Genomic DNA, 52,833 nt, shown 5'->3' with positions numbered 1-52,833 from the left:
ACCATGAGATTGAACAAGGCTTCCCACATGCGCCTTTGGGTTGTCGTATTGAGCTTACTAAGCGCACCCAAGAAATGGTCTTGGATAACATCCGCAAAGCGTCGTTAACGCTAAGGCGCTTAGTGGCAATGGTTCGGCAATATCCTCAACACACCCACCTGCCGCTGACGCTAGCGAACTTCCTAACCTTGTATCCGCATATTGATTTGAACGAACTATACAAGCGGGGCTGTTGGTCAGAATTGGTGTTCAAAGCAGAACTACAGGTTAATGATTCTCCTGTTGATGAAAGTGCACTTAAAACAATCAAGAAAGCGATATTTCAGCGGATTTTAACCACTGATGATCATGCGTATCTACAGTTTTTACAGCAGCTTTGCCAAACAGACTTTGCGCCTGATACGGGTAGCGAACGGCATCGACTCATGTGCCATTATGATGTTTGGCAACAAACAGGGCCAGCACTTGGCTTTTCATCCATTGCGCAAAGCTTTGCCGCGCTAAGGCGGCTGGGCATCAAAACAGAATTAATGGACGTGTTGGATTGGAAACTGTCACAAACCAAGCACGAGCAGTTGAGGATGGACGATTTGCCTGATGTGCCATTGCGGCTTCATGCGCGATATTCACGTGAGCAAATTCTAGTTGGCTTTGGCGCTACCATCTTTGAGCGGCAGCCACCTGCACGAGAGGGGCTCTATGCGCTTAAAGATCAAAATATTGAGTTGCTATTTGTCACCTTGGATAAAAATGAAAAGCAATTTTCCCCGACAACCATGTACCACGATTATGCGATTAATGCGTCACGCTTTCACTGGCAATCGCAAAACAGCTCGCGTCCTGATAAAGGCCGAGGCAAAGATTACATTCAACATCAAAAAATAGGGAAGCGCCTGTTTTTGTTTGTACGTGAGCAAACCAAGGATGAATACGGGCGTACCATGGGATTTGTGAACTTTGGCGAAGTGAATTATATCTCGCACACTGGATCTCAGCCGATGGATATTACGTGGGAGCTAGCCACTCCGATGCCAAACTTTATGTGGCAGCAAGCGGCGAAGCTGGCGGTAGGCTAGAGACCGATGCGTGTCTTTTGTCGCCACGAGCCTCAAATGTAGGGCAAAAAATGGCTGAGCGAATATAGGGTAAGCAGATAGAGGCAGCTCAATATATCGCGCTCGAGCTATCTCTATCTGTCTGAATGTCAGTGCTGAGAATTGCTAGTGATTACTCAATATTCTGGATCTGCTCGCGCATTTGCTCGATAAGCACTTTGAGCTCGACGCCGGAGGCGGTGATTTCGGTGCTGATTGATTTGGAGGCGAGGGTGTTGGCTTCGCGGTTGAACTCTTGCATCATAAAGTCCAAGCGTCGGCCGCAGGCGCCGCCTTTTTTGAGGATTTTTCGCGCCTCTGAAACGTGTGAGTCCAAGCGGTCAAGCTCTTCTGCAACGTCTACTTTTTGCGCCAGCATCACCATTTCTTGCTCGATGCGAGTTGGATCGAGCTCCACTTTGGCTTCTTCCAAACGTGTGGTTAAGCGTTCACGCTGCCATTCAATCACGGTAGGCATCTTTTCGCGCACTTTGATGACTTCAGCGCTAATCGCATCTAATCGCTGTTCAATCAGCGCCTTCATGTTGTCACCTTCGCTCGCACGCGCGGCGATAAAGGCGTCGAGTGCTTCATCGAGACCAGTCAATAGGGCGCGATGCAGTTCGTCGGTATCTTGCTCAGGGGCTTCCATCACCCCCGGCCAGTTCAGGACCTGGAACGGATTGATGTTGCCTTCCCCAGCGGTTTCTTTCACCCATTTGGCGGCGTGAATTACTTGTTTGGCCAAGGCTTCGTTAATGGTGAGCTTGTCTTGATTGGCTTGCGAGGTATCAAAGCGTAAGTTGCATTCCACTTTGCCGCGCGCAAGGCGCTTGCGGAAGCGCTCACGCACGACGGGCTCAAGGCTGCGCAATTGCTCGGGCATGCGAATGTAGGTTTCGAGATAACGCTGGTTGACGGAACGAATTTCCCAAACGGCGTTGCCCCAATCGCCCTTGATTTCGTGTCGCGCGTAGGCGGTCATGCTGTGGATCATTGGTACCTGCTTGTGTGTGCAAAGAGTGAATGGCTTGATTATACGCATCCACCTGCAATGCGTCAGCTGTGTTGGCAAGATGTGCCGACAGGGATCGCAAGCGTGGCAAGAAACACGTATAATCGCGGGCAAATTTCATCTGCCCAAAAGGTTACTTGCATGCGTCCAAGTGGAAGAGCGCTCGACCAAATTCGTCCCGTTAGCTTTACCCGCGGTTTTACTGCCCACGCAGAAGGCTCTGTGCTGGTTTGCTTTGGCGACACAAAAGTCATTTGTAACGCCACTGTCGAAGAGGGTGTGCCACGCTTTTTAAAAGGCAAGGGCCAAGGCTGGGTGACGGCAGAATATGGTATGTTGCCACGTGCCACGCATACGCGTAACCGTCGAGAAGCGTCGACCGGTAAACAAGGTGGCCGCACGATGGAAATTCAGCGTCTGATCGCGCGCAGCCTGCGTGCAGCGGTTGATTTAACCGCGCTGGGTGAGTACACCATTACAGTCGATTGTGATGTGATTCAGGCCGACGGCGGCACGCGTACTGCATCTATCTCGGGAGCGAGCGTTGCTCTGGCTGACGCACTCAATGCCATGGTGCGTGATGGCAAACTTGCCGCGAACCCTATGAAAGGTCACGTCGCAGCGGTGTCGGTAGGTATTTATCAGCAAACGCCAATTTGCGATCTGGAATACGTCGAAGACTCCGCGGCAGACACCGACATGAATGTGGTGATGCTCGAAGATGGCCGTATGATTGAGGTACAAGGTACCGCTGAGGCAGAGCCATTTACTCCCGATGAGCTCAATGCCATGTTGGTACTGGCCAAGAAGGGCATTGATGACATTGTCGTTGCCCAAAAATCGGCGTTAGCCGACGCATAACAAATTGAGTAGCTCCCACATTGGGGGCTATTTTTTTGCCCTGAGAACAGGATGGAGCCCGTGACATAAGCGTCACAACCGTTTTAATAGTGAGAGGATGGAATGAAAGCCTACCAGCGCCAGTTTATTGAGTTTGCCCTTGAAAAGCAGGTTTTAAAGTTTGGTGAATTCACCCTGAAATCCGGCCGTAAGAGCCCGTATTTCTTTAATGCAGGTTTGTTTAATACCGGACGTGATTTAGCAAAATTGGGTCGTTTTTATGCCGCTGCATTAATGGATGCTGGGATTGATTACGATGTGCTATTTGGCCCTGCGTACAAGGGGATCCCGATTGCAACCACCACCGCGGTCGCGCTTGCCGATCATCATGATGTGGATACGCCTTACTGTTTTAACCGCAAAGAGGCAAAAGATCATGGCGAGGGCGGCCAGTTAGTGGGGAGTGCGCTCGCAGGTCGCGTGATGTTGGTGGATGATGTGATCACGGCAGGTACTGCTATTCGTGAATCTATGGCGCTGATCCAGGCGCAAGGTGCGCAACTTGCCGGTGTTTTGGTGGCGATTGACCGCCAAGAACGGGGCCAAGGAGAGCTGTCTGCGATTCAAGAAGTGGAGCGTGACTTTGCCTGCCGCGTTGTCTCTATCATTAGTTTGAGTGACTTAGTGACCTATCTGGAGCAAAGCGAGGCTGATCCGGCGCAGCTGGCGGCGGTCAAAGCCTATCAAGCAGAGTATGGTATTTAATCTTTACTGGGCGCGCCACGGCGCGCCTGATTGCTTACATGGCTTATTGCAGCTGACTGGTGAGCAATTGCCAGTACTGTTCAAAGTTGGCGGTAGGCAGTTGTTTGAAAGAGGAGCGTACATAACGGCACAAACTGCCTTCAACTTGGCCAATTAGTTGGCTCGCGAGCACCGCTTCATCGAGCGGAAAGCCTTTCCCTTCTCGTAAACGTCTTTCCCGCAGTACTTGCTTGAGTTGCGCTTCAACGCGCTCAAACAATTGGTTGATGCGACCTTGTAAGCGGTCTTGCTCGAACATCAACGCATGGCCTGTCATGATACGCGTCAGCCCTGGGTTGCGCTCACCAAATCCAAGCAGCAACTGCAGAATGAGCTTAAGACGCACTAAGGTGTCTTTCTCTTCATCAATAATCAGGTTGATGCGGGACAGTAATGAGTCCTCAATAAACTCAATTAAGCCCTCAAACATGCGTGCTTTGCTGGGAAAGTGGCGATAGAGTGCCGCCTCGGAGACGCCAACTTGGGCGGCCAATTTGGCGGTCGTGATGCGCTGGCTGCCTTGCGTGGATTCCAGCATTTGCGCGAGCGCTTGGAGGATCTCTTCGCGGCGATTATTTTTTTTCGGGGCTGCCATTCATGCGATTCCTTTGTCTTTTATTCTCACGTTGGCGGGCGGTAAAGGAAGCATCAGGACGAGGTGCCACCAAGCGTGTTAGTCATGCCCTTTATCTTAGCGGTGAGGTGCCTGTATTAAAAGCAAAAAGCGTGGCCTTGGCGCACGCTTTTACACTTGATGTAACGGCGTTTTTTTACGTTACGCTTTGGTATCCGCCTTGTGATAACGGTTGGCGATATGCGTCATTACAGCGCGCGCCAAGTGTGCTTTCTCTGTTAACGGTAGTGCGAGATCACCGTTCGGCCAGAAAAGGTGTAAGGCGTTGTGATCGCTATTAAACCCTTGGTCTGAAAGCGAGACATCGTTAGCACAAATCATGTCGAGCCCTTTACGTGCAAGCTTATCGCGTGCATAGGTCTCGATATCCTGTGTTTCTGCCGCAAAACCAACGGTAAAAGGTCGTGTATCCGACAGCGCAGCTACCGAGGCGATAATGTCAGGGTTTTTCACCATGGTGACTGTCATTGCATCTTTATCGGCCTGTTTTTTCAGCTTTTGCTCGGCAACGGTTTGGGGACGATAATCCGCCACGGCCGCACAGCCAATAAAAATGTCTTGTGAGGCAATGCTGGCATGGACGGCTTCATACATTTGTTGTGCACTGGTCACATCCACACGGTGTACGCCGGTGGGCGTTGGTAGTGCGACTGGGCCACTCACTAGGGTCACGGTAGCCCCCAGTGCACGGGCGGCTTCTGCGAGCGCATAGCCCATTTTTCCCGAGCTATGGTTGGAAAGATAGCGCACCGGGTCGAGTGCTTCTCGGGTTGGTCCGGCGGTGATCATGATGTGCTTGCCAGCCAAAGGGGTGGGACCGGCCCAGTGTTCACATTCTGCCACTAACGCCATCGGCTCTAGCATGCGCCCCGGGCCGACATCGCCACAGGCTTGTGCGCCACTGTCGGGCCCCCAAATCAGACAACCGCGCGCACTCAATGCAGCGATATTGGCTTGCGTGACAGCTGCACGATACATCTGCTGATTCATTGCGGGTGCAATCGCAATCGGCGCATCGGTGGCGAGACACACCGTGGTGAGCAGATCATTGCCCATGCCAGCATGGACGCGTGCAATTAAGTCAGCGGTCGCGGGGGCGAGCAAGACTAAATCTGCCCACTTGGCTAATTCAATGTGGCCCATCGACGCTTCAGCGGCGGGGTCAAGTAAGCTATCTGATACCGGGTGACCGGAAACGGCTTGCATGGTCAGCGGGGTGATGAATTCTTTTGCTGCGCGAGTCATCACCACCTTGACCGTCGCCCCACGTTCAATAAGACGTCGAGTGAGGTCGGCACATTTATACGCGGCAATGCCGCCGCCCATACCGAGCAGTATACGTTTTCCTGCCAGCGTCTGGGCTGGCTGTTGTGAAGAACTGGCCATAATGCGTGATATCGTTGTCAGTGAATGGCGCAACCATACCATAATCCTTAGCGTAAAAAGCTTGTTCAAGCGCATGAATCCTCGCACGGTGTGAGCCAGGTTGGCTGTGATATGGGCTGATGTCTGCTGAAAAGCACACGCAACGGGGAATAAAAATAGGCGACTGTAACGCAACCTTGCCATGATGCGCTTGTATCAAGGCGGCGTCCTCTCCCTACTATCGGCTTTGTCGTAGCCGACGACTGGCTCAGCAAAGGGAGAACGATCATGAGCTTAAAAACCATGCCGCAAGATTGCCGCCCACGAGAGCGTTTGCTGAGTAGAGGGGCACAAAGCCTGTCTGATGCGGAGTTACTGGCGATTTTTTTGCGAACTGGGGTGACGGGGATGAGTGCGGTCGAGCTGGCCGACTACCTGTTAAATGACTTTGGTTCGCTGCGTGCGCTGATGGGTGCTAACCAAGCTGCGTTTTGTCAGCACAAAGGGCTAGGAAGCGCGAAATATGCCCAGCTTCAGGCGGTATTGGAGCTTAGTCGCCGTTATTTAAAAGAAACGTTAAGTAAAACCGATGCACTGACCAGCCCTGATCATACCCGCCGTTATTTGTCGACGCTGCTTCGAGACCGGCCCCGCGAAGCGTTTTATGTGTTATTTCTCGACAATCAACACCGTGTCATTGCCGATGAGCAACTTTTTGAGGGCACTCACAATGCGGCGAGTGTGTATCCGCGTGAAATTGTGCGCCGCGCACTCGAATTACATGCGTCGGCGCTGATATTGGCCCACAATCACCCTTCGGGTGTGGCAGAGCCGAGTCAGGCCGACCGCCAAATCACCGAAAGAATCGTTCAAGCGTTGGGATTAGTCGACATTCGTGTGCTTGATCATCTGGTGGTTGGGGACGGAGAAGTGGTATCCTTCGCCGAACGAGGTTGGTTGTTATCCCTTTGAGGATCGCCTTTGGCGAAAAAAACGATCAAAAAGAGCGCAAAAGGATCTGCTCGGGACTTGAGCAATGTGAATTCAGTTAGTATAATGCGCCACCTTTGATAGCCTTGACCTTGAGCCTGACCTTGAATTTGCAGGACTGGCGGACAAGGTTGATATCGAGCTGAAACGATTTTGGAGAGACTTTCATGTCACGAGTATGCCAAGTAACTGGCAAGCGTCCTGTAGTTGGTAACAACCGCTCTCACGCTAATAACGCCACCAAGCGTCGTTTTCTGCCGAACCTGCAAACTCATCGTTTCTGGGTAGAAAGCGAAAAACGCTTCGTTAAACTGCGTCTATCTACTAAAGGTATGCGCATCATCGACAAAAAAGGTATCGATTCTGTACTAGCAGAAATGCGTGCCCGCGGTGAGAAAGTATAAGAGGACTTAGAGAATGGCTAAAGGCATTCGCGAGAAGATTCGTCTAGTATCCTCTGCTGGTACTGGTCACTTCTACACCACAGATAAGAACAAACGTAACATGCCAAGCAAGTTCGAGATCAAAAAATTTGATCCCGTAGTTCGCAAGCACGTTATGTATAAAGAAGCCAAAATCAAGTAATTGGTTGAAAGTTTCGAGAAAGACCCAGCCTAGGCTGGGTTTTTTTATATCTATTTTTCCTGGMTGGGCCATCCGGTTGCTTAGCTATCAACGCCAGCCTCATTTGTGTATATACTGCTGATTAACAAAGTCGGGTATCCAGTGGCGGTGTCTCATGAAGCTAAAACGAAAAACGTGGAACAACATCCTCATTTTTTCCGTGGTGATCTTTTTCGGTTTGATGCTATTGCCTGACTACCTGCGCCACCAACGCCACGCCCGAGATATGCCTGACGGTGTGATTGCCTTGGTGACGTCACGCAGTGAGGTGCTCGCGCTGCGCTTCTCGCACTTAACCTTGACGCGAACGCTCGATGGTTGGCAAACCGACAAGCCGTTATTGATTAGCCCCACGGAGCTGGCTCAGCGTTGGCTGGGACTGWAAGGGACACAAGTGAATGACGCTACCTTGCAATCGCTGCGGCCGCAACTAACCGCACCGCGGACGCTTGAGCTGCTGCGTAGTCCTGATCAAGAACCTATCCGTATTACTTATTATCAGCAGCCGCAATTTTGGTTAATGCAAAATGAGCAAGGCCAATGGCTGGCGGTGTCTGTTGATAGCCGTTACCTTTTTCCGTTGACTAAGTCGTAAGTAAAAGTCCTTATCATGCCTGAATTACCTGAAGTCGAAGTCAGTCGCATGGGGATCACTCCCTATGTTGAAGGTCAGACCGTCACCCAAATTATTGTTCGCCAACCACAGCTGCGCTGGCTGGTGCCTGATGAATTGCAATTGCTCCAAGGTCAAGTGATTCGCCGGATAACACGTCGTGCCAAATATTTGTTGCTCGAGTGCGATCTAGGGGCGGCGCTTGTGCATCTTGGGATGTCGGGCAGTTTACGGGTATTACCCGCCAGCTTAGCCCCAGAAAAGCATGACCATGTGGATGTCATTCTCAGCAACAATATGATGATCCGCTATCACGACCCAAGACGATTTGGTGCTTGGCTGTGGCAAGCGCAGGATACAATGCATCAAGTGCTGAGTAAGCTTGGCCCTGAGCCATTAAGTGACGCTTTTAACGCTGATTATTTACTGACGCGTGCGAAGGGTAAAAAACTGGCGATGAAATCCTTCATTATGGATAACGCGGTGGTCGTTRGCGTGGGGAATATCTATGCCAATGAATCTCTTTTTTGTGCAGGGATCCACCCCAAACGCCCAGCAGGGAGCCTGACGCACTCAGAAGCAGCGTGTCTTGTCGATGAGATAAAAACCGTGCTCGCGGCGGCGATTGCCCAAGGGGGGACGACCTTAAAAGACTTTACCAATGCAGATGGCAAAGCCGGTTATTTTGCTCAGGAGCTTCGGGTGTACGGCAAAGCCGGCGAACCTTGCCCGCAATGCGAGACGGTATTAGAGCGTGTGGTGATTGGGCAGCGGGCAACGGTATTCTGCCCGCATTGCCAGCCACTATGATGGCGTATTGACGTGAAGCTTATTGCAAAGTGCGGTTAAGACATCAGGGTGTACAAACTCACTGGTGTCGCCGCCGTGCAGTGCCACTTCTTTGACCAAGGTCGATGAGATAAACGAGTGCTCTTCGGATGGGGTGAGAAACACGCTTTCAAGCTCAGGCATCAAACGGCGATTCATGTTAGCCAGTTGGAACTCGTACTCGAAATCAGAGACAGCACGTAGACCGCGTACCAAAATGTTGGCTTGGTATTGCTTGGCAAAATTCACCAGTAGTCCAGAAAAACCGACCACAGAGACATTGGGCAAATGACTGGTTACCGCTTGGGTTAAGGCGACGCGTTCGTCCAGGTCAAACAGGGGTTTTTTACTGGGGCTTGCGGCAATACCGACGATGACCTCATCGAACATGCTTGCAGCGCGTTCGACTAAATCAAGATGGCCATTAGTGATGGGGTCAAACGTGCCCGGGTAAATCACACGGGTCAGTTGTTTCTTGGTCACAGGGTTGTCCTTTTGATGTGTTATCTGGGCAGAGGTTATCAAATCATGCATCGAGACGCATTGTTCTTCATCGTGGCGCGTCTGTGAATCTGAAAATAGGCACGTTACACTGATAGGCGCTGCAGAGACCGCAAGATAGGAAAAACAGTGAGTATAGAAGTAGAACAGCGCGACAACGAATGTATTTGGTTTGACCCTGAGTTGGTGGAAGGGGATCCACGCCACTATTTCGATATTCACTATTGGCATCAGCAAGCCGCGGTGACGGGTTCAGCAAAAGGACGCGGTACGACGTTTTTTGTGCGTGGTCCTAAGATGGAAATGGCATTGCGCCATTATTATCGGGGCGGTTTGTTCGGTAAGCTGGTAAAAGATCAGTACTGGTTCACCGGTTGGGAGACAACCCGTTGCGGGGCGGAGCTGACGTTACTCGCCTATTTGCGGGCGAAAAAGTTGCCAGTGCCTCGACCGGTTGCGGCGCGCGCGGTCAAATCTGGGCGCACGTATCGGGCAGATATTCTGGTTGAAAAAGTGCCAGGCGCGCGCGATCTTGTGGCTATTCTCTGTGAACATGCACTATTGGCTCATGATTATCGATCCATCGGACGACTCGTTCGACGGCTTCACGATGCCGGTGTTTGTCACACTGACCTCAATATTCACAACATTCTTCGCGATAAGAAAGGCAAGTTGTGGTTAATTGATTTCGACAAATGCCAGCAGCGTGATGGTGAACAATGGAAAGAAGACAACTTAGCGCGTTTGCATCGCTCGTTTAAAAAAGAGAAGGAAAAACGTCAAATCCATTGGCAGCCCGAAGATTGGGCCGCCGTGCTAAAAGGCTATAACAAGATTCGCAAATAGGGGTTAGCGATTTAACCAAGGCGCCAGTGCTTGCAAGGTGCGCTCGACTGCCCCTCGGTTTTGCTCAACAACCTGTAATCCGGCTTGTCCTGCTTGCGCGCCCAGTGGTGGCGACGAGAAAAAGGCACCGATCTTCGCGGCAATATCGCGGCTGTCGTTGCATACTTGCAAGGCGCCCGCTTCAATCAAGGTGTCACCAATCACTTGGAAATTGTAGTAGCTGGGTCCCGTTAATTGTGGCTTCGCGAGCGCGGCAGGCTCGAGCAAGTTATGCCCACCGACTTTAGGGCCGAGAAAGCTACCCGCCATGACAACCACGTTCGCAGCAGCCAGATATGTCATCATTTCTCCCATGGTATCCCCTAAATAGACTTGCGAGGATAGGGCGATTGGCGCGTCACTCGTACGGCGCTGGACGCTGAGTCCGTGGGTGTGGATCTGCGCTTCTACGCCATCAAACCGCTCCGGATGACGGGGAACCAAAATTAACAAGGCATCGGGATAATCACGGAGCAAGGCAGCATGGGCGTCGAGCATGATGGCATCTTCGCCCTCATGCGTACTGGCGGCGACCCAGCATGGACGCGCTCCAATGTCATCAATCAGTGATTGGCCCAGATGTGGGTCCGTAGCTTTAATATCAAATTTGACCGAGCCGACCGTCGCCAGCTTATTGTCAGCAACCCCCAATTCGGCAAAACGGGCCTTATCGCTGTCGTGCTGACATAAAATTACATCGATATTTTGGCTCATGGTACGAAATAGCGGTGCGATTCGTTTATAGCCGCGGCACGCTTTCTCGGACAAGCGCGCATTGATGACCACGATAGGCACACCGGCTTGATGGACGTTAACGAGGGTGTTTGGCCACAGCTCGGTTTCCATAATCACGCACAGGCGGGGTTTTACTGCGCGCAAAAAACCACGGACAGCGAAGTTAAAATCGACTGGCATATAGCGATGGATAATGCCTTCTATCTTCTCTGCCTGCTCTGCGCCGGTTGGGGTCGTGGTGGTGACGAGCAAAGGAATGGATGGATAGGCCTGCTGCAACGCGGCAATTACGGGTTTCGCGGCGAGCACTTCGCCCACAGAAACCGCATGCAGCCAAATCGGCTGCCCCTCAACAGCTGGCGTACGGCCAAAGTGCTCCCGCCATCGCGCACCGACGGCCGGTTTCCCGGGACGCTTTCGATATAGGCCCACTAATAATAATGGGGCCACAAGAGTCAGGATAAAGGTGTATAGCCAGCGCACGAATCAGTCCCAAACCTTATACATAATTGTTATACTACGAAACAAATTAACACCTTCCAAATGATTTAAAAATATTATGGACGATAGAAAAGCAACAGTCATTATTTCTTTTTACAATAATAAAAAGGCATTGTGTATGATTTTCCAATCACTCAAAGAAGAGAAAACCTATAACTTTGATGTGATTGTTGCCGATGATGGATCATCTGATGATATCACTTCATGGTTAAAAGACTATATTAAATTACTCCCTTTTCGCGTGTTACATGTGTGGCATGAAGATAAAGGGTTTAGAAAAAATCGAATTTTGAATAAATCGATCGCTGCGTCTAAAACGGATTATTTAATTTTTATCGATGGCGATTGTGTACCTCAAGCTGGTTTTGTGCAAGATCATCTTTATGCTGCAGAAAAAGGGGTGGTCGTTTGTGGGCGCCGTGTCGAGCTGTCTGAAAAATACACTCAAAAATTATATTCTTCTCCAGAGAAGTCAACATTTAGTCATGTTTATTTTATTCCAATGATGTTCCGTTATTTGTGGTTTAATCTGTTAGGTTATGATACAGACGTTACCGGTAAACACATTGAAAATGGTATTCATATAAAGTTTCTCAGAAATCTAATGTTAAAAAGGCGTTTAGAAAAGTCTATTATCGGTTGTAATTTTTCTTTGTTTAAAGACGATTTCAAAAAAATCAACGGATTTGATATGAACTATGAAGCGCCTGCAGTGGGTGAAGATACAGATATTGAATTTCGTTTGAATGGCGTTGGTATAAAAACAAAAGCACTAAAATTTGGTGCAGCATTACTGCACCTTTATCACCAAGAGCTTAAAAGGCCATCTATCAATCAGGAGATCTTTCAAGAAACCGTGAAAAATAAAGCATTCTGGGCAAACAATGGTTTAGACAAGCTATAGTTTTTCATGGATGACGTGCTGGTAAATATCTTGATACTTTTGTGCGCATATTGAGATATCAAATTTTTTGGCTGTATTTAATGCTTCTCGGGCCATACATTCTAACAACTCAGGTGTTTGAGATAGGGTTTCAATATAGTGAGCAAGTGATGCAGCATCACCAGACGGGATCAGATAGCCATTAGTCTCGTGATTAATAATATCAGGGATCCCGCCTGCCTTCGTACCAACTGCCGGCAAGCCTGTGGCCATCGCTTCGAGGATCACAGAGCCTAGCCCTTCACTATACGAAGGATGAACCAGCAAATCGGCGGCTGCGAACCAGTTCCCCATTGCGCTTTGTTTACCCATAAAGCTAATGTTGCCAAGGCCTTGTGCCTGTTTTTCGAGCTCAGCGCGCGCTTTACCGTCGCCTAGTAAGCAGATGTGAACCTGAGGAGCATGCTTCTCGAGCGCCTTGGCGGCGCCAATCGTGACATCAAAGCCTTTGTGAGCGTACATATTCGCGGCTTGAATGACCAAAAACTTATTAGCAAACTGCGCCTTAATCGCGTCGACGTCCGCGTCTGAAACCGGATACTGAACCGGAGAGCTAGGAATGGTTGCGACATTCGCTTGAGGATGGCGCCGAGTTATCTGGCGGACAATCTCCGAACTGAGCCCGACCAACGTACTTGCACGAGTATAGGCAAGTTGAGATAGCCATTTACGCTTTAGGGGATTATCAATGCGTCGTGTGACGATATAGGGTACGCCATGTATCAAGCGCTGGAGCAGCGCCCAATAGATGGCTCGGCCTTCATGAACATGTACCACATCGCAGTCAGCGGTGATTGAGCGCTGATGCGAGCGAGTATAATGCTTACAAAGCACTAATTGGCACTGTTCAAGTGCGCGAATTTCATCAGCAAACGGGCTTTTGGGGTTAGCGACCACAGTGAGTTGATAACCCATTGCGAGCTGTTGTTTGATCAGTGTGAGTGTTTGTCGCTCACCGCCGCTAAACCCAGATGCAAGATTGACATGGCAAATGTGCATATCAAGATTGCCTCTTAACATAGTCTCTCAACCACAAATCGGCATAGCGTGTGAAGACGACATTAGCACTGAGTAGTGCGAGGACAAGCCCATGTCGACCATCTAAAAAGCCTTTTTTTAATATATACATTTTTATGAATCGAAATAGTGCATGGCTAATAGCTTTTAATACACTCGACGACTTTTTACCTTCCCTCTGATCACTCCAAAGCTTTATGTACTGGTTAGTCTTCGCGGTGTACTCATGAAGATAATGAAATGTATTATGCTTTAATACACCATCTAAATAGACTTTTTGATGTGTACTGGGTACTAAAACATGTTCATGGACTAGCGAGTCAGAATACTGAGCCTCAGATGTTTTATAGAGACGACAGATCCAATCAGGGTGCCAACCAGAGTGTTTTATTTCCTTGCCAAATGCACGGGATAGTCGGTTCACATAATAAACTGTGTTCGTTTGTTGGCTATTAATGGCACTTAAGATGCTTTCTTTTAATTCAGGTGTGACTTGTTCATCAGCATCTAGCCACAAGACAAAATCACTTTCCACATATGCTTGTGCGCGCTGTCGCTGCTTACCAAAACCTTGCCAATCTGATTCAATATAAACTTTGTCTGTATATTGTTTGGCAATATCGAGCGTCTGATCGGTGCTGCCAGAATCAAGAATGATGATCTCATCGACCCATCCCTCTACGGACTGTAGACACGGCTCGAGATTGTGTGCCTCGTTTTTTACAATCAGTGCGACGGCAAGAGTATTAGTTGTTTTGGTCATGATGGCTTCCCTGTCCTTGCCACTAGATCAATTACCTGGCGTGGGTCCAAATCGTTTAAACATTTTAAATGCCCTAACGGACATTCGCGTTTAAAGCATGGGCGACAGTCGATATCGGTGTGAATAATATCGACTTTATGGGTTAATGGGGGCGTGTATTCCGGGGATGTGGAGCCGTATACTGCAATCACATGACAATTTACCGCGGCAGCGATATGCATTAAGCCCGAGTCGTTGCTGACCACAGTTTGGCAGGCGCCGAGTAAGTCAACGGCTTCAATCAGGCTGGTTTTTCCCGCTAACACATACATGTCATCTTGCTGGCCAGACAGTGCGGCAATGTTTTCACAGGTTTCAACGTCTTTTGCCGAGCCGAATAGCCACACTTGGTAGCCTTGTGCAATCATCGCTTGTGCGACCGCGGCATAGTGGCGCTCGGGCCACTTTTTCGCTGGGCCAAATTCGGCCCCTGGGCATAAACCAAGCACGGGCTTATCTTGATTCAGCCCCAGTTTTTTGACCACGGCCGCTTGTGCGTCAGGGTCAATGGTTAACTCAGGTTTTGGCAGGCCTTCAAGACCGCCGAGTGAGGCCGAGCTTTGCATCTCAGCTCGAGGGTGAGCCAATGCGACATAGCGCTCAACCATGTACTGAAAGGCTTTCTTGTTGGGGCGTAAGTCATTCAGCAAGCCATACCGCATTTCACCTTTCCAGCCTGTGCGCACTGGAATATTGGCAAACCAAGGGATCAGTGCCGATTTGGCCGAATTAGGCAACACATAGGCGTGATCATAGTGGTGCTTTGCGAGTGCTTTACCCAATTGGCGACGTTTACCGAGCGCAAATTCGCCATGGCCGAGCGGCATCTCAATGCTGCGATTGACCTCTGGCATGCGTGCCAAAATTGGGGCACACCACGCTGGTGCCATCACATCAATCTTGGCGTTAGGGTGCTGTTGCTTAATAGTTTTATACAGTGATTGTGACATCACCATATCGCCTACCCAAGATGGACCAATGACCAGTATGTTCATCATGCTGCCGCCTTCTTTTTTGCTTCTTGATAAATGTTGCGGCCATCTTCTCGGGTCCGGAGAAGCTGAAGAATCCACATATATTGGTCTAGCTGTCCTTCTAGCATTGTCTCGATTTGCGCATTCATAGCGCGTGCATCTGTCTGACTTTCACCGGTTGGAAAGTCGTTGAATGCGGGATAAACGGTGATGTTAAATCGCCCTGTTTGGGCATTAAAGCCGGACAATACCGGGACAATATGGGAACGGGTCACTTTGCTTAGCTTGCCCAAGCTTGGCAAGGTGGCTTTGGTGGTGGCAAAAAACGGCACGAATTCGCTGCTTTCATCACGCATATCTTCATCGGGCAAGTAGTAACCTAGAAATCCGCGTTTAACGGCGCGAATAAAGGGTTTAATACCGGCCTCACGTTCGTAGCAGTTCCCGCCGTATTGCACGCGTTGGCGATGCATCAGCCAATCCAGCAGGCGATTCTTTTGTCGTTTAGAAAAGGCCGCCACCGGCAGTCCTTGAGAAGCAAACAGAATGGCTGCGGCATCAATGGCCCATGTGTGGGGCACAAACAGGATCACCGCTTCGTCATTATCCGTGTGGCGAGTGATGTTCTCCATGCCCGCGACGTCACAGTGGTGTTGAAACCAATGGCGGCTTCGCAAGGTGATCAGCGGAAAGCTAAGCAAAAAGGCCCCAGCCGTGGTTAAGGTTTCTACCAAAATCGCCTGACGTGCCTCGGCGGATTTGTCAGGAAAGCAGGCTTCGAGGTTAAGCCATGCATTCAAAATGGTACCTTTTTTCTTTGCTACCAGTTTGTTGGCGACCCAGCGAGAAAAGCGATACTTCGCCTTAGCCGGAGTGAGTAAACAAACGGGAAGGGCAACCAAAAGCATCAGCCATGTGCCCCAGTATTTTGGCGCCAGATAGGCCCGCGAAAATTCTGGGTTGTAAGCATGCGCGTCGTAATCGTGTCGCTGTTTTGTCATTGCTCTTTCTCACGCCCCAGCCTCACTGGGGCGAACTATTGTTATTAGCGATTAATTTCGGCCAAGTACGCGGCAACACCTTCAGCAACGGTTTTAAATGTTGCGGTGTAGCCTGCTTCTCGAACCTTGGTGAGATCGGCTTGCGTGTAGGTTTGGTAACGGCCTTTCAGGTGGGCAGGAAATGGAATTTCTTCAATTTCACCTTTGCCGTGAAATGCGATCACTGCATTGGCAACAGCGCTGAATGGCTCAGCACGGCCGGTACCACAGTTAAAAATCCCAGAGATTTGCTGCTGCCAGAACCAGATATTCATTGCGCAAACATCGCCGACATAGACAAAATCACGCTTGAAGGTATCACTGCCTTCAAAAAGTTTGGGATTTTCACCGTTTAAAATTTGTTGGTTAAGGTGGTAGGCCACTGAGGCCATACTGCCTTTGTGCTGCTCGCGTGGGCCATACACATTAAAGTAGCGAAAGCCGGTGATAGGTGGCAGTGTTTCACCATGAGCTGCCGCATCGTCCCATACGCGACGGACATAGTTATCGAATTGCTGCTTCGAATAGCCATAGACATTGAGTGCCCCTTCATAGTCGGGCGCTTCAATAAAATCGCTGTCGCGGCCGCCGTAAGTAGCTGCTGACGAGGCGTATAAGAATGGAATATCACGCTCAATACAATAATGGAGTAGCTCTTTGGAGTACTCATAGTTATTGAGCATCATGTACTTACCATCCCACTCTGTGGTGGAAGAGCAGGCGCCTTGGTGAAAAACCGCCTCAATAGGACCAAAGTCATCACCCGCCATAATTTGGGTGAGGAAATCGTCTTTATCCATGTAGTCGGCGATATCGAGATCAACGAGGTTAGCGAACTTGGTGCCGTCTTTTAGGTTATCGACCACCACAATATCGCGATAGCCTTGCTGGTTGAGTGCTTTTACTAAGTTGCTGCCGATCATGCCGGCGCCACCTGTCACAATTATCATATCATTACCTAAATTTTTGCCTGACGACAGAYGCCGTCGCCTTCGCTGTTGTCTGTGATAGTATGGTTTAGCATCAACCGGGCAGAGGACAGAACCATACATGAAAACCCGCGATCGAATTATCCATGCTGCACTGGCTTTGTTCAATCAACACGGCGAGCCAAATATTACCACAAACCATATTGCGGCTGACCTCGGTATCAGCCCGGGCAACCTTTACTATCACTTTCGTAATAAAGAGGCGATTATACACAGTATATTCGACCAATACGCGCAAGATCTCGCCTTGGCGTTTGATCCTCATCAGCCCCGCGACGATACCCAAGCCCTGTTGCAGCATTATTTAGACGCGACGTTTAGCCTGATGTGGCGGTATCGGTTCTTTTACGCCAACCTGCCCGACATCCTGCGCCGAGATGAAGCTTTGCAACAAAAGTACTTGGCCGCCCAGCAACAGCTGCAAGTTAATTTAATGACCATACTTCAACACTATAGCCAAGCAGGCTGGCTCGCGCTGGATGAAAGTGCCCTTAGTGCCGTTGGCGAAACCCTGAAGTTGGTGGCGTCGAGCTGGATTTTTTACCAAAGCGCCCAGGCTCCCCAAACGCAAATTCACGCGGGGGTGATTTATAAAGGCGTGCTGCAAATGCTAGAGCTCCTCAGGCCCTTAACTACCGCACAAGGGCAAGCCGCCATTGGTGTATTAATAGACCACTATCGCAAGCAATTAGTTCGCCAAGATAAGCATGCTTTAGACACGCTGAACTGAGTAGTTCGACGGTTTGCCTGCCTAGCTGCGTGATATTCAAACAAGATGACAGCGATTACACGATATGAATCACTGTCTGACATCCCTTATTGGCACCCGGGTATTTAACGTGCCATGATAGCCGCCATCATTCGCTGCCACCGTTGGGCAGCGACCTTCGTAAAGTAATCATCACAGCATGGAGATTGCGATGACGGCTGCCTTCTATCAGCAAATTCGTCACCAGCTTGAGCAAGTAAAAGCTGATGGCTTGTACAAAAGTGAACGTCTTATTACCTCGCCACAAGCGGCCAGTGTTGCCGTCAATCATGAGCAGCAGGTACTGAACTTTTGCGCCAATAACTACTTGGGGTTGGCGAACCATCCTGAGTTGGTCAAGGCTGCCAAGGCAGGGATGGATGAGCACGGTTTTGGTATGGCGTCGGTACGGTTTATTTGTGGGACGCAAGATGCACACAAAACCCTGGAAGCCAAGTTATCTGACTTTCTCGGGATGGAAGATACCATCCTGTATTCCTCATGCTTTGATGCCAACGCGGGCTTGTTCGAAACCATTCTCGGCCCTGACGATGCCATTATTTCTGATGCGCTAAACCATGCGTCAATTATCGATGGCGTACGCTTGTGTAAAGCGAAGCGATTCCGTTATGCCAACAACGATATGGACGAACTGGAAGCCCAGCTTAAAGCCGCGAAAGCCGCCGGTGTGGCGAATATCTTGATTGTGACTGATGGTGTCTTCTCGATGGACGGCGTGGTGGCGAACTTACCAGCTGTGTGCGATCTGGCGGAGCAATATGGCGCGCTAGTCATGGTGGATGATTCCCACGCAGTTGGCTTTATGGGCGAGCATGGCCGAGGGACGCACGAATACCATCAAGTGATGGATCGTGTCGACATCATCACCGGCACCTTGGGTAAAGCGATGGGCGGCGCGTCAGGGGGCTACACGTCAGGCAAAAAAGAGGTGATTGATTGGCTGCGTCAGCGTTCGCGCCCTTATCTCTTCTCCAACTCTCTGGCACCTGCGATTGTGTCTGCCTCTATCCGTGTACTGGATATGCTAGCCGAGAGTGACCACTTGCGTGAGCAGCTTTGGGACAACAGCAAGCACTTCCGTGCACGCATGACGGAAGCTGGCTTTACGCTAGCAGGGGCCGATCACGCCATTATTCCTGTGATGCTTGGCGATGCCAAAGTCGCCAGTGAGTTTGCCGAGCGCATGATGGAAGAGGGCGTCTATGTGGTGGGCTTCTCCTACCCAGTGGTACCGAAAGGTCAAGCACGTATCCGCACCCAGATGTCAGCCGCGCATACGCGTGAGCAATTGGACCGAGCCATTGATGCCTTCATTAAAGTAGGCAAAGAGATGCAACTGATTGGGTAATGTCATGACACAAACAACCATGAAAGCGTTGGCGAAACTCAAAGCGGAGCCCGGCATTTGGATGACGGAGACCGAGCTTCCCGAGCTGGGGCACAACGATCTACTGATAAAGATTCGAAAAACGGCCATCTGTGGCACCGACGTGCACATTTACAAATGGGATGAGTGGTCGCAAAAGACCATTCCGGTGCCTATGGTGGTTGGCCATGAATATGTCGGTGAAGTAGTCGGCATTGGTCAGGAGGTACGCGGCTTCTCATTGGGTGACCGCGTATCGGGTGAAGGGCATATCACTTGTGGACACTGCCGCAACTGTCGCGGCGGTCGTACTCACCTGTGCCGCAACACCGTTGGTGTAGGCGTTAACCGTGAAGGTGCCTTCGCGGAGTATCTGGTGATCCCAGCGTTTAACGCGTTCAAAATCCCCGATGAGATCTCCGATGATTTAGCCTCGATTTTCGACCCATTCGGCAATGCCGTGCATACGGCGCTGTCCTTTGATTTGGTGGGCGAAGACGTGTTGATCACCGGCGCAGGGCCGATTGGCATCATGGCCGCTGCGGTGGCGCGTCATGTTGGGGCGCGTCATGTGGTGATCACCGATGTGAATGAATATCGCCTCGAGCTTGCTCGTAAGATGGGTGTTACACGTGCGGTCAATGTGGCTGAGTCATCTCTGGAGTCGGTAATGGCAGAGCTTGGCATGACGGAAGGCTTTGATGTTGGCCTCGAAATGTCTGGGGTGCCGGCGGCGTTTAATAGCATGCTGGCAGCCATGAACCACGGTGGCAAGATTGCGCTTCTTGGCATCCCACCGAGTGATATGGGCATTGATTGGAATCAGGTGATCTTTAAAGGGCTCGTGATCAAAGGTATCTACGGCCGCGAGATGTTCGAAACCTGGTACAAGATGGCATCGTTAATTCAATCTGGCTTGGATTTAACCCCGATCATCACCCATCACTACAGCGTGGATGACTTCCAACAAGGCTTTGATGTGATGTGTTCAGGGCAATCTGGCAAGGTGATCCTCGATTGGCAGCGTTAATGCCTCTGGTGTAGCAGCGCTGATGTACGCAAAACACCCGCACGCCCACCTATTTGGTGGGCGTTTTTAATCCAGCCAAGGGAGTGGATTGGTGGTGTTGCCTTTGCGGCGAATTTCGAAATACAAGGAAGGGGTGGATTGGCCACCGCTGTCGCCGACCAAGGCGATAGGCTCACCGGCGGTCACGGTATCGCCTACATCTTTTAGCAAGGCTTGGTTATAACCATACAAGGTCATGTCACCTTTACCGTGGTCTACGGCAATCAATAGGCCATAGCCACGCAACCAGCTCGATAGCACCACTTTACCCGCATGCGCCGCTTTCACTTCGGTGCCGCGCTTGGCGCCAATCACCACACCGTTCCAACTGACTTGGCCGGACTGACGTTCGCCAAAACGGTGTAATAACCTGCCTTTGACGGGCCAAGTAAGCTTGCCTTTGGCATTCGCAATCCCTGCCATCTTCACGGTGGCGCGTCGTGCCGCCGCGGCGATTTCTTCTTGTAAACGTTGTTTGTTCGCGTTGAGTTCCGCAAGGTAGGCACTGTCACTGGCAATTTGTGCGCGAATTTTTTTCGCCGTTTGACTTTGTGCGTTTTGCTCGCTTTCCAAATCCCGCTTTTTCTCTTGCAGTTCGGTGACTAAAGCAGACTGCTTATCGCGTTGTTGTTTCAATTGGTGCACGGTTAACTGATATTCGGTGCGTGTCGCGGCGAGGGACTCAATCGCAGCTTGACGAGACTGTGCCAAGGTTTCGGCATAGCGTGTGAGTCGGTCTAATTGTGCAATATCATCGCCACTGAGTAGTCGCTGGAGCTGATCGTTTTGGCCTTGACGGTATTGTGCGTCCAGTAAGTCGGCCAGTAAGGCTTGCTGGCCAATCATCTCCTGTTGGAGGCGGGACTGTTTTTTAGTGAGTGTCTCAATCTCGGCTTCTGTATCACCAAGAGCGCTCTGTGCAGAGCGAATCCGTTTCGATAGCGTTTCAATACGCGTGGCTTGCGCTTTTAAATCGCGTTGCAGGTGATTCAGTTTTTTGTTGTGTGCGGCCAATTGCGATTGTTGGCGAGCGATTTCATCACTGACCCCTTCCAACTGGGAATTGGCGCTCGTTGAAAAAGTGAGCAGGCACAGAAAAACGCCAGTGCACAAGGCACTGGCGCGGAGGGCTGTAAAAAAGCGTGTTCGTTTCTCCCGCATGAGAGGATTATTTCAGATCGAACACCGGCTTGCCAGTCATCTCTTCTGGAATCTCCATACCGGCCAAGGCCAGCATGGTTGGGGCCAGATCAGACAGCTTACCGCCTTCTTTCAACGTGATGTCTTTGCTGCCCACATACATCAGTGGCACTGGCAAATTGGTGTGCGCGGTGTAAGTGCCACCAGTGTTTGGATCCACCATCATCTCGGCGTTACCGTGATCGGCGGTGATCAGCATCTGGCCGTCCACTTCTTTAATCGCTTCAAGCACGCGACCAATGCAATGGTCTACCGCTTCACATGCCTTCACCGCAGCATCGTACACGCCAGTGTGGCCGACCATGTCGCCGTTCGGGTAGTTACAGATGATCATGTCGAACTTGCCAGACTTGATGGCCGCAACGAGCTTGTCAGTCAACTCTTCTGAGCTCATTTCAGGCTGCAGATCGTAGGTTGCTACTTTTGGTGAGGCAACCAACGCACGCTCTTCGCCTTCAAACACGGTCTCGATACCGCCGTTAAAGAAGAAAGTCACGTGAGCGTACTTCTCGGTTTCTGAGATACGCAGCTGGGTTTTGCCGTTTTTCGAGAGCCACTCACCCAAGGTGTTAGACAAGCTCTCTGGTGGGAAGGCGACCGTGGTATCGATGTCGGCCGCATATTCTGTCAGCATCACAAAGTCAGACAGCTCGGCGTATTTTTTACGCGTAAAGCCATCGAAATCCGGCATAAAGGCGCGGGTCATTTGACGCGCACGGTCGGCACGGAAGTTCATGAAGATCACTGCATCGCCGTCGTTGATGGTCGCTTTATTATCACCGTCGCGATAAATTTCGGTCGGCGCGACAAACTCATCGTTTTCTTCACGGGCGTACGCAGCCTCTAGGCCCTCAACCGCGCTGGTGGCAGCGAACTCGCCGTGGGCTTGGGTAAGCAGGTCATACGCGCGCTCAACACGGTCCCAGTTGTTGTCACGGTCCATCGCGTAGTAACGGCCCACCAAAGACGCAATACGGCCTTTACCGAGTTTGGCAAATAGGGCATCAAAACGCTCAAGTGATGCTTTGGCGCTGCGTGGTGGCGTATCACGCCCGTCGAGGAAGCAGTGCAGGTAGATTTGGTCGGCACCGCGTTCAGCGGCAAGCTCAACCATAGCCGCAATATGGTCTTCATGACTGTGTACACCGCCTGGCGACATCAGACCCATAATGTGAACCGCTTTACCTTTGTCTACCGCTTTATCAACCGCAGCAGTCAGCGCTGGCGTTTGGTTAAATTCACCATCTGCAATGGCTTTGGTGATCCGAGTCAAGTCTTGGTAAACCACGCGGCCAGCACCAATGTTCACGTGTCCCACTTCTGAGTTACCCATTTGCCCGTCCGGCAGGCCCACATCGAAACCTGATGCAGAGATCAAGGTGCTGTTAGCGGCCATCAGGCTATCGAGTACCGGGGTGTTGGCGTTGGTGATCGCATTATCGCTTTGTGGATCGCGATAACCCCAACCATCGAGAATCACCAGTGCGAGTGGTTTTTTTGCAGACATATTACGTCCTCTCAATTCAAGCTAAAGACTGACATTGGCTGCCATAAGACAACCACTGAGGCTTGATGCCGACCCGAGCTGAGCAGCAGCATGACTCAATGGTCATTGAATGAGCGTAATTTTACTACATTTTACGCCGCGATATGTAGGCTAAGATCAATTATCCCTGCTGACAAGTTGACCATTAGGCTTGCCAATACCCCTTGAGTCCCCTCATTATGGCGAAGATCCAGCCGGCTTGCGAATGGCTTTGCTCGATTTCTGCTATTGGTGAAACCTTCTTTCTTTTCAAGTTATTGAGCGGATGGGGAAAACCGTGCTAGTCATCTGGCAAGTGAGCGAGCGCGCGGATTTGCGCGGACAGGCTGTAAAACCATGGCGAGCAAGTTATACTCGACACCATTTTTCACCCCTTGATGGATTCTCGCGACGCGAGTCAGCAAGCAGTATAGAGCAAAGATTATGCAGGAATATATCGATTTCGTCTCCAACAACATGCTCCTCACTTTGGTTTGGGTAGGTTTGGCCGCAGCACTGCTGATGTCCTTAATTAAGCAGAAAACCGCGGCATACAAAGTGGTTGCGCCGAACCAAGCGGCGATCATCACCAACCGTGAAAACGGTGTGTTTGTCGATATCCGCAGTCGTGATGAGTACCGTGCTGGCCACATCACCGGTGCGATCAACCTCTTGCCGAGTGAAATCAAATCGAACTCACTGGGTGAGCTTGAAAAGCACAAAAATGACCCCATCATTGTGGTATGTAAAACAGGTCAAACGGCGGCAGAAAGCGCAAACCAGCTAGTCAAAGCTGGGTTTGACACTGTGTATGTACTGAAAGATGGTCTCACCTCTTGGAATGATGCCAATATGCCACTGGTTCGCGCCAAAAGCAGCAAGGGCAAAACTAAGAAGAAAAAGTGATCATCAACTCAAATATCGAGCGGTCGCATGACGCGGCGGCTCGCTTTTTTTAATGTGCTGGGCACATTGAGCCAATTTAAAGTAAGGATTAACCATCATGGCTGAAGCAGAAACCAATCAACAAGCCGAGCAAAACTTTGCAATCCAACGCGTGTTTTTGAAAGATGTGTCTTTCGAAGCGCCAAACTCGCCGGAAGTGTTCCAACAAGATTGGGCGCCAGACGTTAACTTGGATCTCGATACGCAAAGCCGTGAGCTAGGCGAAGGCATTTATGAAGTGGTTCTGCGCCTCACGGTGACAGTGAAAAACCAAGACAGCAATGCCTTCCTTTGTGAAGTGCAGCAAGGCGGTATTTTCTCAGTGACTGGCATGGAAGCGCCACAATTGGCACACTGCTTGGGTGCATTCTGCCCGAACATTCTTTTCCCGTATGCCCGTGAAACCATTTCAAGCTTGGTCGTCAAAGGCACCTTCCCGCAACTGAACCTAGCGCCTGTTAACTTTGATGCGCTGTTCATGAACTACTTGCAACAGCAAGCTGACGAGCAAAAAACCGAAGACGCGCAAGCGTAAGGATTGGCCATGACCACGTTGGCACCGACACAAGACGCTGCAATCACCGTACTAGGCGCAGGCTCTTACGGCACAGCACTGGCGATTTCACTTGCCAGAAACGGTGCCAATGTCGTGTTGTGGGGCCATGATCCCCTGCATATCGCGCAGCTTGAAACGGATCGTGCCAATCAGGCGTTTTTGCCTGACATCTCGTTTCCGGACTCATTGATCTTGTGTGCTGACTTAGCGGTGGCAGTGAATGCCAGCCGCGATTTGTTAGTTGTGGTACCCAGCCACGTCTTTGGTGATGTGCTGGGTAAGGTGAAGCCTTACCTACGTGCTGATTCTCGCGTGTGTTGGGCTACCAAAGGGCTTGAGCCAGAAACCGGACGCCTTTTACAAGAGGTGGCTCGGGAGCAACTGGGCGACAACATCCCGCTTGCGGTCTTGTCGGGTCCCACCTTCGCCAAAGAGCTGGCGGCAGGCTTGCCTACCGCGATTTCTGTGGCCTCTCCGGATGCGACATTTGTGAGTGAGTTACAAGACACCATTCACTGTCAGCACAGCTTTCGCGTTTATGGTAACCACGACTTCATCGGCATGCAGCTTGGCGGTGCGGTGAAGAATGTGATTGCGATTGGCGCAGGGATCTCCGATGGGATTGGCTTTGGCGCCAACGCGCGCACCGCACTGATCACCCGAGGGCTTGCTGAWATGACACGCTTGGGCGAGGCGCTCGGTGCGTCACGCGATACCTTTATGGGCATGGCTGGACTCGGTGATTTGGTGCTTACTTGTACCGATAACCAATCTCGAAATCGTCGCTTTGGCTTAGCGCTCGGGCAGGGCGAGGGCGTTCAAGACGCGCAAGATAAGATTGGTCAAGTGGTTGAAGGTTACCGCAATACCAAAGAAGTGTGGGCGCTGGCGCAACGCGCGGGTGTGGAAATGCCGATTGTCGAGCAAATCTATCAAGTCCTTTACCAAGGTAAAGCGGCTCAACAAGCAGCAAAAGACTTGCTCGCACGAGAGAAAAAGTCGGAATAATCGCCCAGCGAGTGCAGACATAAACGCGCGGGGTGAGAACCGCGCGTTTTTTTTATACACTGGCAGTGGCACTGGACGTATATGCGTCCTGGTTGTAGGTCATTTTTGTAAGGACGAAGGCAGTGAATAAGGCCAGAAAAGAATGCCAGCAACACCGCGTATGGCAAGCGGTGAAAAAGGAAGCGCGCGAGCATGCTGAACGCGAGCCGATGTTGGCGAGTTTTTACCATGCCACCATTATCAAGCACGACAACCTTGCCAGTGCGTTAAGTTATATTTTGGCGAACAAGCTATCGACCCCGTCGATGCCGTCGATGGCGGTGCGAGAGGTCATCGAAGAAGTCTATGCCAATGATGCTTGCGTGACGGAGTCAGCCGCCTGCGATATTTGTGCCACGGTAGAGCGTGATCCCGCGGTGGAGCTATATTCAACGCCACTTTTATACCTAAAAGGTTTTCATGCGTTGCAAGGCTTTCGCGTCGCGAATTGGTTATGGCGTCAGGGCCGTAAGGAGCTCGCCACCTATCTTCAAAATCAAATCTCGGTGACATGCCAAGTTGATGTGCACCCTGCTGCCTGTATCGGGCGTGGCATTATGTTTGACCATGCCACTGGCATTGTGATCGGCGAAACCGCGGTGATTGAAGACGATGTCTCTATCCTACAAGACGTGACCTTGGGCGGTACTGGTAAAGAAGGGGGCGATCGCCATCCAAAAGTCCGCACAGGGGTGATGATTGGCGCAGGGGCGAAGATTTTGGGCAATATCGATATTGGCGAAGGCGCGAAAATCGGTTCCTGCTCTGTGGTACTCAACCCTGTTCCGCCCCATACCACCGTGGCCGGTGTACCGGCGAAAATTGTGGGCCGACCCAGCTCGCATATGCCGTCTTTGGATATGGACCAAGAATTCAACGGCTCGCATAAAACCTTTATCTCTGGTGATGGGATCTAATCTAGCCGATAAAAAAACGGAGCCACTGGCTCCGTTTTTGTTCGCATATTGAACGAGATTAAAACAGCTTTTCTGCTACTTCGTACAAATCTTGGCGGAATGGACGCTTCATGTTTTCAATAGCGTCGAYGATGTCGTGATGCACCATTTTATCGTTCTGAATACCCACACAACGGCCACCTTCACCTTGCTGGAGAAGATCGACGGCATACGCACCCATGCGGGATGCCAAAATACGGTCAAAAGCACCCGGTTGGCCGCCACGCTGGATATGGCCCAAGATGGTTGCACGGGTCTCGCGGCCGGTTTCGGTCTCGATAAACTTCGCCAGTTCGTTTACGTCGGTCATCAATTCTGTGATAGCGACAATGGCGTGTTTCTTACCCTTGTAGATCCCTTCTTTGATTTTCGACAGCAGTTTGTCTTTATCCAAGCCAGTCTCTGGGGTAATGATGTATTCGCAGCCACCCGCAACGGATGCCATCAAGGTGAGGTCACCACAATGGCGGCCCATCACTTCGACAATCGAGATACGTTGGTGAGAGGATGAGGTATCGCGCAGACGGTCAATCGCATCGATAACGGTGTTCAAGGCGGTCATGTAACCGATGGTGTAGTCAGTACCGGCTACATCGTTGTCAATAGTGCCGGGTAGGCCGATACAAGGATAGCCCATTTCAGTAAGCTTCTTGGCGCCCATGAATGAGCCGTCGCCGCCAATTACCACCAGTGCATCGATACCGTGCATCTTGAGGTTTTGGATCGCTTGTTCACGTACTTTCTCGTCCGCGAACTCAGGGAAGCGGGCTGAGCCTAAAAACGTACCGCCGCGGTTAATCACGTCGGAAACACTGGTGCGGTTAAGACGCTCAATGCGGTTTTGGTGTAAACCGAGAAAGCCATCATAGATGCCGTAAACTTCGAGTCCTTCGGTGAGTGCGCTACGTACCACTCCACGAATCGCTGCATTCATGCCCGGCGCATCGCCGCCACTGGTCAAAACACCAATTTTTCTAACCATGGTTACCCTCTGACTTTTGGTCAATTAGTTCGCGCCGATTGCGGTAATGGCAACCTATTTGCCCCAGTGAACCCGCAACGACTGTTGCTTAGACTRTAATTTTCCTACTTCTGTAATAGTATTACAATTACTGTCGCTAAAAAGTTGATACATGTCAGCCCTGTGGGCTTTTGTTCACTGCCGATGACGAGAATTGTGTGCGCTCTTTGTTCACCACGGACACGGGATCTTGGTGGATCATGATGTCCGCGCCGGGAAATGCAATGAGCAACCGGTCTTCCACTTCATCGGCAATGGTATGTGCATCTACTAAGGGTAGCTCGTCATCCAGCTCAATGTGCAGTTGGATAAACGTTGTCATCCCAGCTTGGCGTGTACGCAGCTGGTGGATCCCCCGCACACCCGCGACAGAGCTGGAAAGCACGGCGATGCGTTCCTGATCATCAAGCGGAATTTGCCGGTCGAGTAACGACTGGACTGCCTCGTAGGCCATTTTGATTGCTTGCCACAAAATAAAGCCACTGATCCCAATCGCGAACCAGGCGTCGGCTTGTGTCCATCCATACCAACTAAGGACCAATGCAATAATGATCGCCACATTCATCAGCAAATCTGACTGATAGTGCAGCGCATCGGCGCGAATCGCGGGGCTCGCGGTTTTACGAATTACCCACTTTTGAAACAGCACCAACCCCAAAGTCACGAGCGTTGCCCCCACACTCACAGCGACCCCGAGTTCAGGGGCTGCAATAGGTACAGGCTTGAACAAACGTTCAAGCCCACTGAGCAGCAAAAACGAGGCCGAACCGACAATAAAGGTTGATTGGGCTACGGCGGCTAATGACTCAGCCTTACCATGGCCAAAGCTGTGTTCATTGTCAGCCGGTTGCACGGCATAACGCACCACGACTAAGTTGGTTAATGAGGCGAGCAAGTCGAGTAGCGAGTCGACGAAGGAGGCGAGCACACTGACCGAGCCGGTCAGCCACCAAGCAATCAGCTTGGCGACCAGCAATAGGGTGGCGACGCAGGTTGCGGCCCAAGCAGCGGCCTCAACCCAGAAGGCATACTTTTTTGTCATACCAAGGGCAGAAGGTTAATAAATTCTGCCCTCAGTATATATCTCATTCACAGCAAACGTATGACACGACGCAGGTTTAACGTGAACAATCGCCTTTTTTGCCGTGATGACGATGATGCCCTTTGCCTTGTTTGTCATGCTTTTTATGCATGGCGTCAAAGAACGCGGTTTGCTGCTCCGGGGTGAGCACCTGCATCATCGCGTGTTGATGACGCGCATGGGCCACGCGGCGTTCAATATTCGGCTGTGGATGAGCCGACAATAAATCGCGCACCGCCTGCTCATTAAAGGTCTCTTGGGTCAATAAGGTTTTCATCTTTGCTTGAAAGTCGCCGCGTGCCTGCTGACGTTGAGTGCGATACTCATCACGCAGTGCTTGGAGTTGATTCTGTTGAGCCTCGGTTAAGTTCAGATCACGCCACATACCGCGGTCCATACCATCGCCAAAGTGGGGAGCGGCGAGGGTGGGCAGGGCAATGGCGGCTATTGCTAGGCCGATAGTGAAACGTTTCATTATTTTTCTCCGGTGGTGAGTGGTTACCTGTTTAGCTTACGGGCTGGGGTGTAAAGTCACGTTATTCGGTGTAAAGATGGGTAAAGTCACTCACCCGCGGGCGTAGCTATGATAGAACTACAGCTAATTGATAATGGGCAGAGAGTCTGATTGCCATGCAAGAGGTTTTGATCATCGATGATGATACCGCACTGACGGATTTACTCAGTGAGCTGCTCTCACTGGAGGGATTTTCGGTGCGTTGTGCGGATAATGGCCAAGCTGGCCTTGAGATGGCGAGAGCCTCGCCCCCTGACATTATTCTGCTTGATGTGATGATGCCGGTTTTGAACGGCATGGAAACCTTGCGTCAGCTGCGCGCCACATCCAACGTCGCGATCTTGATGCTCACGGCGCGAGGAGAAGAAGTAGACCGAGTGATGGGGCTCGAGCTGGGGGCGGATGACTATTTGGCTAAACCCTTTAGCGATCGCGAACTTTTGGCGCGAATGCGGGCCATTTTGCGCCGAACGCAGGTGATAAGCTTAGAGTCGGCACCGCCTGAAGATGAGCCGGTACTGGCCCATCATGATGTGCGAGTGTACCCGCGTCGATTAGAGACGGTGTGCCAAGATAAACCCGTGGCGTTGACCGGTATGGAAACCGAAATGTTGGCCTGTTTGCTTCATCACCCCGGTGAAGTGGTAAGTAAAGCCTTGTTAAGTGAGCAGGTGCTAGGAAAGCGACTAATGCCCTTTGACCGTGCAGTCGATGTGCATATTTCCAATTTGCGTAAGAAGCTGCCAGAGCGCCTTGATGGCAAACCTAGGATTAAAACCCTAAGGGGTAAGGGCTATCTATGGGTCGACTAGGTCTCTGGCGTCGCCAGCTCGCCGAGCGCTGGTCTCGGGTGCCCTTTCTCGGAAGTTTATACGGTCGGGTTTTTGTCATTTTCTGGCTGACGCTGCTGGCGGTGTTGGCGGCGGTTATTTGGGCACAGCGAGAGGATCCGCGTAGCTTGCATGCCATTCCCTCGCCGGAAAAAGCTCGTATCCAGGCCCAACTGGAACAATTGGTAGCAATCTCACAACAGCGTGAGATTCCAATTGCGATGATGGTTGCACGTCAGAATCAACATCGCGGTCATCGTCGCACGCCCTATAAGTTGTATTGGGTGCCTGATAGCGCGACATTAGGATCTTTGCCACGCGAATTACGCCATTTTATATCGCAAACCACCGACACCGACGCGCCGATGCAGCGCCTTTATCACCGCAATATGTTAGCCGGCCCTTTCCCCGTCACTACCGCGCGTGAAGCCGGAACCTTTTATCATGCTCGGCGTTGGCAACCCAAGCTGCCGTTTGTGCTTAAAATTTTGGAAAAACCGCAGCACTTATTAGTGGTGACCATGTTGGTCAGTACCCCTTTGTTGCTCTGGTTGGCATATACCTTGACGCGTCCCGCGCGTCGGTTTCAAACCGCGAGTCAGCGGGTCGCCAAGGGGCAGTTGGTGATTGACCCTACCCTTGAGCAAGGCCCCAAAGAGTTTCGCGATGCAGGTCGAGGCTTTAACCAAATGGTGACTGCGCTTAATCAGATGGTGACTGGGCAGCAACAACTGGTGTCAGATATTTCCCATGAGTTGCGCTCACCTCTGACGCGATTACAAATGGCACGCGCCTTGGCTGCGCGTGAATTGGGCGATAGCGAGGTATTAGCGCGGATTGAACGGGAAGCGAGCCAATTGGAAGCCTTGATCAGTGAGTTGCTCACCTTGTCACGACTGCAATCGCAAGGACACCTTGAACGCGAATCCATCAGTGCTCAAGTACTCTGGCAATCGGTTGTTGACGATGCCCAATTTGAAGCGGGGCAGCAAGGTAAACAGATCGAGGCGACTCCCTTTCCTGATGTCGCATTAACCGTCAATGTGCGCTTAGCCCGCAGTGCGCTCGACAATGTGCTGCGTAATGCGATTCGCTACGCCAATAAACACGTCTGCCTATCGGTCACGAGCGAGCAAGCGGGGTTAAATATTGAGATTCAGGACGATGGCCCCGGCGTTCCTGAGACCATGCTGACTGATATTTTCCGCCCCTTTTATCGCGTGTCTGCCGCGCGAGACCGTCAATCGGGCGGTACTGGGCTTGGGCTGGCGATTACCGCACAAGCCGTACAGCAGCATGGTGGCCAAGTCAGTGCCGCGAACCATCCACAAGGTGGACTCGTGGTGTGCTTGCAATGGCCGAGTGGTTAATATTGCGCAATCTACCAGCGGTTGCGACAATACCTGCCTTGCTTACTTTGGTAATGAACTCTCATGTTTGATATAGCGCTTTACGAGCCTGAAATTGCCCCTAATACGGGGAATATCATTCGTCTTTGTGCCAACTGTGGTGCGAACTTGCATTTGATTGAGCCGCTTGGCTTTGATCTAGAAGAAAAGAAAGTCCGTCGTGCGGGACTGGATTATCATGATCTTGCCCGAGTGACACGTCATAAAGACTATGCGGCGTTTGCAAACGCGATGGCGGGTCGTCGGATCTTTGCGTGTACCACCAAAGCCACCCAGTTTCATACGGAGGCGACGTTTGCGGACGGTGATGTGTTGTTGTTTGGGCCAGAAACGCGCGGCTTGCCTGATGCGTTGATCCAAGCATTACCCGACGCGCAGCGGTTACGTATTCCCATGCAGCCAGAGGCACGTAGCCTAAACCTGTCTAATGCCGTGGCCATTATTGGCTATGAAGCGTGGCGGCAATTAGGTTTTACCGGCGCACAATAAAAAACGTCCCCAGATTGGGGACGTTTTGTTAGACGTTTAGCGTCAGTCGCTTACGCTTTTTTCGCTTCAGCCGCTGCTTTAGCGATAGCGGCAAAGCCCGCTGCGTCAAGCGCGGCACCGCCAACTAGCGCGCCGTCGATATCCGGCATCGCGAATAACTCTGCAGCATTTCCTGCTTTTACTGAACCGCCGTACTGAATCACAACCTTGCTTGCGACGTCTTCGCTGTAAGACGCAATGTGCTTACGAATGGCCGCGTGGATTTCTTGAGCCTGTTCTGCCGTTGCAGCTTTACCCGTACCGATCGCCCAAATAGGTTCATAGGCAATGATCGCACCGTTCAGCGCTTCAACACCTTGTGATTGGATCACTGCGTCAAGCTGACGTGCACAGACAGCAAGGGTTTCGCCCGCTTCGTTTTGCGCTTCGGACTCACCGATACAAAGTACTGGCGTGAGGCCATTTTCTTTCAAGAAAGCGAATTTCTGCGCGACAAATTCGTCAGATTCTTGGTGATATTCACGACGCTCTGAGTGGCCGATAATAATATGGGTGGCACCAAAGTCTTTCAGCATCTCTGCAGAGATATCACCGGTGAATGCGCCGCTGTTGTGTGTGTCGACGTTTTGCGCACCAAGCTTAATGGCGCTATCCGCCAGCAGTTGTTCGGCTTGAGCCAAATACATGACCGGTGGCGCAACAGCAACGTCCACACCTTCCACGCCTTTAAGTTCAGCGTTCAGGCCGTTAAGCAGTTCAGTGACCATGGCTTTGCTGCCATTGAGTTTCCAGTTACCCATTACCAATGGACGGCGCATAGGAATTCCTCCGCGGTTTAGTTGATTTGAAGTCAAAAGATGTAAAGAAGGTAGTCTATTGTAGCGCGGCCTTCTCTGTTTAAAATCATAGAATGGCGAGAATGCCTTCGTTTTTACGCGTTTTATTGGCAAAAGTGAACCGCTAAGTAGTAAATTTTCATCATTTTGTGGCACGTCTGGCCAGTGAACTGTGATGGTCTCGCTAGAGTGGTGGTGAAAAATCCGGCACCATAGCCTTTCTCAATAACAAGGAGTGTGTGATGCCGCATTTAATCATGGAATACACAGAATCGGTTTCTGAACGAGTGAACATCGATCAGGTGGTGGAGGCCTTACATCAAGCTGCCATCGCCAGTGAGGTGTTTGAGCCGGCGGCGCTAAAGTCGCGAGCCGTGCCTTGCGGCGTATGGCGGGTTGGAGAACARGCCGACCGTGGTGATTTTATTCATGTCGAATTTCGCTTGCTCGATGGGCGAACTGTGGCGCAAAAGCAAGCCATTAGCCAAGCGCTGGTTGACGTGTTATCCCGCCATGCTAGTCACGTGAGCAGTTTGACGGTTGAAATTCGTGATATGGAAACCAAAAGCTACAGCAAGCGGGTCGCGTCAGCGGTGGTTTGACCGATGATAAAGCGGTAACGGGTGGATGCTCCACCCGAGCCGGTTTGGACGTTATTCGCCAGCGCGTGCGCTTTGTCGTGCGGCTTGGCCGACGCGAAAGTCCATGATCTCAGCGTTGTGGCTACGTAGCGATTCGGGTGATTCAAAGGCGGTGGCAAAGCGTGAGTATTGCTTTGACAGCGCTTGAAATAACATGACGTTCACGTGCAGTGGGTTTTTGCCATGTTCTATCACGCGGTTGATGTGGCTTAGCATGGCGTGGAGCTGTGGTTGCGTGGCATGTGAGGCATTGGCAATCACTTCTTCACTCATCTTGAGGCGCAAAGCTTCTAAAGCTTTTGGATCGGACTGGGCCAAAGCGGCCAGTTCATCAAAAGAAGGTAGCGTCTTCATAAGTTACTCCTTTGTACGCCGTCGGTCAGATGACCGCATTACCAAGGCGTATGAATAACTATGAGTCGGGGGCGTGGGGGGATCAAATTCAGGGTGTCTGAGCCACTTGGCGCTCTGAACGGGAAAGCAGACTGTGGCACAAACAATCCCCTGAAAAATGACCGCTTTTTAGTGCTTATTTTTAACTATAAAAATACAACGGGTTACCGTATGCACCCCAGCAAAGGGGCGCAACGACTTACCAATAGTGCTCAGTGGTAATATTACCGGGCTTACGGCGTAGGTTTTTGCTTAATCCTTTGCCTTCCAAAATGCTCTTCACTTCTTTGACCATCGCCGGGTTCCCGCACAGCATCACTTGACTATGTTCGGGCTGAAGCGGCAGCCCAACCACACGCTCGAGCAAGCCATCTTCCAACGCATGGGTGATCCGTCCAGAAAGGGCGCCCGCGGTGGGCTCGCGACTCACGAACGGTTGCACGACTAACTGATCGGGGTATTTTTCTTGCAGTGCGTTGATGCGCGCTTGATAGGTCAGATCCGCCGCGAATCTTACCGCATGCACCAAGATAACCTTTCTAAACCGTGACCAAACGTCCCCTTGCTCCATAATCGACAGATAAGGACCAATGGCGGTACCGGTGGCGAGCATCCACAAATGTTGGCCTTGCGGCACTTCATCCAAGGTAAAGTAGCCCGCGGGATCTTTGGTGATCATCACGGTTTCACCCGGCTCTAGCGCATGCAGTCGCGGCGACATGAGTCCATCGGCGACACGTGTGGCATAGACTTCGTGATACTTACTTTGAGGAGGGTTAACAAACGAGTAGGCGCGTTGAATGAGTTTACCGTCGATCTCCATCCCCAGTTTTGTAAACTGGCCGGCGGTAAAGGGTTCAATAGGGGCGGATAACACCAGGCTGAAGAGATCCTTCGTCCAATGTTGGTTCTCCACAACTTCAGCCTTGATCCAAGTGGCCATATTACCTCCTCACGTCTTTTCTCCGATTCGATATGTACAGCGACGTTGCCCGGACACGATGTGCTCTTCGCGCTCGATACGGTAAGCGTTACCTAAAAGGCGTTGAAATAATTGTATTTCTGAACGGCAAAGCGCCGGACACGTTTTGGCTGCGTGGCAGATAGGGCAGTGATGTTCAATCAATATGTAGTCGGCGCCATCCTGTTGGAGCTCGGCCATATACCCCTCGCTCTCTCTAAGATACGCCAAGGTTTGCAATTTAGCCTCTAAATTATCGCAATCTTTTAGTGCATCTTGATATTGCGCAAGGGTTCGCGCTTCTCGTTGCGCGATCACTTTTTCGACGCCTTGCTCGCCAAACACGTCTTGGACGGAGTCAATCAAGGTGATCGACAGATCGTTATGACTATCTGCAAAACGGCTATGACCACTAGCGGTGAGCGACCAGTGGCGGGTGGGGCGGCCCACTTTGGCGCGCACATCTTCGAAATCAACCAGCCCGTCTCGCTCAAGGCTCTGTAAGTGTTGGCGCACGCCCATCGTGGTCATCCCCAGCGATTGCGCGAGGGTTTTTGCGCTGACACTGCCTTCTCGTTTAAGGGTATCGAGAATGCGATCGGTAGACTTGATGGTAGTGATAGTGATTACCCCAATACGCTGCCCAGCAGCACACAACTAAATAAAGCAAAGTGTTTATAAAAGGGTAATCGAAATCAATCCACTTGACCAGTGAGGGCAGCACATTGGCTGCCCGCTGAGTTATAAGATGTGATGCTTGATGGCGTCGTCTTTGCGGCTTAAATAGTGGGTCGAGTGGATGCGGCGTATGGTACGACATTGACCGCGTACCACCAGGGTTTCTGTGGTGGCCAGATCGCCTTGGCGACTAATGCCATCTAGCAAGTCCCCTTTGGTGATCCCAGTGGCGGCAAAGACAACGTTATCGCTGCTCGCCATGTCGGATAACGTCAGTACTTGGTGGGCTTGGATGCCCATTTCTTGGCAACGGGCTAATTCTTGCTCACCAAAAGCGCGGTTTTCTGGGGTATCGTCTTTGACTTCGTGGCGAGGGAGCAAACGTCCTTGCATGTCGCCGCCTAAGGCGCGAATAACGGCGGCTGACACCACACCTTCCGGCGCACCGCCAATGCCGACCATCACATCTACTTCGCTTTCCGGCATGCAGGTAAGAATTGAGGCGGCCACGTCGCCATCGGGAAAGGCGAAAACTCGGATCCCGCGTTGCTGCATAGTGGCGATGATGGCGTCATGGCGAGGCTTTGCCAAGGTGGCGACGACCAGCGTATCTAGGGTTTTACCTAGGGCGATGGCGATATTTTCTAAGTTCTCGAGCAGGGGCTTGTGCAGATCAATGGCACCTTTGGCGCCCGGTCCCACTACCAGTTTTTCCATGTACATATCCGGCGCTTTTAAAAAGCTACCTTTCTCGCCGGCGGCCAGTACCGCCAAGGCATTCGCTTGCCCCATGGCCGTCATGCGTGTGCCTTCAATCGGATCGACGGCAATATCGACCGCGTCGCCGCCCAAGCCGACTTGTTCGCCGATATAGAGCATCGGCGCGTCGTCAATTTCGCCCTCGCCAATCACAATTTCACCATCAATCTCGGTGAGGTTCAGTAAGGTACGCATCACGGCAACGGCTGCACCATCCGCTGCATTTTTATCGCCACGGCCTAGCCATTTATAACCGGCAAGGGCGGCGCCTTCGGTGACACGAGAGAAAGCCAGTGCGAGATCGCGTTTCATGAGTACTCCAAGATAAAAGCCACAAAAACTGGTCAGCCCAGTGAGCGCGCGCCAGTTTACCAGAAATAGAAAACGTTTGCGTACGCCTGTGAGCAGAGGATATGTGGAAATACACGTCAGGCGGATCAGGAATAACACCAAATATGCTGGATTTTTGTGCACTTGTGCGTTGGCAAGGCGCGAGAACAGTGGCAGTCTAGCGTGCGCTCGGTACAATAACAGCGGGGTGCACAATCACGTTGCACGGGTTGCTGCTGATGTCAGTAGTAACGGGATCAATCGTCAGAAATAAGGTGGCCTTGATGTCATTGGAAGTATTAGAACAACTCGAAGCAAAAGTACAAATGGCGGTGGATACCATTTCGCTGCTGCAAATGGAAATCGAAGAGCTGAAAGAAAAGAATGACGCGCTAGAGCGTGATGCAGCCTCGGTGAAAGAAAGCCGTGAAAGCCTCGAGCAAGAAAACGCCAAACTGCGTGAAGAGCAAGAAGCGTGGCAAAACCGTATTCGTAGCTTGCTGGGCAAGATTGAGAACGTCGAATAAACAAAAACAGAGCCGATTGGCTCTGTTTTTCTATCCGCGTGAGGCGACGTATTAGTCGTCGTCTTCCTCGTCATCAACGTCGACGCTGTCCATGGTGAGCGCGTCGGGTGAGAGGATCACGCCAGTCGTATCTGCATAGACATGATCGTCCGGGAGGAAAGTCACACCGCCAAAGTTGACGGGAACGTCGGTTTCCCCTGTGCCTTGTTCATCCGCGCCGACCGGAATCGATGCCAGTGCTTGAATACCGATATCAAGCTCATCAATAGTATCGACATCACGGACGCAGCCATACACAATCATACCTGCCCAATCGTTATCAGCAGCAAGCTGTGCAATTTCGCCATCAATCAACGCACGGCGCAGTGAGCCACCGCCATCAATCAACATGATCCGTTGCTGACCGTCTTGTTCAGCAAGCTCGCGGATAAGGCCATTATCCTCAAAGCATTTAACGGTTGTAATCTGGCCACCAAACGCACTGCGGCCCCCGTAAGAGCTAAACATTGGCTCCACGACATCCACTTGGTCAAGATACATGTCGCATAGTTCCGAGGTATTGTATTCCATAGTCTAACTTCTTGTTGAGGCAGAAAAAGGCTGACAACATGCGGTTGCCAACAAGGCTAGTCCAAGTATAACGGGCCGATAAGGCTTTGCAATGCAAAAGGGGACAATCTGTGCCCTGATTACACCAACAGCATACCGGTCATAAAAAGGCCATTGGTGACCAGTGCACAACGTACCATGTTTCCCATCATGGGGCGCAATGCGGTGGCGCTTGCGGCTTGATACACTTCACGGCCATGGCGAATCAATAAGGGAACGCCGGCGAGAAACAACCATCCCAGCCAAGCTTGGAAGGTGAGCGCGGCAAACAGCGAATAGCAAACCACGGCACTGGCAAGCAAAATTACATGATACTGGCGACCGCGATGTGGGCCTAACCGTACCACAAGCGTATGTTTGCCACAGGCGCGATCGTTATCAATGTCGCGTAGGTTATTGATGTTGAGCACTCCCACTGCGAGTAAGCCGCATGCGGTGGCGGGGAGGATAACTAGCGAGTCAATGTGTCCAACTTGTAAATAGTAGGTCCCAGCGACACCCAGCCAACCGAAAAACATCAACACGGAGAGATCCCCCAGCCCACGATAGCCATAGGGTTTATTGCCTACGGTGTAGGTAATGGCCGCCACAATGGCCATGACACCGAGTAGCAGAAAACTGACGATATCAGTGGGTTGTTGGCAGGCAATGGCAATTAAACTGCCGCCACTGATGAGCGTGAGTAGTACGTTGAGGATGAGTGCACGCCGCATGGTGGCAACACTCACGTGTCCTGACTGAATGGCGCGCATTGGGCCAAGGCGCGCAGCGTTATCTGTCCCTTTCACCGCATCGCCATAATCATTGGCGAGGTTAGACAAAATCTGCAGTAATAACGCAGTGACCAAAGCCATGGCGCTAATCGACCAAGAAAGACGCCCTTGTGAAGCGGCGACCGCGCTGCCACATAAAATAGAGGTAATGGCAAGGGGCAAGGTCTTGGGCCGAGCGGCATCAAGCCAAATAGCCAAAGTGGATTGAGTCATACAGACACTCTCGACGAAAAGACAATATCGCCATTATCGCTTAAGCGTGTAAGTGGGCAACGGGAAGGGTGAGGAAATTCGACTTCCGTTTGCGTCAGCGCAAACTTTTATGCAAAAAAGGGCAGCGTTTGCTGCCCTTGATATCGGTGTGGATTAGAGAATAAAGCGGCTGAGATCTTCGTCATCCACCAGCTCTTCAAGGTGGCTACGCACGTACTCGGCATCCACTGTCACGCTTTGACCGGCGCGCTCGCTGGCTTCGTACGAGACGTCTTCCATCAAACGCTCCATCAGTGTATGCAGACGACGAGCACCGATGTTTTCGGTTTTCTCGTTCACGCGCCAAGCGGCAGAGGCGAGCTCATCGATACCACTTTCTTCAAACGCCAGATCAATCTCTTCGGTTTTCAGCAAGGCGGTATATTGCTGGGTGAGCGAGGCGTTTGGCTCGGTGAGGATACGCTTGAAGTCATGAGTTGATAGGGCTTCAAGCTCAACACGGATGGGCAGACGGCCTTGCAGCTCTGGGATCAGATCAGACGGACGTGACACTTGGAATGCGCCTGAAGCGATAAACAGGATATGATCGGTTTTGATCATGCCGTGTTTGGTCGAGACCGTACTGCCTTCCACTAACGGCAATAGATCACGTTGCACCCCTTCGCGCGATACGTCACCGCCGCTGGTGTTACCGGATTTACAAATCTTATCGATTTCATCAATAAAGACGATGCCATTGTTTTCCACCGCATGAATGGCTTGTTCTTTGATGTCATCATGATTGACCAGCTTGGCCGCTTCCTCTTCGGTCAACACCTTCATCGCGTCTTTGATTTTCATCTTGCGCTTTTTGGTGGTGTTGCCTGCCAAGTTTTGGAACATGCCTTGTAGCTGGTTGGTCATTTCTTCCATGCCAGGAGGCGACATAATCTCAACGCCCATTTGGGGGGCGGCAACGTCGACTTCCACTTCTTTATCGTCGAGTTTGCCTTCACGCAGTTTTTTGCGGAAGTTTTGACGGGTAGAAGAATCTTCCTGACTGGCTTCATTTTGCCCCCAAGCGTCACGGGCGGGTGGCAGTAAGATGTCGAGGATGCGCTCTTCCGCTTGCTCTTCAGCGCGGAATTTCACTTTCTCCATCGCTTGCTGTTGGGTCATGTTCATCGCCACATCCGCGAGATCGCGAATAATGGTTTCCACTTCTTTACCCACATAACCGACTTCGGTGAACTTGGTCGCTTCGACTTTAATGAAAGGCGCATTGGCAAGGCGTGCCAGACGGCGAGCAATCTCGGTTTTACCCACACCCGTCGGGCCAATCATAAGGATGTTTTTCGGCGTGACTTCCGCACGCAGATCTTCTGGCAGCTGCATACGGCGCCAGCGGTTACGCAGTGCGATCGCCACCGCACGTTTGGCTTTATCTTGGCCGATAATATGGCGGTCAAGCTCATGCACAATTTCGCGTGGAGTCATTTCAGACATGACAAATCCTGTTATTTACTCTCGAGTTCTTCGATGGTGTGATGCTGGTTGGTGAACACACAAATGTCACCAGCGATCGCGAGGGCTTTTTCGGCAATTTCTCGGGCGCCAAGCTCTGTATTTTCGAGCATGGCGACGGCGGCGGCTTGGGCAAAGTTGCCACCTGAGCCAATCGCAATGAGATCACGCTCAGGCTCAACCACATCGCCGTTACCAGTGATGATCAGTGACGCGGTTTCATCCGCCACCGCCAACAAGGCTTCGAGCCGGCGTAGGGCGCGATCGGTGCGCCATTCTTTGGCGAGTTCAACCGCCGCTTTGGTGAGATGGCCTTGATGCAATTCGAGTTTGCGTTCAAAGCGCTCAAATAGGGTGAAGGCATCCGCCGTACCGCCAGCAAAACCAGCTAATACTTGGCCGTTATATAAACGGCGAACTTTGCGTGCATTGCCTTTCATGACAGTGTTACCAAGGGAGACTTGGCCATCGCCAGCAATGACCACTTTACCTTCGCGGCGAACGGAGACGATTGTAGTCACGGGAACCTCTTTGTTTGTTTCTGGTGCACCAGATGGGTGATTACCTTAAGAGTTTGGGCCGCGGATGAGGGTTTTCAAGGGGAGTGGTAATATTTCCTCGCGCTGTCTTACCACCGATGCCTTACCGGTCCGACTAAAAAACGGACCGGTAGAGCAGGACAAACGGATTATTCCCAATACCAGATGGCGCAGGGTTCGATACCCGCACGGCGCAGCATGTTGCGATCCCGCTCAGCTTGACGTTTACGCGGGTAGGGGCCGAGCACCACACGGTACCACGCGCCTTTTTCGCCTTGGCTGACCTTGATTTGGCTTTCAAGACCTTGAAACGCAATCATCGCTTTACGCTCACTGGCTTGTTCGCGACTGCGGTACGCGCCACATTGCATCAGATACGGACGGGTTGATTGGGGAATCTCTTTCGCTTCAACCTCTACCTTTTTGCTTTCCAGCTCTTCGATGTAGCTCCATTTTTCTTTGGGCTTTTCAGGCAAGGTGCTTTTCGGTTGCGGCTTCGCCGGCGCAGTGGGTTGCTGAGGCTGCGCAGGCGCCGGTGTATCGGTTTGGCTCAATAGGTATAAACCATAGCCAAACGCGCCCACGAGCGCGATCGCAAGCAGTGCCCATTTGAGTGGGAAACCTTTACGAGCCGGTGGTTGGCGACGGGAGTTTTTTTTGCGTGGCGCTTTGCCACGTTTGACGTAATCACGAGTTGCCACAGCAAATAATCGAATCAAGAAGCCAGTAAAGCGCTCATGTTACTGGCTTCAACCCGTGCTGACTAGTCTTACTATCGAGACGGTGGCGCGACACTCTCACGGATCACTAATTTGGCATCCAGTAAGCGAGAGCCGGCGTTCACATCTCGTCCGCGTAAGATACTGAGTAACATCAGCATTGCTTGACGACCAATGTCATAGCGAGGCTGTGATACCGTGGTAAGCGGTGGATCGCAGTACTCAGCGAATTGAATGTCATCAAAGCCGACAATAGAAATATCTTGCGGCACACGCATGCCCAAGCGTTTTGCCTGCTGCATGGCACCCACTGCCATCACATCACAATGACAGAATACGGCGGTGGGGGGTTCGGGTAGGGATAACAGGCTTGTCATGGCGCGAGCACCAGATGCAAAACTGAAATCCCCAGTCACACTGTAGGCGGGGTTAACAGTGATCCCAGCTCGGCGCAGTGCTTGCTGGTAGCCTTGGGTGCGGAACTGTGTCAGTGCCGTATGAGTTGCACCGGTAATGTTGGCAATACGGGTATGCCCCACTTGGGTGAGGTAGTTGACTGCCTCGAATGCCGCGGTGAGGTTATCGATATGCACGGTGGGCAACTCGAGCTCTGGCGCATATTCACAGGCCATCACCAAAGGGGGAAGATTCTTTTGCTCTGGCTTGCTGACATCAAATGGGACATCCGTGCCCAAGAGCAGCATGCCGTCGGCTTGCTTGGTAAAAACTAAATTCACAAAGGAGTTTTCACGGTTTTGCTGCTGGGCACTGTCGCCAAGCAACACCAAGTAGCCGTGTTCCATCGCCGCTTCTTCGATACCACGAATGATCTCACTAAAGTAGGGATCGCAGATATCCGGAATGATCGCGACAATGGTCTTAGACTCATTGCGGCGAAGATTGCGCGCGAGTGAATTGGGGGAGTAACCAGCTTCAACCACAGCCTGTTCGACCTTCTTGCGCGTGGATGCTGACACCTTTTCAGGGTTCATCAGTGCGCGCGAGACCGTGGCAGTAGATACACCGGCAATGTGGGCAACGTCCTTCATTGTCGCCATAATGACAGTCCTCTTGTTGTCTGAGTTAGTCAGATCAGTAAGTTATTCACTCCTCTGACCTGTCTAGGATGCGTCAATTTGCGAAGGTATTCTACCTAGGCTTGGCCCATATAAATACGAACAAGCTAACACTTATTGCAAAGAAACCGTGATCTACGTCGCTTTAATGCAAGGGAATATTAAGAAAGGTCTTGCGGCTCAACATCTAATGACCATCTAACTTTGCGCGACAAGGGCAATTGTTGGATGACGGGCAAGGCAACGGTGAGCCATTGTTGCATCACTTTTCGTGACGGTGCCTGGATCAGCAGTTGCCAGCGATAACGCCCTGCGCGTCGCGCCATCGGCGCAGGCATCGGCCCCATAATGTGTACCTCATCTTGTTGAATGGGTGAGGCGGCCAAGGTTTGTCGGACTTGCTGTAAAAATTGCTGCACGCTGTTGTCCTCATGCCCTTCGGCACGAAACAGGCTTAAGAAGGTGTAAGGGGGCAGCCACGCTTGGCGACGTTCCGCCAAGGCAGAGTCAGCAAATGCCTGATAACCCTTGTGGATCAGCGCTTGAATCAGACTGTGCTCAGGGTGGTGGGTTTGCAAAATCACCGTACCGGGTTTGCTGGCGCGGCCAGCTCGTCCCGCGACTTGTACCATCAGTTGGGCGAGACGCTCTGGGGCACGGAAGTCATTACTGAACAAGGCRCCATCCACATCGACAAGCGCCACTAAGGTGACATTGGGAAAGTGGTGACCCTTTGCAAGCATTTGGGTGCCGAGTAAGATTTGGTACTCACCTTTTTCGATGCCAGCGAGATAGCTCTCTAAGCTGCCTTTGCGTCGGGTATTGTCGCGGTCGATACGGACTGTATTGTAGTCGGGAAACAATTTGGCCAGTTGAGCTTCGAGTTGCTCGGTCCCCACGCCCACACTGATCAGCTGTGTCGAACCACAATCCCCACATTGGGGCGGCACGCGTTTTTGATGCCCGCAATGGTGGCAGCGTAACTCTTGATGTTGTTGGTGGAGGGTGTAGTAGGCATCACAGCGTTGACAACTGGCGAGCCAGCCACATTCGTGACACATCATTGCAGGCGCATAACCACGGCGGTTTAAAAACAACATCACCTGATTTCCCTGCTGAAGATGCTGACGCATTTCGGCAATTAAGGGCGCCGATAAGCCCGCCTCAAGATGGTGGCCTTTGATGTCGAGCACCCCTTGACGGGCGGTGACTGCATTGCCCGGACGTTGGGTTAAGCGTAAGTATTGGTATTTTCCCGTTTGTGCATTGTGTAGCGTTTCCAATGACGGTGTTGCCGAACCGAGCACCACAGGTATCTTTTCTTCATGACCGCGCATTACCGCCAGATCGCGTGCATGGTAGCGAAAGCTGTCTTGTTGTTTATATGAGGGGTCGTGCTCCTCATCAATAATGATGATGCCAAGGTTCGCCATTGGGGTGAAAAGTGCTGAGCGTGTTCCAATCACAATTGCAGCGYGATTGTCGCGAGCCGCCAGCCACGCGCTGAGTCGCTCCGTATCATTGAGCCCCGAATGCATTACGGTAACCGGGACGTTAAAGCGGCGTTCGAATCGGCGGATGGTCTGCGGGGTGAGGCCAATTTCGGGCACCAATATTAACGCCTGCTCGCCACGCGCTAAAACCGGCTCTAAGACGTTTAAATACACTTCGGTTTTGCCCGAGCCGGTAATACCTTCTAAAAGCACACAGGCAAAGCCATCGCTGGCGTTGATGGTGGCAACGGCCATGGCTTGTTCATKGTTCAGTGAGGGCTTGTCTTCACTGATGGCAAAATGTCGTGCCCAAGCTTTGCCTTCAAGCGGTGGGGTGTAAGGCGCGATCCAGCCTTTGTCCACCAAGGCGTTAATCACAGCGGGAGTAATGTCTTGCTCCACGAGGTCGGCATGCGGGGTAGGGCCGTGAGTGAGAAGGGTTAACACACGCGCTTGCTTTGGCGCGCGGGTAAGCCCGGTCACCGGTTGATTCTGTCCGGCTTCGGTCAATTGCCACCATTTTTGCTGCTTGAGCGCTGCGGGTCGACCTTTACGCAGTAGCGTCGGCATCACGGCGCCCATCGCATCGCCAAGTGGATGATGATAAAAGCGACTTGCCCACTGCAACAGATGATAGACGGCGGGAGTCCAAAGTGGCGCGTCATCCAATACCTCAGTGATCGCCTTGACTTGATGGGCGGCAACACTAGGTGTGGTGGTGATGGCAGTGACAATGCCGACCTTATGCTGGCGACCAAAAGGCACCTTCACACGTGCTCCCACCACAGGGACGTGTTCGGTGATCCGGTAATCAAAAGTTTTCGCCAGCGGGACCGGTAAGGCCACTTGTGCAAACTGTTCCATCACAACATCTTATCGGCTAACAAGACGCTCAGTGTAACGGCTTGACCCAGGTAGGCAAAGCCTTGTTGTTGGATACGAGGTGATGGGCGACTGCACAAAAAAGTTGCGAAATCGAGGTCGCTTGATTAGAATTGCGCGCCTTAGAAAATGTTTGTTAACGACGTGTGGTGCCCGGCTTAGGATCGGGAGAGCGACACGGCCTTCACTATGAGGTTATCCCTATGAAAGCTGGTATCCATCCAGAGTACAAAGCTGTCACTGCTAAGTGTTCTTGCGGTAACGAATTCGCGTTCAACACCACTCTTGGTAAAGACATCAACCTAGACGTGTGTGACAAATGTCACCCATTCTACACTGGTAAGCAACGTATCGTTGACACCGGTGGCCGTGTTGACCGCTTTAAGAAGCGTTTCGGTGCCCTTAGCAGCAAAAAATAAGCCGCTAACAGCCGAATGCGAAAAAGGGGTGCGAAAGCGCCCCTTTTTTGATCCCGTCGTCACCTTTTTAACGTCGAGAGGTCGGAGGTTAACGTTCGGGACCGTTTTGGACTGGTGGACCTTTAGCCACTGCGTTAACATCTTCTATCTTGCTCGAATCTACCCTGTGATTTGAGTATAGCGTTGCTGATATCAGCAGCCTTCCCAGCTGATATTGGTGCATCCCTTCACGATAATAACTAGGAACACTACATGTCGGACGATAAACGCCAGCAAGCGCTGGATTATCATGCATACCCTACTCCCGGAAAAATCTCTGTTGAATTGAGCAAGCCTGCTGACTCGGCGGCGGAYCTGGCGTTGGCATACAGTCCAGGCGTTGCAGAGCCGGTCCGTGAAATCGCTCAGAACCCAGACGCTGTGTATCAATACACCGCAAAGGGCAACATGGTTGCGGTGATCTCAAACGGTACCGCCATTTTGGGATTGGGTAACTTAGGGCCAATGGCCTCAAAGCCCGTCATGGAAGGTAAAGCTTTATTGTTCAAGCGTTTTGCTGGCTTGGACTCGATCGACATTGAAGTCAAACACCGTACTATCGATGAATTCGTGGATACCGTTGCGAACATCGCGGATACCTTTGGGGGCATTAACCTTGAAGACATCAAAGCGCCGGATTGCTTTGAAATTGAAAAGCAGCTGATTGAACGTTGTGAAGTGCCTGTTTTTCACGATGATCAGCACGGTACCGCGATTGTTACCGCGGCGGGTATGCTGAATGCCCTTGAGCTGCAAGGCAAAGATATTCGTGAAGCCACCATTGTGTGCCTTGGTGCTGGTGCAGCGGCTGTTGCCTGCATGGAGCTATTGATCAAATGTGGCGCGCAACGCGAAAAAATCTACATGCTGGATCGCAAAGGCGTGATCCACACCCGTCGCGACGACATCAATAAGTACAAGCAATTGTTTGCTAACAATACCGACAAACGTACCCTCGAAGATGTGATTGAGGGCGCCGATTTGTTTGTGGGTGTGTCAGGGCCAGACTTGCTCTCGCCAGAGGCATTAAAACTGATGGCCGATAAGCCGGTTGTTTTTGCCTGCTCGAACCCAGATCCTGAAATTAATCCAGAGGTCGCGCATCAAGTCCGTGATGATTTGATCATGGGAACAGGGCGCTCTGATTATCCAAACCAAGTCAACAACGTACTCTGCTTCCCGTTTATTTTCCGTGGCGCGTTGGATGTGCGTGCCAGTGAAATTAATGATGCAATGAAACTGGCAGCCGTCGAGGCGATCCGTGGTTTGGCGAAAGAGCCTGTCCCACAGTCGGTATTGGACGCGGCAGGTGTTGATGCGCTGCATTTTGGCCCGGATTACATTATTCCTAAGCCAATGGATGCACGCTTATTGCCACGCGTGGCTCGCGCGGTGGCACTTGCAGCGGTTGAAACTGGCGTCGCCCGTATCGAGATGCCAGACAACTATATGCTCGACAAGGCATAATGCATGAGCGTTAGGAAAAGCGCGGTGTCATAAAGCCTGAGAAGGCTGTACTGAGCACCTATGATGACAGAAAACCCGCCAATCGGCGGGTTTTTTTAGTATTCGCTATCGTCGAACTCGATACCTAGTTCTTTCATGATCTGACGCGCTTCAGCAGGAATGCTGTCAGGCTTGTCTTTGCGAATATCGTCATCGGTTGGCAATGGCTGGCCGGTATAAGCATGCAAAAATGCTTCACACAGCAGCTCACTGTTGGTCGCGTGACGCAGGTTATTAACCTGACGGCGTGTCCGCTCGTCAGTGAGAATTTTTAAAACTTTAAGTGGGATAGAAACGGTGATTTTTTTCACCTGCTCCTTTTTCTTACCATGCTCGGCATACGGATTAATGTAATCGCCGTTCCACTGCGCCATGTCTCACCTATCTTGATTATTGAATACCCAGAATGATGCTGCGGAGATTCTAGCTATATTAACCGCCACATGCAAAGCTGTATAGACGTCTAGAAGTGTTGACGTCTCAAAAAGTGCAGGGTAAGGTGAGGATAACAACGCTGGCTCGCGCACCACATCGCAAGGATGAACCATGACCCGAAAAAAAACTGACACCATCGCTGTAAGAACTGGCATTGGCACCGACACGCAACATCATGCGGTGGTCCCCCCTTTATATCTCTCGACCAATTATCGCTTTCCCGCGTTTGGGGATGTGCCCACCTATGACTATGCACGCGGAGGGAATCCGACCCGCGCGCAGTTAGAGCAAGCATTGACTGATCTAGAAGGAGGCGCAGGTGCGGTGGTAACCAACTGCGGGATGGCCGCGATTAATTTGGTGTTATCGCTATTGAATGCGGGTGACAAAATTGTGGCCCCACATGACTGTTATGGTGGCACGTACCGGTTGCTTGAGTCCCGAGCCAAGCAGGGAATTTGGCAGGTTAAATTTGTCGATCAATCCGACCCAGACGCCTTGGCGAGCGCTTTGGCAGAATCGCCAAAGTTGGTACTGGTGGAAACCCCATCGAACCCCTTGCTGCGCGTGGTCGATATTGCTGATATTTGCCAGCAAGCGCATCAAGTCGGCGCTTGGGTGGTGGTCGACAACACTTTTTTATCTCCCGCTTTACAGCAACCTCTTGCGCTAGGGGCCGACATGGTGGTGCATTCGACCACCAAATTTATTAATGGTCATTCTGATATTGTCGGTGGCGCGGTGATCGCAGCAACCAGTGAGCTTGCCGAAACCTTAGCGTGGTGGGGCAACTGTATAGGCGCCACGGGCAACGCGTTTGACAGTTATATGACATTGCGAGGGTTGCGTACCTTAGGCGCACGGGTTAAACAACACCAGCAAAACACGCAAGCGGTACTCGCCTATCTGCAAACGGTTCCTGCTGTGCGCCAACTCTATTATCCGGGACTCGCTACCCATCCGGGTCACGAAATTGCTGCCCGTCAGCAATCAGGCTTTGGTAGTATGCTGAGCTTGGAATTGGATACCGACAGTGACGGGGTGGCGCGTTTTATCGCAGGCCTTTCGCTATTTGCTTTAGCAGAGTCGTTAGGCGGTGTAGAAAGCTTGGTCACACACCCAGGCTCCATGACACATCGGGCGATGAGTGATGTGGCGCAAGCGGAAGCGGGTATCGCACCGACTTTGCTGCGCTTTTCAATCGGACTGGAAGATGCGGATGATCTCATCGCTGATTTGGCCCACGCTTTTGCGGCACTGGCCGCGTAACCTGAACAACGTTACGGCGCTGTTCCTTGCTTTACCCTGATATTTGGTTAGACAAAGAGAGACCTTGTCATGCATGCGCAATCGACGGAGACGTCCCCTGAATCACAACGACAACTTCATAAATTTGGCGGCAGCAGCTTGGCGTCGCCCGCCTGCTATCGTCGGGTTGTAGATGTATTGACCGCCCACGCGGGCCGCCAAGATTTGATTGTGGTCTCCGCGGCAGGCAAAACCACTAACCAATTGATCGCCTATTTGGCTCAGCTCAACAAAGACGGTCGCCTCGCCCATGAAACGCTACAGACCTTGCGCGGCTTTCAGCAAGATTTAATTGAAAATCTTATTGATGGTGAAGATAAGCAGCGCCTTGTCGATGCCTTGTATACAGACATCGCCACGATTGCGACCTTGGGTGAGGGCGCGCTGACTGACGCAGATAAGGCGCGTATTCAAGGGTTTGGCGAGGTATGGTCGGCACGCTTACTGGCGAGCTTGCTTAGCCAGCACCAGCAACCGGCTGTGATGTTGGACTCACGTCTGTGTCTACGTGCCGAGCGGGCAGCGCAGCCGGAGGTTGATCGGGGAGCGTCTTGGCCATTGCTGAACAACCAGTTATCCCAATATGCCCACACCCAAGTGGTGATCACGGGCTTTATGGCACAAAACCAAGCGGGAGAAACCGTGCTGCTTGGCCGCAATGGGTCCGATTACTCGGCAACCATTTTAGGCGCACTGGCTGGGGTGAGTCGGGTGACGATTTGGAGTGATGTGGCAGGGGTGTACAGTGCCGACCCGCGTCACGTGGACAATGCTTGTTTGTTGCCTTTGATTCGATTGGATGAGGCGGCTGAGCTGGCACGTCTTGCTGCCCCTGTGCTACATAGCCGCACCTTACAACCGGTCGCGCAGAGTGCCACCGATCTCACCTTGCGCTGCACGCATGCACCTGATAGTGGCTCAACCCGTATCGAACGTGTGCTCGCCTCTGGGCGTGGTGCAAAGATCATTACGGCGCTAGATGATGTCTGCCTGTTGCAGTTTGATGTCGCACGCGGCCTCGACTTTCAGGCGTTTAAGCAGGAGCTAAGCCGCACCCTGRCTCAGCTCAAGCTGCAACCTCTAGCTGTCGATTACCGTGATGACCAGCATCGCATTCAATTGGCATTCAGTGCAGAAGTGATCGATACCGTGATGGCACAGATTCAGGACGCGGGCTTGTCTGCGGAATTGCGTTTGCGTGAGGGCTTTAGCATGGTGGCGGCGGTGGGGGCCGGTGTGGTCAATAACCCCGTCCATTGCCACGGCTTTTACCAACAGCTAAAAGCACACCCTGTCGAGTTTATGAGTGAGTCGGCGTCTGGGCTTAGCTTGGTTGCGATTTTGCGTCAAATGCAGACCCAAGCCTTGGTGGCGGGGATGCACGATGCCCTGTTTCAGGCTCAGCGCCGCATCGGTTTGGTGTTAGTGGGAAAAGGTAACATTGGTACCCGCTGGCTCAGTCTCTTTGCCGAGCAAAAAACAGCGCTGGAGAAGCGCCATGGTAAAGGTGTCTCATTGATCTCTGTGGTGGATAGTCGCAACCAATGGTTGGATTTTGCCGGTATCGATCCTAGCCGTGTGTTAGACGGATTCGATGACAAAAGCGAGCCCTATTTTGATGACGAGTGGCTTACCCGCCTGCTCAATCATCCCTATGACGATGTGATTGTGTTGGACGTCACTGCCAGTGCATCCCTCGCATACTTGTATCCGCGCCTTGCTGAACATGGCTTTCATTTGATCTCGGCGAATAAAGAAGCGGGGGCGGCACCGGCAGAGCAATATCATGCTATTCAGCAGGCCTTTGCTAAAACCGGACGGCATTGGCTTTACAACGCGACCGTCGGGGCAGGGTTGCCGATTAACTACGCGGTGCAAGATTTACAGGAAAGTGGCGATCAGATCCTAGCCTTATCCGGCATTTTCTCCGGCACACTCTCGTGGCTATTTTTACAATTTAGCGGCGAGGTTCCGTTTAGCGTGTTGCTTGAGCAGGCTTGGCAGCAAGGATTAACCGAGCCTGATCCGCGTGAAGATCTCTCCGGCGCGGATGTGGTGCGCAAGCTGGTGATATTAGCGCGTGAGGCCGGTATGGCGTTAGAGCCGGAACAAGTGAAAGTGGAGTCGTTAGTGCCAGAGACGCTGCAAGCACTTTCTTTGGACGGTTTTTTAGATAACGCCAGCCAAATGGATGAGGTACTGCATGAACGTTTAATGAAGGCACAACGCGACCGCTCGGTGCTACGTTATGTGGCGCGTTTAGACGGCCAAGGTAAAGCGCAAGTCAGTTTAGAAACCCTGCCGGTTGAACACCCGCTGGCGCATCTGCTGCCGTGTGACAATGTATTTGCGATTGAAAGCCAATGGTATCGCGAAAATCCATTAGTCATTCGTGGCCCTGGCGCGGGGCGTGATGTCACTGCAGGCGCGATTCAATCCGATCTTAACCGTTTGATTGGACGTCTCCACTAGCTAGCGCATTTGTATCCCACGTTGACTAGGCTGCTCAATGATGCGTTGAGCAGCCTTTTTTCTGCCACGCATCAACGGCTTTTCCACCATACTGATCTCGACGGCCTGATTCATAACGTTATGAGTTTTTTTCATTAATGTATCGTTGACATTCTCGCCGGATAACGCCAATCTTTAGACATATGGACGTCTAAACGTATAAACCAAAACACACATTATCGCACACACCATATTGATTGCAGGGAGAGGGTATGAGCTACACGCACGCGGGCCACATTGATGCACTGAATCAGAACATTGCTGACTTAAATGGCGATATTAACGTCTCATTTGAGTTTTTTCCGCCGAGTACCCCAACCATGGAGGAGACACTTTGGAACTCCGTGCATCGCTTAAAAGCGCTCAAACCTAAATTTATGTCAGTGACCTACGGCGCCAATTCAGGCGAGCGCGATCGTACCCACGACATTGTGAAAAGCATTCATGAACAAACGGGTATCGCCGCGGCGCCACATTTGACCTGCATTGATGCCAGCGAAAACGAGCTGCGTCATATTGCCCGCGACTATTGGCAAAATGGCATACGTGACATTGTGGCGTTGCGTGGTGACTTGCCCTCGCCAGAGAAAAAGCCCGATATGTATGCGGTTGATTTGGTGCGCTTGCTCAAAGAAGAGCATGATTTTGATATTTCGGTCGCCGCTTATCCCGAAGTGCACCCAGAAGCGAAAAGCGCGCAGGCGGATTTAATTAACCTCAAGCGCAAAGTGGATGCGGGGGCCAGCCGGGCGATTACCCAGTTTTTCTTCGATGTGGAAAGCTACCTGCGCTTTCGTGACCGTTGTGTGGCGACGGGCATTGATGTCGAAATTGTGCCGGGGATTTTGCCAGTCTCCAACTTTAAGCAGGCGTCGCGCTTTGCCAAGATGACCAATGTACGCGTGCCGCAATGGATGCACAAACAATACCAAGGTCTAGAGGATGATCCTGTTACGCGTCAGATGGTTGGGGCCTCGATTGCTATCGATATGGTGCGCGTCCTCAGTCGGGAAGGGGTGAAAGATTTCCATTTCTACACCTTGAATCGTGCCGAGCTTACTTATGCCTTGTGCCATACCTTGGGCGTGCGTCCGCTTGCGGCGGTCTCATAAAAAAACGCCCACAATGGGGCGTTTTGAGGTTGCGTGTTGTGTGGTTTGCAATTTATGCCGAGCAAGGTTCGCGAGGGGCTAGCATAGCCAATTCGTCGCGTACCTCTTGTGCCCAAGCCAGCCAAGCGCGGCGTTGATGAATGGTACGACGCAAGGCTAAACGCAGCAGGCGCTGCTGATTGGTAAGCGGGCTGGCTTGACCAAATTCGCGTTGCTCAATCATGGCGTAATGGTTGAGGAGTTGCTGCGATTCGGCAATTAACTGATTAACATGACCTAGCATAGGGGACGGGTCGAGCACCTCACAGCTTAACAGACGTGCGACATACTCATCCCGTTCGGGGGCAAGTTTTGGCTCACTGAGTAGCCAAGTTTGTAACATGTCAGTTCCGATCGGCGTAATGGCATAGACCTTGCGGTCGGGCTTACCCATCTGTGGCTCCAAGCGGCAGCTCACCGCCCCTTTTTCTGCGAGCTTGGTAAGCTCGCGATACACTTGTTGATGGCTGGCTTTCCATACATAGCTAATGCTAGTGGAAAACGCCTTGGTAATATCGTAACCCGTGGCCTCGCAGTTGCTTAGCACCGTCAGTATTACAT

At 51.6% G+C, this 52,833-nt stretch carries 56 protein-coding genes; 27 read left to right on the top strand and 29 right to left on the bottom strand.

Features of this window, described 5'->3' with window-relative positions:
- Positions 1 to 1,076 (top strand): DUF3427 domain-containing protein (locus tag BZG83_RS04670; RefSeq protein ID WP_131825049.1); only part of this gene is annotated, 1,076 nt, incomplete at its 5' end.
- Between the two features lie 151 nt (positions 1,077 to 1,227).
- Here BZG83_RS04670 and BZG83_RS04665 read toward each other — a convergent pair.
- On the bottom strand, positions 1,228 to 2,091 hold the full coding sequence (locus BZG83_RS04665; RefSeq protein ID WP_077479546.1) for a YicC/YloC family endoribonuclease: 864 nt from the start codon (positions 2,089 to 2,091) through the stop codon (positions 1,228 to 1,230).
- 159 nt (positions 2,092 to 2,250) lie between these two features.
- On the opposite strand from BZG83_RS04665, the gene rph reads away from it, so the two are divergent.
- Entirely contained in the window at positions 2,251 to 2,970 is a 720-nt protein-coding gene (gene rph / locus BZG83_RS04660; RefSeq protein ID WP_069589051.1) for a ribonuclease PH, read from the top strand.
- 102 nt (positions 2,971 to 3,072) lie between these two features.
- Positions 3,073 to 3,714, top strand: a complete 642-nt coding sequence (gene pyrE / locus BZG83_RS04655; RefSeq protein ID WP_077479545.1) for an orotate phosphoribosyltransferase — start codon at positions 3,073 to 3,075, stop codon at positions 3,712 to 3,714.
- A 43-nt stretch (positions 3,715 to 3,757) separates the two neighbouring features.
- On the opposite strand, the gene slmA is transcribed toward pyrE, so the two are convergent.
- Both slmA and coaBC read right to left on the bottom strand, forming a co-directional pair.
- On the bottom strand, positions 3,758 to 4,348 hold the full coding sequence (gene slmA / locus BZG83_RS04650; protein ID WP_069590901.1) for a nucleoid occlusion factor SlmA: 591 nt from the start codon (positions 4,346 to 4,348) through the stop codon (positions 3,758 to 3,760).
- Positions 4,349 to 4,528: 180 nt separating this feature from the next.
- A complete protein-coding gene (gene coaBC / locus BZG83_RS04645; RefSeq protein ID WP_108743588.1) occupies positions 4,529 to 5,773 on the bottom strand; it encodes a bifunctional phosphopantothenoylcysteine decarboxylase/phosphopantothenate--cysteine ligase CoaBC in 1,245 nt (414 codons plus the stop codon).
- Positions 5,774 to 6,040: 267 nt separating this feature from the next.
- On the opposite strand from coaBC, the gene radC reads away from it, so the two are divergent.
- The 5 genes from radC (at position 6,041) to mutM (ending at position 8,789) form a co-directional block, all read left to right on the top strand.
- The gene (radC, locus tag BZG83_RS04640; RefSeq protein WP_077479543.1) at positions 6,041 to 6,724 is read left to right on the top strand and encodes a RadC family protein; all 684 of its coding nucleotides are present in this window, start codon (positions 6,041 to 6,043) and stop codon (positions 6,722 to 6,724) included.
- A gap of 185 nt (positions 6,725 to 6,909) precedes the next feature.
- Positions 6,910 to 7,146, top strand: a complete 237-nt coding sequence (gene rpmB / locus BZG83_RS04635; protein WP_069590897.1) for a 50S ribosomal protein L28 — start codon at positions 6,910 to 6,912, stop codon at positions 7,144 to 7,146.
- Positions 7,147 to 7,159: 13 nt separating this feature from the next.
- Positions 7,160 to 7,327, top strand: coding sequence for a 50S ribosomal protein L33 (rpmG, locus tag BZG83_RS04630; protein ID WP_069590895.1), 168 nt, complete (start codon positions 7,160 to 7,162; stop codon positions 7,325 to 7,327).
- 154 nt (positions 7,328 to 7,481) lie between these two features.
- Positions 7,482 to 7,961 (top strand): hypothetical protein, encoded by a 480-nt coding sequence (locus tag BZG83_RS04625; RefSeq protein WP_077479542.1) that lies wholly within the window; start codon positions 7,482 to 7,484, stop codon positions 7,959 to 7,961.
- A gap of 15 nt (positions 7,962 to 7,976) precedes the next feature.
- Positions 7,977 to 8,789: a bifunctional DNA-formamidopyrimidine glycosylase/DNA-(apurinic or apyrimidinic site) lyase gene (gene mutM / locus BZG83_RS04620; RefSeq protein ID WP_077479541.1), complete on the top strand. Its 813-nt coding sequence runs from the start codon at positions 7,977 to 7,979 to the stop codon at positions 8,787 to 8,789.
- On the opposite strand, the gene coaD is transcribed toward mutM, so the two are convergent.
- Positions 8,784 to 9,290 carry a pantetheine-phosphate adenylyltransferase gene (gene coaD, locus BZG83_RS04615; protein ID WP_069590889.1) on the bottom strand — a complete coding sequence of 169 codons (507 nt, stop codon included), beginning with the start codon at positions 9,288 to 9,290 and terminating at the stop codon, positions 8,784 to 8,786. The two genes, mutM and coaD, sit on opposite strands and share 6 nt — an antisense overlap.
- 153 nt (positions 9,291 to 9,443) lie before the next feature.
- Between coaD and BZG83_RS04610 the strand changes: the two genes are divergently transcribed.
- Entirely contained in the window at positions 9,444 to 10,154 is a 711-nt protein-coding gene (locus tag BZG83_RS04610; protein WP_077479548.1) for a 3-deoxy-D-manno-octulosonic acid kinase, read from the top strand.
- Between the two features lie 3 nt (positions 10,155 to 10,157).
- On the opposite strand, the gene waaA is transcribed toward BZG83_RS04610, so the two are convergent.
- Positions 10,158 to 11,411, bottom strand: coding sequence for a lipid IV(A) 3-deoxy-D-manno-octulosonic acid transferase (gene waaA / locus BZG83_RS04605; RefSeq protein WP_077479539.1), 1,254 nt, complete (start codon positions 11,409 to 11,411; stop codon positions 10,158 to 10,160).
- 76 nt (positions 11,412 to 11,487) lie between these two features.
- Between waaA and BZG83_RS04600 the strand changes: the two genes are divergently transcribed.
- On the top strand, positions 11,488 to 12,333 hold the full coding sequence (locus tag BZG83_RS04600; protein WP_077479538.1) for a glycosyltransferase: 846 nt from the start codon (positions 11,488 to 11,490) through the stop codon (positions 12,331 to 12,333).
- Here the strand turns inward: BZG83_RS04600 and BZG83_RS04595 are convergent.
- The 5 genes from BZG83_RS04595 to rfaD are packed head-to-tail and all read right to left on the bottom strand — an operon-like array spanning position 12,328 to position 17,155.
- Positions 12,328 to 13,371: a glycosyltransferase family 4 protein gene (locus tag BZG83_RS04595; protein ID WP_077479537.1), complete on the bottom strand. Its 1,044-nt coding sequence runs from the start codon at positions 13,369 to 13,371 to the stop codon at positions 12,328 to 12,330. The two genes, BZG83_RS04600 and BZG83_RS04595, sit on opposite strands and share 6 nt — an antisense overlap.
- A 1-nt stretch (position 13,372) precedes the next feature.
- Positions 13,373 to 14,152 (bottom strand): glycosyltransferase family 2 protein, encoded by a 780-nt coding sequence (locus BZG83_RS04590; RefSeq protein WP_077479536.1) that lies wholly within the window; start codon positions 14,150 to 14,152, stop codon positions 13,373 to 13,375.
- Entirely contained in the window at positions 14,149 to 15,186 is a 1,038-nt protein-coding gene (waaF, locus tag BZG83_RS04585) for a lipopolysaccharide heptosyltransferase II (RefSeq protein ID WP_101494758.1), read from the bottom strand. Before waaF ends, BZG83_RS04590 begins: the two co-directional genes overlap by 4 nt.
- The gene (locus BZG83_RS04580; protein ID WP_077479534.1) at positions 15,186 to 16,166 is read right to left on the bottom strand and encodes a lipid A biosynthesis (KDO)2-(lauroyl)-lipid IVA acyltransferase; all 981 of its coding nucleotides are present in this window, start codon (positions 16,164 to 16,166) and stop codon (positions 15,186 to 15,188) included. Before BZG83_RS04580 ends, waaF begins: the two co-directional genes overlap by 1 nt.
- 44 nt (positions 16,167 to 16,210) lie before the next feature.
- The gene (gene rfaD, locus BZG83_RS04575) at positions 16,211 to 17,155 is read right to left on the bottom strand and encodes an ADP-glyceromanno-heptose 6-epimerase (RefSeq protein WP_077479533.1); all 945 of its coding nucleotides are present in this window, start codon (positions 17,153 to 17,155) and stop codon (positions 16,211 to 16,213) included.
- Positions 17,156 to 17,255: 100 nt separating this feature from the next.
- On the opposite strand from rfaD, the gene BZG83_RS04570 reads away from it, so the two are divergent.
- The 3 genes from BZG83_RS04570 to tdh all read left to right on the top strand — a co-directional run bounded on the left by BZG83_RS04570 (position 17,256) and on the right by tdh (position 20,359).
- Complete coding sequence (locus BZG83_RS04570; protein ID WP_069590877.1) at positions 17,256 to 17,924, top strand: TetR/AcrR family transcriptional regulator; 669 nt, start codon at positions 17,256 to 17,258, stop codon at positions 17,922 to 17,924.
- 190 nt (positions 17,925 to 18,114) lie between these two features.
- Complete coding sequence (locus BZG83_RS04565) at positions 18,115 to 19,311, top strand: glycine C-acetyltransferase (protein ID WP_069590876.1); 1,197 nt, start codon at positions 18,115 to 18,117, stop codon at positions 19,309 to 19,311.
- A gap of 19 nt (positions 19,312 to 19,330) precedes the next feature.
- Positions 19,331 to 20,359: an L-threonine 3-dehydrogenase gene (gene tdh / locus BZG83_RS04560; protein WP_101494759.1), complete on the top strand. Its 1,029-nt coding sequence runs from the start codon at positions 19,331 to 19,333 to the stop codon at positions 20,357 to 20,359.
- A 66-nt stretch (positions 20,360 to 20,425) separates the two neighbouring features.
- Here the strand turns inward: tdh and BZG83_RS04555 are convergent, their stop codons facing one another.
- Together BZG83_RS04555 and gpmM are read right to left on the bottom strand one after the other, a co-directional pair.
- Positions 20,426 to 21,454, bottom strand: a complete 1,029-nt coding sequence (locus BZG83_RS04555) for a murein hydrolase activator EnvC family protein (RefSeq protein ID WP_338012744.1) — start codon at positions 21,452 to 21,454, stop codon at positions 20,426 to 20,428.
- Positions 21,455 to 21,566: 112 nt separating this feature from the next.
- Positions 21,567 to 23,105: a 2,3-bisphosphoglycerate-independent phosphoglycerate mutase gene (gene gpmM / locus BZG83_RS04550; RefSeq protein ID WP_077479531.1), complete on the bottom strand. Its 1,539-nt coding sequence runs from the start codon at positions 23,103 to 23,105 to the stop codon at positions 21,567 to 21,569.
- Positions 23,106 to 23,567: 462 nt separating this feature from the next.
- On the opposite strand from gpmM, the gene BZG83_RS04545 reads away from it, so the two are divergent.
- The 4 genes from BZG83_RS04545 (at position 23,568) to cysE (ending at position 26,588) form a co-directional block, all read left to right on the top strand.
- A complete protein-coding gene (locus tag BZG83_RS04545; RefSeq protein WP_077479530.1) occupies positions 23,568 to 24,029 on the top strand; it encodes a rhodanese-like domain-containing protein in 462 nt (153 codons plus the stop codon).
- Between the two features lie 97 nt (positions 24,030 to 24,126).
- Positions 24,127 to 24,603: a protein-export chaperone SecB gene (secB, locus tag BZG83_RS04540; protein ID WP_069590868.1), complete on the top strand. Its 477-nt coding sequence runs from the start codon at positions 24,127 to 24,129 to the stop codon at positions 24,601 to 24,603.
- A 9-nt stretch (positions 24,604 to 24,612) separates the two neighbouring features.
- Positions 24,613 to 25,632: an NAD(P)H-dependent glycerol-3-phosphate dehydrogenase gene (gene gpsA / locus BZG83_RS04535; protein ID WP_077479529.1), complete on the top strand. Its 1,020-nt coding sequence runs from the start codon at positions 24,613 to 24,615 to the stop codon at positions 25,630 to 25,632.
- A gap of 122 nt (positions 25,633 to 25,754) precedes the next feature.
- On the top strand, positions 25,755 to 26,588 hold the full coding sequence (cysE, locus tag BZG83_RS04530) for a serine O-acetyltransferase (RefSeq protein ID WP_069590864.1): 834 nt from the start codon (positions 25,755 to 25,757) through the stop codon (positions 26,586 to 26,588).
- A 58-nt stretch (positions 26,589 to 26,646) separates the two neighbouring features.
- Here the strand turns inward: cysE and pfkA are convergent, their stop codons facing one another.
- From pfkA to BZG83_RS04515, 3 genes are all read right to left on the bottom strand, one after another.
- Complete coding sequence (pfkA, locus tag BZG83_RS04525; RefSeq protein ID WP_077479528.1) at positions 26,647 to 27,609, bottom strand: 6-phosphofructokinase; 963 nt, start codon at positions 27,607 to 27,609, stop codon at positions 26,647 to 26,649.
- 154 nt (positions 27,610 to 27,763) lie between these two features.
- Positions 27,764 to 28,690 (bottom strand): CDF family cation-efflux transporter FieF, encoded by a 927-nt coding sequence (gene fieF, locus BZG83_RS04520; RefSeq protein WP_077479527.1) that lies wholly within the window; start codon positions 28,688 to 28,690, stop codon positions 27,764 to 27,766.
- Positions 28,691 to 28,766: 76 nt separating this feature from the next.
- Positions 28,767 to 29,204 carry a Spy/CpxP family protein refolding chaperone gene (locus BZG83_RS04515; RefSeq protein ID WP_077479526.1) on the bottom strand — a complete coding sequence of 146 codons (438 nt, stop codon included), beginning with the start codon at positions 29,202 to 29,204 and terminating at the stop codon, positions 28,767 to 28,769.
- A 155-nt stretch (positions 29,205 to 29,359) separates the two neighbouring features.
- Between BZG83_RS04515 and BZG83_RS04510 the strand changes: the two genes are divergently transcribed.
- The 3 genes from BZG83_RS04510 (at position 29,360) to BZG83_RS04500 (ending at position 31,971) form a co-directional block, all read left to right on the top strand.
- Positions 29,360 to 30,055: a response regulator gene (locus BZG83_RS04510; RefSeq protein WP_077479525.1), complete on the top strand. Its 696-nt coding sequence runs from the start codon at positions 29,360 to 29,362 to the stop codon at positions 30,053 to 30,055.
- Positions 30,043 to 31,443 (top strand): envelope stress sensor histidine kinase CpxA, encoded by a 1,401-nt coding sequence (cpxA, locus tag BZG83_RS04505; protein ID WP_077479524.1) that lies wholly within the window; start codon positions 30,043 to 30,045, stop codon positions 31,441 to 31,443. Before BZG83_RS04510 ends, cpxA begins: the two co-directional genes overlap by 13 nt.
- A 63-nt stretch (positions 31,444 to 31,506) precedes the next feature.
- Positions 31,507 to 31,971 carry a tRNA (cytidine(34)-2'-O)-methyltransferase gene (locus BZG83_RS04500; protein WP_077479523.1) on the top strand — a complete coding sequence of 155 codons (465 nt, stop codon included), beginning with the start codon at positions 31,507 to 31,509 and terminating at the stop codon, positions 31,969 to 31,971.
- A gap of 50 nt (positions 31,972 to 32,021) precedes the next feature.
- On the opposite strand, the gene tpiA is transcribed toward BZG83_RS04500, so the two are convergent.
- Positions 32,022 to 32,789 (bottom strand): triose-phosphate isomerase, encoded by a 768-nt coding sequence (tpiA, locus tag BZG83_RS04495; protein WP_077479522.1) that lies wholly within the window; start codon positions 32,787 to 32,789, stop codon positions 32,022 to 32,024.
- Between the two features lie 260 nt (positions 32,790 to 33,049).
- Between tpiA and BZG83_RS04490 the strand changes: the two genes are divergently transcribed.
- Entirely contained in the window at positions 33,050 to 33,409 is a 360-nt protein-coding gene (locus BZG83_RS04490) for a 5-carboxymethyl-2-hydroxymuconate Delta-isomerase (protein WP_069590851.1), read from the top strand.
- A gap of 51 nt (positions 33,410 to 33,460) precedes the next feature.
- Here the strand turns inward: BZG83_RS04490 and BZG83_RS04485 are convergent, their stop codons facing one another.
- From BZG83_RS04485 to glpX, 4 genes are all read right to left on the bottom strand, one after another.
- On the bottom strand, positions 33,461 to 33,802 hold the full coding sequence (locus BZG83_RS04485; RefSeq protein WP_077455092.1) for a DUF3135 domain-containing protein: 342 nt from the start codon (positions 33,800 to 33,802) through the stop codon (positions 33,461 to 33,463).
- Positions 33,803 to 34,040: 238 nt separating this feature from the next.
- Positions 34,041 to 34,784, bottom strand: coding sequence for a ferredoxin--NADP reductase (locus BZG83_RS04480; RefSeq protein ID WP_077479521.1), 744 nt, complete (start codon positions 34,782 to 34,784; stop codon positions 34,041 to 34,043).
- A 9-nt stretch (positions 34,785 to 34,793) separates the two neighbouring features.
- The gene (locus tag BZG83_RS04475) at positions 34,794 to 35,414 is read right to left on the bottom strand and encodes a helix-turn-helix transcriptional regulator (protein ID WP_069590905.1); all 621 of its coding nucleotides are present in this window, start codon (positions 35,412 to 35,414) and stop codon (positions 34,794 to 34,796) included.
- A gap of 129 nt (positions 35,415 to 35,543) precedes the next feature.
- Positions 35,544 to 36,551: a class II fructose-bisphosphatase gene (gene glpX, locus BZG83_RS04470; protein WP_077479520.1), complete on the bottom strand. Its 1,008-nt coding sequence runs from the start codon at positions 36,549 to 36,551 to the stop codon at positions 35,544 to 35,546.
- 302 nt (positions 36,552 to 36,853) lie between these two features.
- Between glpX and zapB the strand changes: the two genes are divergently transcribed.
- Positions 36,854 to 37,096 carry a cell division protein ZapB gene (zapB, locus tag BZG83_RS04465; RefSeq protein WP_069590841.1) on the top strand — a complete coding sequence of 81 codons (243 nt, stop codon included), beginning with the start codon at positions 36,854 to 36,856 and terminating at the stop codon, positions 37,094 to 37,096.
- A gap of 51 nt (positions 37,097 to 37,147) precedes the next feature.
- On the opposite strand, the gene rraA is transcribed toward zapB, so the two are convergent.
- The 7 genes from rraA to priA all read right to left on the bottom strand — a co-directional run bounded on the left by rraA (position 37,148) and on the right by priA (position 44,888).
- Complete coding sequence (gene rraA / locus BZG83_RS04460) at positions 37,148 to 37,666, bottom strand: ribonuclease E activity regulator RraA (protein ID WP_077479519.1); 519 nt, start codon at positions 37,664 to 37,666, stop codon at positions 37,148 to 37,150.
- Positions 37,667 to 37,785: 119 nt separating this feature from the next.
- Positions 37,786 to 38,691 carry a 1,4-dihydroxy-2-naphthoate polyprenyltransferase gene (locus tag BZG83_RS04455; protein ID WP_077479518.1) on the bottom strand — a complete coding sequence of 302 codons (906 nt, stop codon included), beginning with the start codon at positions 38,689 to 38,691 and terminating at the stop codon, positions 37,786 to 37,788.
- Between the two features lie 153 nt (positions 38,692 to 38,844).
- Positions 38,845 to 40,176 (bottom strand): HslU--HslV peptidase ATPase subunit, encoded by a 1,332-nt coding sequence (hslU, locus tag BZG83_RS04450; RefSeq protein WP_077479517.1) that lies wholly within the window; start codon positions 40,174 to 40,176, stop codon positions 38,845 to 38,847.
- A gap of 11 nt (positions 40,177 to 40,187) precedes the next feature.
- On the bottom strand, positions 40,188 to 40,715 hold the full coding sequence (hslV, locus tag BZG83_RS04445) for an ATP-dependent protease subunit HslV (protein ID WP_069590834.1): 528 nt from the start codon (positions 40,713 to 40,715) through the stop codon (positions 40,188 to 40,190).
- Between the two features lie 167 nt (positions 40,716 to 40,882).
- Positions 40,883 to 41,434 (bottom strand): SPOR domain-containing protein, encoded by a 552-nt coding sequence (locus BZG83_RS04440; protein WP_077455095.1) that lies wholly within the window; start codon positions 41,432 to 41,434, stop codon positions 40,883 to 40,885.
- Between the two features lie 71 nt (positions 41,435 to 41,505).
- On the bottom strand, positions 41,506 to 42,543 hold the full coding sequence (gene cytR / locus BZG83_RS04435; RefSeq protein ID WP_256369730.1) for a DNA-binding transcriptional regulator CytR: 1,038 nt from the start codon (positions 42,541 to 42,543) through the stop codon (positions 41,506 to 41,508).
- Between the two features lie 146 nt (positions 42,544 to 42,689).
- The gene (gene priA / locus BZG83_RS04430) at positions 42,690 to 44,888 is read right to left on the bottom strand and encodes a primosomal protein N' (RefSeq protein WP_077479516.1); all 2,199 of its coding nucleotides are present in this window, start codon (positions 44,886 to 44,888) and stop codon (positions 42,690 to 42,692) included.
- Between the two features lie 218 nt (positions 44,889 to 45,106).
- On the opposite strand from priA, the gene rpmE reads away from it, so the two are divergent.
- Both rpmE and BZG83_RS04420 read left to right on the top strand, forming a co-directional pair.
- Positions 45,107 to 45,322 (top strand): 50S ribosomal protein L31, encoded by a 216-nt coding sequence (gene rpmE / locus BZG83_RS04425; RefSeq protein WP_069590826.1) that lies wholly within the window; start codon positions 45,107 to 45,109, stop codon positions 45,320 to 45,322.
- A gap of 252 nt (positions 45,323 to 45,574) precedes the next feature.
- Entirely contained in the window at positions 45,575 to 46,828 is a 1,254-nt protein-coding gene (locus tag BZG83_RS04420) for a malic enzyme-like NAD(P)-binding protein (protein WP_069590824.1), read from the top strand.
- Positions 46,829 to 46,923: 95 nt separating this feature from the next.
- Here BZG83_RS04420 and metJ read toward each other — a convergent pair whose 3' ends face one another.
- Positions 46,924 to 47,241: a met regulon transcriptional regulator MetJ gene (gene metJ, locus BZG83_RS04415; protein ID WP_069589843.1), complete on the bottom strand. Its 318-nt coding sequence runs from the start codon at positions 47,239 to 47,241 to the stop codon at positions 46,924 to 46,926.
- A 172-nt stretch (positions 47,242 to 47,413) separates the two neighbouring features.
- On the opposite strand from metJ, the gene metB reads away from it, so the two are divergent.
- From metB to metF, 3 genes are all read left to right on the top strand, one after another.
- Entirely contained in the window at positions 47,414 to 48,571 is a 1,158-nt protein-coding gene (metB, locus tag BZG83_RS04410; protein ID WP_077479515.1) for a cystathionine gamma-synthase, read from the top strand.
- A 69-nt stretch (positions 48,572 to 48,640) separates the two neighbouring features.
- On the top strand, positions 48,641 to 51,082 hold the full coding sequence (locus BZG83_RS04405; RefSeq protein ID WP_077479514.1) for a bifunctional aspartate kinase/homoserine dehydrogenase II: 2,442 nt from the start codon (positions 48,641 to 48,643) through the stop codon (positions 51,080 to 51,082).
- Between the two features lie 251 nt (positions 51,083 to 51,333).
- Positions 51,334 to 52,233 carry a methylenetetrahydrofolate reductase gene (gene metF, locus BZG83_RS04400; RefSeq protein ID WP_077455100.1) on the top strand — a complete coding sequence of 300 codons (900 nt, stop codon included), beginning with the start codon at positions 51,334 to 51,336 and terminating at the stop codon, positions 52,231 to 52,233.
- Between the two features lie 52 nt (positions 52,234 to 52,285).
- Here the strand turns inward: metF and BZG83_RS04395 are convergent.
- Positions 52,286 to 52,833 (bottom strand): PadR family transcriptional regulator (locus BZG83_RS04395; protein ID WP_241828270.1); only part of this gene is annotated, 548 nt, incomplete at its 5' end.

It is taken from the genome of Salinivibrio sp. PR919, from assembly GCF_001995355.1.
Lineage (GTDB): Bacteria > Pseudomonadota > Gammaproteobacteria > Enterobacterales > Vibrionaceae > Salinivibrio > Salinivibrio proteolyticus.
The sequence above is the reverse complement of the archived record's forward strand: the minus strand, read 5'-3'. Positions and strand labels throughout refer to the sequence as shown.

Bases quoted from the DNA above. Each gene is read 5' to 3' on its own strand.
- BZG83_RS04665 (WP_077479546.1), bottom strand. From the start codon at position 2,091: ATGATCCACAGCATGACCGCCTACGCGCGACACGAAATCAAGGGCGAT.
- rph (WP_069589051.1), top strand. From the start codon at position 2,251: ATGCGTCCAAGTGGAAGAGCGCTCGACCAAATTCGTCCCGTTAGCTTT.
- pyrE (WP_077479545.1), top strand. From the start codon at position 3,073: ATGAAAGCCTACCAGCGCCAGTTTATTGAGTTTGCCCTTGAAAAGCAG.
- slmA (WP_069590901.1), bottom strand. From the start codon at position 4,348: ATGGCAGCCCCGAAAAAAAATAATCGCCGCGAAGAGATCCTCCAAGCG.
- coaBC (WP_108743588.1), bottom strand. From the start codon at position 5,773: ATGGCCAGTTCTTCACAACAGCCAGCCCAGACGCTGGCAGGAAAACGT.
- radC (WP_077479543.1), top strand. From the start codon at position 6,041: ATGAGCTTAAAAACCATGCCGCAAGATTGCCGCCCACGAGAGCGTTTG.
- rpmB (WP_069590897.1), top strand. From the start codon at position 6,910: ATGTCACGAGTATGCCAAGTAACTGGCAAGCGTCCTGTAGTTGGTAAC.
- rpmG (WP_069590895.1), top strand. From the start codon at position 7,160: ATGGCTAAAGGCATTCGCGAGAAGATTCGTCTAGTATCCTCTGCTGGT.
- BZG83_RS04600 (WP_077479538.1), top strand. From the start codon at position 11,488: ATGGACGATAGAAAAGCAACAGTCATTATTTCTTTTTACAATAATAAA.
- BZG83_RS04595 (WP_077479537.1), bottom strand. From the start codon at position 13,371: ATGCACATTTGCCATGTCAATCTTGCATCTGGGTTTAGCGGCGGTGAG.
- BZG83_RS04590 (WP_077479536.1), bottom strand. From the start codon at position 14,152: ATGACCAAAACAACTAATACTCTTGCCGTCGCACTGATTGTAAAAAAC.
- waaF (WP_101494758.1), bottom strand. From the start codon at position 15,186: ATGAACATACTGGTCATTGGTCCATCTTGGGTAGGCGATATGGTGATG.
- BZG83_RS04580 (WP_077479534.1), bottom strand. From the start codon at position 16,166: ATGACAAAACAGCGACACGATTACGACGCGCATGCTTACAACCCAGAA.
- rfaD (WP_077479533.1), bottom strand. From the start codon at position 17,155: ATGATAATTGTGACAGGTGGCGCCGGCATGATCGGCAGCAACTTAGTA.
- BZG83_RS04570 (WP_069590877.1), top strand. From the start codon at position 17,256: ATGAAAACCCGCGATCGAATTATCCATGCTGCACTGGCTTTGTTCAAT.
- BZG83_RS04565 (WP_069590876.1), top strand. From the start codon at position 18,115: ATGACGGCTGCCTTCTATCAGCAAATTCGTCACCAGCTTGAGCAAGTA.
- tdh (WP_101494759.1), top strand. From the start codon at position 19,331: ATGAAAGCGTTGGCGAAACTCAAAGCGGAGCCCGGCATTTGGATGACG.
- gpmM (WP_077479531.1), bottom strand. From the start codon at position 23,105: ATGTCTGCAAAAAAACCACTCGCACTGGTGATTCTCGATGGTTGGGGT.
- BZG83_RS04545 (WP_077479530.1), top strand. From the start codon at position 23,568: ATGCAGGAATATATCGATTTCGTCTCCAACAACATGCTCCTCACTTTG.
- secB (WP_069590868.1), top strand. From the start codon at position 24,127: ATGGCTGAAGCAGAAACCAATCAACAAGCCGAGCAAAACTTTGCAATC.
- fieF (WP_077479527.1), bottom strand. From the start codon at position 28,690: ATGACAAAAAAGTATGCCTTCTGGGTTGAGGCCGCTGCTTGGGCCGCA.
- BZG83_RS04515 (WP_077479526.1), bottom strand. From the start codon at position 29,204: ATGAAACGTTTCACTATCGGCCTAGCAATAGCCGCCATTGCCCTGCCC.
- BZG83_RS04510 (WP_077479525.1), top strand. From the start codon at position 29,360: ATGCAAGAGGTTTTGATCATCGATGATGATACCGCACTGACGGATTTA.
- cpxA (WP_077479524.1), top strand. From the start codon at position 30,043: ATGGGTCGACTAGGTCTCTGGCGTCGCCAGCTCGCCGAGCGCTGGTCT.
- BZG83_RS04500 (WP_077479523.1), top strand. From the start codon at position 31,507: ATGTTTGATATAGCGCTTTACGAGCCTGAAATTGCCCCTAATACGGGG.
- tpiA (WP_077479522.1), bottom strand. From the start codon at position 32,789: ATGCGCCGTCCATTGGTAATGGGTAACTGGAAACTCAATGGCAGCAAA.
- BZG83_RS04485 (WP_077455092.1), bottom strand. From the start codon at position 33,802: ATGAAGACGCTACCTTCTTTTGATGAACTGGCCGCTTTGGCCCAGTCC.
- BZG83_RS04480 (WP_077479521.1), bottom strand. From the start codon at position 34,784: ATGGCCACTTGGATCAAGGCTGAAGTTGTGGAGAACCAACATTGGACG.
- glpX (WP_077479520.1), bottom strand. From the start codon at position 36,551: ATGAAACGCGATCTCGCACTGGCTTTCTCTCGTGTCACCGAAGGCGCC.
- zapB (WP_069590841.1), top strand. From the start codon at position 36,854: ATGTCATTGGAAGTATTAGAACAACTCGAAGCAAAAGTACAAATGGCG.
- rraA (WP_077479519.1), bottom strand. From the start codon at position 37,666: ATGGAATACAATACCTCGGAACTATGCGACATGTATCTTGACCAAGTG.
- BZG83_RS04455 (WP_077479518.1), bottom strand. From the start codon at position 38,691: ATGACTCAATCCACTTTGGCTATTTGGCTTGATGCCGCTCGGCCCAAG.
- hslU (WP_077479517.1), bottom strand. From the start codon at position 40,176: ATGTCTGAAATGACTCCACGCGAAATTGTGCATGAGCTTGACCGCCAT.
- rpmE (WP_069590826.1), top strand. From the start codon at position 45,107: ATGAAAGCTGGTATCCATCCAGAGTACAAAGCTGTCACTGCTAAGTGT.
- metJ (WP_069589843.1), bottom strand. From the start codon at position 47,241: ATGGCGCAGTGGAACGGCGATTACATTAATCCGTATGCCGAGCATGGT.
- metB (WP_077479515.1), top strand. From the start codon at position 47,414: ATGACCCGAAAAAAAACTGACACCATCGCTGTAAGAACTGGCATTGGC.
- metF (WP_077455100.1), top strand. From the start codon at position 51,334: ATGAGCTACACGCACGCGGGCCACATTGATGCACTGAATCAGAACATT.